General features: G+C 31.3%; 52 protein-coding genes, 3 tRNA genes and 1 pseudogene (1 of these 56 only partly in view). 26 read left to right on the top strand and 30 right to left on the bottom strand.

Annotation, left to right across the window (positions count from 1 at the left end):
- Positions 1–237: 237 nt before the first annotated feature.
- The 6 genes from HUE53_RS09760 to HUE53_RS09735 form a co-directional block, all read right to left on the bottom strand.
- Positions 238–1,470: a 3-phosphoshikimate 1-carboxyvinyltransferase gene (locus HUE53_RS09760; protein ID WP_014164808.1), complete on the bottom strand. Its 1,233-nt coding sequence runs from the start codon at positions 1,468–1,470 to the stop codon at positions 238–240.
- Between the two features lie 132 nt (positions 1,471–1,602).
- On the bottom strand, positions 1,603–1,929 hold the full coding sequence (locus tag HUE53_RS09755; RefSeq protein WP_014164807.1) for a nucleotide pyrophosphohydrolase: 327 nt from the start codon (positions 1,927–1,929) through the stop codon (positions 1,603–1,605).
- Positions 1,930–2,085: 156 nt separating this feature from the next.
- Complete coding sequence (gene dtd / locus HUE53_RS09750) at positions 2,086–2,538, bottom strand: D-aminoacyl-tRNA deacylase (RefSeq protein ID WP_014164806.1); 453 nt, start codon at positions 2,536–2,538, stop codon at positions 2,086–2,088.
- Between the two features lie 166 nt (positions 2,539–2,704).
- Entirely contained in the window at positions 2,705–3,667 is a 963-nt protein-coding gene (gene rsgA, locus HUE53_RS09745; protein WP_077225441.1) for a ribosome small subunit-dependent GTPase A, read from the bottom strand.
- A gap of 97 nt (positions 3,668–3,764) precedes the next feature.
- Entirely contained in the window at positions 3,765–4,847 is a 1,083-nt protein-coding gene (locus HUE53_RS09740; protein ID WP_014164804.1) for a bifunctional 3-deoxy-7-phosphoheptulonate synthase/chorismate mutase type II, read from the bottom strand.
- Entirely contained in the window at positions 4,847–5,722 is an 876-nt protein-coding gene (locus HUE53_RS09735) for a prephenate dehydratase (protein WP_014164803.1), read from the bottom strand. Before HUE53_RS09735 ends, HUE53_RS09740 begins: the two co-directional genes overlap by 1 nt.
- A gap of 265 nt (positions 5,723–5,987) precedes the next feature.
- Between HUE53_RS09735 and gldA the strand changes: the two genes are divergently transcribed.
- On the top strand, positions 5,988–6,881 hold the full coding sequence (gene gldA, locus HUE53_RS09730) for a gliding motility-associated ABC transporter ATP-binding subunit GldA (RefSeq protein ID WP_138425229.1): 894 nt from the start codon (positions 5,988–5,990) through the stop codon (positions 6,879–6,881).
- Between the two features lie 43 nt (positions 6,882–6,924).
- On the opposite strand, the gene rlmN is transcribed toward gldA, so the two are convergent.
- A complete protein-coding gene (gene rlmN, locus HUE53_RS09725) occupies positions 6,925–7,968 on the bottom strand; it encodes a 23S rRNA (adenine(2503)-C(2))-methyltransferase RlmN (RefSeq protein WP_014164801.1) in 1,044 nt (347 codons plus the stop codon).
- 141 nt (positions 7,969–8,109) lie between these two features.
- Here rlmN and HUE53_RS09720 point away from each other — a divergent pair, with 141 nt between their 5' ends.
- Both HUE53_RS09720 and HUE53_RS09715 read left to right on the top strand, forming a co-directional pair.
- Complete coding sequence (locus tag HUE53_RS09720; protein ID WP_014164800.1) at positions 8,110–9,060, top strand: NAD(P)H-dependent flavin oxidoreductase; 951 nt, start codon at positions 8,110–8,112, stop codon at positions 9,058–9,060.
- A gap of 106 nt (positions 9,061–9,166) precedes the next feature.
- Positions 9,167–9,808 (top strand): O-methyltransferase, encoded by a 642-nt coding sequence (locus tag HUE53_RS09715; protein ID WP_014164799.1) that lies wholly within the window; start codon positions 9,167–9,169, stop codon positions 9,806–9,808.
- Here HUE53_RS09715 and HUE53_RS09710 read toward each other — a convergent pair.
- The 6 genes from HUE53_RS09710 to HUE53_RS09685 form a co-directional block, all read right to left on the bottom strand.
- The gene (locus HUE53_RS09710) at positions 9,803–10,372 is read right to left on the bottom strand and encodes a phosphatase PAP2 family protein (RefSeq protein WP_014164798.1); all 570 of its coding nucleotides are present in this window, start codon (positions 10,370–10,372) and stop codon (positions 9,803–9,805) included. The two genes, HUE53_RS09715 and HUE53_RS09710, sit on opposite strands and share 6 nt — an antisense overlap.
- Positions 10,372–10,719, bottom strand: coding sequence for a Sec-independent protein translocase subunit TatA/TatB (locus HUE53_RS09705; RefSeq protein WP_014164797.1), 348 nt, complete (start codon positions 10,717–10,719; stop codon positions 10,372–10,374). The genes HUE53_RS09710 and HUE53_RS09705 overlap by 1 nt, the downstream gene beginning before the upstream one ends.
- 127 nt (positions 10,720–10,846) lie before the next feature.
- Positions 10,847–13,090: a M1 family metallopeptidase gene (locus HUE53_RS09700; protein WP_014164796.1), complete on the bottom strand. Its 2,244-nt coding sequence runs from the start codon at positions 13,088–13,090 to the stop codon at positions 10,847–10,849.
- An 87-nt stretch (positions 13,091–13,177) separates the two neighbouring features.
- Positions 13,178–13,675, bottom strand: a complete 498-nt coding sequence (locus tag HUE53_RS09695) for a DUF6702 family protein (protein ID WP_225556133.1) — start codon at positions 13,673–13,675, stop codon at positions 13,178–13,180.
- A gap of 508 nt (positions 13,676–14,183) precedes the next feature.
- Entirely contained in the window at positions 14,184–14,531 is a 348-nt protein-coding gene (locus HUE53_RS09690) for a hypothetical protein (RefSeq protein ID WP_192188444.1), read from the bottom strand.
- Between the two features lie 7 nt (positions 14,532–14,538).
- The gene (locus HUE53_RS09685; protein ID WP_192188443.1) at positions 14,539–14,790 is read right to left on the bottom strand and encodes a hypothetical protein; all 252 of its coding nucleotides are present in this window, start codon (positions 14,788–14,790) and stop codon (positions 14,539–14,541) included.
- An 86-nt stretch (positions 14,791–14,876) separates the two neighbouring features.
- Here HUE53_RS09685 and pepE point away from each other — a divergent pair, with 86 nt between their 5' ends.
- Positions 14,877–15,584, top strand: coding sequence for a dipeptidase PepE (gene pepE, locus HUE53_RS09680; RefSeq protein ID WP_014164792.1), 708 nt, complete (start codon positions 14,877–14,879; stop codon positions 15,582–15,584).
- Positions 15,585–15,723: 139 nt separating this feature from the next.
- On the opposite strand, the gene HUE53_RS09675 is transcribed toward pepE, so the two are convergent.
- Positions 15,724–15,796 (bottom strand) — tRNA-Gly (locus HUE53_RS09675).
- Positions 15,797–16,380: 584 nt separating this feature from the next.
- On the opposite strand from HUE53_RS09675, the gene HUE53_RS09670 reads away from it, so the two are divergent.
- Positions 16,381–18,033: a L,D-transpeptidase family protein gene (locus HUE53_RS09670; protein WP_014164791.1), complete on the top strand. Its 1,653-nt coding sequence runs from the start codon at positions 16,381–16,383 to the stop codon at positions 18,031–18,033.
- Here HUE53_RS09670 and HUE53_RS09665 read toward each other — a convergent pair.
- From HUE53_RS09665 to HUE53_RS14320, 3 genes and pseudogenes are all read right to left on the bottom strand, one after another.
- Positions 17,977–18,684 (bottom strand): murein L,D-transpeptidase catalytic domain family protein, encoded by a 708-nt coding sequence (locus HUE53_RS09665; RefSeq protein ID WP_041253349.1) that lies wholly within the window; start codon positions 18,682–18,684, stop codon positions 17,977–17,979. The two genes, HUE53_RS09670 and HUE53_RS09665, sit on opposite strands and share 57 nt — an antisense overlap.
- Positions 18,685–19,166: 482 nt before the next feature.
- Positions 19,167–19,478, bottom strand: a pseudogene (locus tag HUE53_RS14520) (RHS repeat domain-containing protein); the annotation flags it as partial.
- A gap of 43 nt (positions 19,479–19,521) precedes the next feature.
- The gene (locus HUE53_RS14320) at positions 19,522–20,799 is read right to left on the bottom strand and encodes a hypothetical protein (RefSeq protein ID WP_225556132.1); all 1,278 of its coding nucleotides are present in this window, start codon (positions 20,797–20,799) and stop codon (positions 19,522–19,524) included.
- Positions 20,800–21,867: 1,068 nt separating this feature from the next.
- On the opposite strand from HUE53_RS14320, the gene gpmI reads away from it, so the two are divergent.
- A complete protein-coding gene (gpmI, locus tag HUE53_RS09650) occupies positions 21,868–23,385 on the top strand; it encodes a 2,3-bisphosphoglycerate-independent phosphoglycerate mutase (protein ID WP_077225446.1) in 1,518 nt (505 codons plus the stop codon).
- Positions 23,386–23,451: 66 nt separating this feature from the next.
- On the opposite strand, the gene galE is transcribed toward gpmI, so the two are convergent.
- Both galE and HUE53_RS09640 read right to left on the bottom strand, forming a co-directional pair.
- Positions 23,452–24,465, bottom strand: coding sequence for a UDP-glucose 4-epimerase GalE (gene galE, locus HUE53_RS09645; protein WP_077225447.1), 1,014 nt, complete (start codon positions 24,463–24,465; stop codon positions 23,452–23,454).
- A gap of 59 nt (positions 24,466–24,524) precedes the next feature.
- The gene (locus HUE53_RS09640) at positions 24,525–25,655 is read right to left on the bottom strand and encodes a DegT/DnrJ/EryC1/StrS family aminotransferase (RefSeq protein ID WP_065213744.1); all 1,131 of its coding nucleotides are present in this window, start codon (positions 25,653–25,655) and stop codon (positions 24,525–24,527) included.
- 93 nt (positions 25,656–25,748) lie between these two features.
- Between HUE53_RS09640 and HUE53_RS09635 the strand changes: the two genes are divergently transcribed.
- Positions 25,749–26,981, top strand: coding sequence for a 3-deoxy-D-manno-octulosonic acid transferase (locus tag HUE53_RS09635; RefSeq protein ID WP_192188442.1), 1,233 nt, complete (start codon positions 25,749–25,751; stop codon positions 26,979–26,981).
- A complete protein-coding gene (locus HUE53_RS09630; RefSeq protein WP_014164784.1) occupies positions 26,978–27,424 on the top strand; it encodes a GNAT family N-acetyltransferase in 447 nt (148 codons plus the stop codon). Before HUE53_RS09635 ends, HUE53_RS09630 begins: the two co-directional genes overlap by 4 nt.
- 23 nt (positions 27,425–27,447) lie before the next feature.
- Here the strand turns inward: HUE53_RS09630 and HUE53_RS09625 are convergent, their stop codons facing one another.
- Together HUE53_RS09625 and HUE53_RS09620 are read right to left on the bottom strand one after the other, a co-directional pair.
- A complete protein-coding gene (locus HUE53_RS09625) occupies positions 27,448–28,167 on the bottom strand; it encodes a LytR/AlgR family response regulator transcription factor (RefSeq protein ID WP_014164783.1) in 720 nt (239 codons plus the stop codon).
- A gap of 2 nt (positions 28,168–28,169) precedes the next feature.
- Positions 28,170–29,252, bottom strand: coding sequence for a sensor histidine kinase (locus HUE53_RS09620; protein WP_014164782.1), 1,083 nt, complete (start codon positions 29,250–29,252; stop codon positions 28,170–28,172).
- A gap of 800 nt (positions 29,253–30,052) precedes the next feature.
- On the opposite strand from HUE53_RS09620, the gene HUE53_RS09615 reads away from it, so the two are divergent.
- Complete coding sequence (locus HUE53_RS09615; RefSeq protein ID WP_192188441.1) at positions 30,053–32,212, top strand: S46 family peptidase; 2,160 nt, start codon at positions 30,053–30,055, stop codon at positions 32,210–32,212.
- 191 nt (positions 32,213–32,403) lie between these two features.
- A complete protein-coding gene (locus HUE53_RS09610) occupies positions 32,404–32,610 on the top strand; it encodes a hypothetical protein (RefSeq protein WP_065213746.1) in 207 nt (68 codons plus the stop codon).
- Between the two features lie 132 nt (positions 32,611–32,742).
- Here the strand turns inward: HUE53_RS09610 and HUE53_RS09605 are convergent, their stop codons facing one another.
- Complete coding sequence (locus HUE53_RS09605) at positions 32,743–33,264, bottom strand: ISAon1 family transposase (protein WP_421638131.1); 522 nt, start codon at positions 33,262–33,264, stop codon at positions 32,743–32,745.
- Between the two features lie 52 nt (positions 33,265–33,316).
- Here HUE53_RS09605 and HUE53_RS09600 point away from each other — a divergent pair, with 52 nt between their 5' ends.
- Both HUE53_RS09600 and HUE53_RS09595 read left to right on the top strand, forming a co-directional pair.
- Positions 33,317–33,700, top strand: coding sequence for an ISAon1 family transposase N-terminal region protein (locus HUE53_RS09600; RefSeq protein WP_014165862.1), 384 nt, complete (start codon positions 33,317–33,319; stop codon positions 33,698–33,700).
- Positions 33,693–34,652: an ISAon1 family transposase gene (locus tag HUE53_RS09595; RefSeq protein ID WP_421498126.1), complete on the top strand. Its 960-nt coding sequence runs from the start codon at positions 33,693–33,695 to the stop codon at positions 34,650–34,652. Before HUE53_RS09600 ends, HUE53_RS09595 begins: the two co-directional genes overlap by 8 nt.
- 11 nt (positions 34,653–34,663) lie before the next feature.
- Here HUE53_RS09595 and HUE53_RS09590 read toward each other — a convergent pair whose 3' ends face one another.
- The 5 genes from HUE53_RS09590 to HUE53_RS09575 form a co-directional block, all read right to left on the bottom strand.
- On the bottom strand, positions 34,664–35,524 hold the full coding sequence (locus HUE53_RS09590; protein ID WP_454951499.1) for an ISAon1 family transposase: 861 nt from the start codon (positions 35,522–35,524) through the stop codon (positions 34,664–34,666).
- A gap of 49 nt (positions 35,525–35,573) precedes the next feature.
- Entirely contained in the window at positions 35,574–35,855 is a 282-nt protein-coding gene (locus tag HUE53_RS14575; RefSeq protein ID WP_421498119.1) for an ISAon1 family transposase N-terminal region protein, read from the bottom strand.
- Between the two features lie 225 nt (positions 35,856–36,080).
- Positions 36,081–36,440, bottom strand: coding sequence for a YegP family protein (locus HUE53_RS09585; RefSeq protein WP_014164779.1), 360 nt, complete (start codon positions 36,438–36,440; stop codon positions 36,081–36,083).
- Positions 36,441–36,754: 314 nt separating this feature from the next.
- Positions 36,755–36,825, bottom strand: a tRNA-Gln gene (locus HUE53_RS09580).
- A gap of 604 nt (positions 36,826–37,429) precedes the next feature.
- A tRNA-Gln gene (locus HUE53_RS09575) sits at positions 37,430–37,500 on the bottom strand.
- Positions 37,501–37,658: 158 nt separating this feature from the next.
- On the opposite strand from HUE53_RS09575, the gene HUE53_RS09570 reads away from it, so the two are divergent.
- Positions 37,659–40,862: a DUF2723 domain-containing protein gene (locus HUE53_RS09570; RefSeq protein ID WP_192188440.1), complete on the top strand. Its 3,204-nt coding sequence runs from the start codon at positions 37,659–37,661 to the stop codon at positions 40,860–40,862.
- Between the two features lie 182 nt (positions 40,863–41,044).
- Positions 41,045–41,722 (top strand): polysaccharide deacetylase family protein, encoded by a 678-nt coding sequence (locus HUE53_RS09565; RefSeq protein ID WP_192188439.1) that lies wholly within the window; start codon positions 41,045–41,047, stop codon positions 41,720–41,722.
- Here HUE53_RS09565 and HUE53_RS09560 read toward each other — a convergent pair.
- The 3 genes from HUE53_RS09560 to HUE53_RS09550 form a co-directional block, all read right to left on the bottom strand.
- Positions 41,719–42,015 carry a thioredoxin family protein gene (locus tag HUE53_RS09560; RefSeq protein WP_014164776.1) on the bottom strand — a complete coding sequence of 99 codons (297 nt, stop codon included), beginning with the start codon at positions 42,013–42,015 and terminating at the stop codon, positions 41,719–41,721. The two genes, HUE53_RS09565 and HUE53_RS09560, sit on opposite strands and share 4 nt — an antisense overlap.
- A 64-nt stretch (positions 42,016–42,079) precedes the next feature.
- Positions 42,080–43,303 (bottom strand): metallophosphoesterase, encoded by a 1,224-nt coding sequence (locus tag HUE53_RS09555; RefSeq protein WP_065213750.1) that lies wholly within the window; start codon positions 43,301–43,303, stop codon positions 42,080–42,082.
- Between the two features lie 375 nt (positions 43,304–43,678).
- A complete protein-coding gene (locus tag HUE53_RS09550; RefSeq protein WP_065213751.1) occupies positions 43,679–45,166 on the bottom strand; it encodes a hypothetical protein in 1,488 nt (495 codons plus the stop codon).
- A 214-nt stretch (positions 45,167–45,380) separates the two neighbouring features.
- Here HUE53_RS09550 and polA point away from each other — a divergent pair, with 214 nt between their 5' ends.
- The 12 genes from polA to HUE53_RS09490 form a co-directional block, all read left to right on the top strand.
- Positions 45,381–48,215, top strand: coding sequence for a DNA polymerase I (gene polA / locus HUE53_RS09545; protein ID WP_065213752.1), 2,835 nt, complete (start codon positions 45,381–45,383; stop codon positions 48,213–48,215).
- A gap of 375 nt (positions 48,216–48,590) precedes the next feature.
- Complete coding sequence (rplM, locus tag HUE53_RS09540; RefSeq protein WP_014164772.1) at positions 48,591–49,046, top strand: 50S ribosomal protein L13; 456 nt, start codon at positions 48,591–48,593, stop codon at positions 49,044–49,046.
- Positions 49,046–49,432 (top strand): 30S ribosomal protein S9, encoded by a 387-nt coding sequence (gene rpsI, locus HUE53_RS09535; RefSeq protein ID WP_014164771.1) that lies wholly within the window; start codon positions 49,046–49,048, stop codon positions 49,430–49,432. The genes rplM and rpsI overlap by 1 nt, the downstream gene beginning before the upstream one ends.
- 164 nt (positions 49,433–49,596) lie before the next feature.
- Positions 49,597–50,355, top strand: coding sequence for a 30S ribosomal protein S2 (gene rpsB, locus HUE53_RS09530; protein ID WP_014164770.1), 759 nt, complete (start codon positions 49,597–49,599; stop codon positions 50,353–50,355).
- Between the two features lie 136 nt (positions 50,356–50,491).
- Entirely contained in the window at positions 50,492–51,316 is an 825-nt protein-coding gene (gene tsf, locus HUE53_RS09525; RefSeq protein ID WP_014164769.1) for a translation elongation factor Ts, read from the top strand.
- 558 nt (positions 51,317–51,874) lie between these two features.
- The gene (locus HUE53_RS09520) at positions 51,875–52,249 is read left to right on the top strand and encodes a hypothetical protein (protein ID WP_014164768.1); all 375 of its coding nucleotides are present in this window, start codon (positions 51,875–51,877) and stop codon (positions 52,247–52,249) included.
- Between the two features lie 697 nt (positions 52,250–52,946).
- Positions 52,947–53,321, top strand: coding sequence for a hypothetical protein (locus HUE53_RS09515; protein WP_065213753.1), 375 nt, complete (start codon positions 52,947–52,949; stop codon positions 53,319–53,321).
- Between the two features lie 168 nt (positions 53,322–53,489).
- Complete coding sequence (locus HUE53_RS09510) at positions 53,490–53,864, top strand: hypothetical protein (RefSeq protein WP_014164766.1); 375 nt, start codon at positions 53,490–53,492, stop codon at positions 53,862–53,864.
- Positions 53,865–54,647: 783 nt separating this feature from the next.
- Complete coding sequence (locus HUE53_RS09505) at positions 54,648–55,022, top strand: hypothetical protein (RefSeq protein ID WP_014164765.1); 375 nt, start codon at positions 54,648–54,650, stop codon at positions 55,020–55,022.
- Positions 55,023–55,455: 433 nt separating this feature from the next.
- Positions 55,456–56,166: a hypothetical protein gene (locus tag HUE53_RS09500; RefSeq protein WP_014164764.1), complete on the top strand. Its 711-nt coding sequence runs from the start codon at positions 55,456–55,458 to the stop codon at positions 56,164–56,166.
- 807 nt (positions 56,167–56,973) lie between these two features.
- Positions 56,974–57,357, top strand: coding sequence for an ISAon1 family transposase N-terminal region protein (locus HUE53_RS09495; RefSeq protein ID WP_014165862.1), 384 nt, complete (start codon positions 56,974–56,976; stop codon positions 57,355–57,357).
- Positions 57,350–57,671, top strand: partial view of an ISAon1 family transposase gene (locus tag HUE53_RS09490; RefSeq protein ID WP_317171812.1) — the 5' end (the start) only. It continues 638 nt past the right edge of the window; 322 of the gene's 960 nt are visible here — the first part of the coding sequence; the start codon lies at positions 57,350–57,352; its stop codon lies off the right edge, out of view. Before HUE53_RS09495 ends, HUE53_RS09490 begins: the two co-directional genes overlap by 8 nt.

Genomic DNA, 57,671 nt, shown 5'->3' with positions numbered 1-57,671 from the left:
AATAAAAATTTTATCAACAGAAAAGATTTGCATTCTTTACACTCATAAAGTCCCCATACTCTTTTAAAAAGGAATCTTTCTTAATTCTATTTATCGTAGGCTTTATATACCGCTAAAATCCTTAAGCTTCCTTATCTTGCTCTAAAATATTGGGAACCAAAAACCCTGTAACTTTTCTACATAAAGGCGTAGCGTACCTTGAGGGTGTTTTTATTTTTTCTACTTACATCGCTTATCTCATAGTACTTTCGTATAAACAAAACCTACCGTTTGTAGATCTTTCCAAAAATAAGGATATGATTTACTTACTACCTCAGCATTTTCTATTGTAATAGGTACTTGAAGTGCAAGCGGGGCAAAAGCCATTGCCATTCTGTGATCTTGATAGGTTTTTATGCTGATATTTTGATTAATAAACGTGGAAGGTTTTAAATGTAATGATTCGGCAGTAACCATTACTTCAGCACCTAATTTAGTGAACTCTAATTTCAAGGCTTCTAAACGGTCTGTTTCTTTAATCTTTAGGGTATGCAAACCATACAAATCACATCCTATTCCAAGGCCCAAACAGGTTACCGCAATTGTTTGGGCTATATCTGGGCAAGTATTCAGGTTATAAGTTATAAATTCTGAATGAGGTGTTCTTTTTTTTAATATTATTGTATTGTTATTAAAAATAGTTTCGACACCAAAATACTGATAAATTTCTGCCAGAACGGCATCTCCTTGTAAGCTATTTTTTTTGTAACTACAAAGCGTTATTTGTGTACCTAATTCCGAAAGTGCTACAATAGAATACCAATAAGATGCAGAACTCCAATCAGACTCAACTGTAAATTTTGGATTTTGGATTTCGGATTTCGGATTGACTGTAATGTTATTTTCTTCAAAAGATGTTTGGACTCCCATTTCGTTTAACAATGATAAAGTCATTTGGATATACGGAATAGAAGTAATCTGTCCTTCTAACGTTAGCTCTAATCCTTTCTCTAATGTTGGAGCAATTAAGAGCAAAGCAGATATATACTGACTGCTTACATGGGCGGGCAATATTACTTTATTTTGGGTTATTTTTTTTCCTTTAATTTTAATAGGCGGAAAACCTTCGTTTTCTAAATATAAAATTTCAACACCTAGTTGTTGTAAAGCTTCTACTAAAATTTTAATAGGTCGCTCTTTCATACGAGAAGACCCCGTTAGTATTATTTCTTTTCCTTCTTGAATGGCAAAAAAGGCAGTTAAAAAACGCATAGCTGTTCCAGCATGATGCACGTCTACCACCCCTTCAAAAGAACCGTTTAAAGCTTTTTGCATTACCTCTGAATCGTCCGAATTGGATATATTTTCTACCACAATATTTGGATACAGCGCTTGTAATAGTAATAACCTATTGGTTTCTGATTTGCTACCTGTTATTTTAATGGGCTGTTGTTCATTATTTACAACTGATTTTTGAAGTTTTATTTCCACTGTTCAAATCTTTATTCTTAGTATTCAGATGGTAAAATGTAGATCTATCGTTTTTCTTGTATTGCTTTTTCAACGGCCTTTCTTATTGATATATATACAAGCTATGAAGTATAGGTAACTTAAAACCCTATACTATTTCAATTTTTCGTTGTTATGGTGACGATCGTGATCTCGTTTTGTTTTTAGATCCATTTTTTTATCAAAAGCCGTTTGCAAGTCAACCCCTGTTTGATTGGCTAAACATAAAACAACAAATACAACATCTGCTAATTCTTCGCCTAAGTCTTTATTTTTATCGCTTTCTTTTTCTGACTGTTCTCCATATCTGCGCGCTATAATTCTGGCTACTTCTCCTACCTCTTCTGTAAGCTGAGCCATATTCGTTAATTCGTTAAAATAACGTACCCCGTGATTTTTAATCCAATTATCTACTTCTTGCTGGGCGTTTTTTATATTCATAATTACATTTTTTAAGTATTAAAGAAAAACATAAATGGTTTTAAGACACAATTGAAATAAGTATTTATTTCAATTGTAGAAATTCATGAAGCCTTGAATTATTTCTTCTAAATATTTTATAAATAGGATATCGTTTATAAATATTTTTTTTATTAATTATTCTTTGTTTTTTGTATCCATTAGTATGGTTACAGGACCGTCATTTACTAAGCGGACTTTCATATCTGCTCCAAATCTTCCTGTCTGAATTGGCTTTTCTAAATCGGTTTCTATTTGTTTAACGAATGATTCGTAGAGAGGAATGGCTACATCAGGTTTTGACGCTTTTATATAACTAGGTCTATTTCCTTTTTTGGTTTGAGCATATAATGTAAATTGACTTACTACAATTATTTCTCCATTAATGTCTTTAATAGAACGATTCATAACACCTTCCTCATCATCAAAAATCCGGAGGTTTACAATTTTTGAACTTAACCAGGTGGAATCTTCTTGATTATCTAAATCTTGAATCCCAACCAATATTAAAAGTCCTTGCTTAATTTTTGCAACAATTTCGTTTTCTATGGTTACAGAGGCTTCTGAAACACGCTGAATTACAACTTTCATATACGTTTAAAATAAAATATCGTTTACGGGCTCTTTATTTCCTAATCAAACACTTTTAACTAGAGAGTTTATTAATAATTCTTTTGGTCAAAAAGATTTTATTTACTTGCAAATTGATAGATTTTATTATTTGTAAGACATTCCCAAAAAAGGGACTATTTATTATCTAGTATAATTCCTCATTATTTTTATAAATATCATTTCTATACGTTTCATCATCTCCCTCTAATATTTGCAAATATGAATTATATCTTGACCAAGCTATTGCATCAGCATCTAAAGCTTCTTTTACAGCACAATGAGGTTCTTCTTTATGCAAACAATTATTAAATTTACACTGCTCTTTTAAAGCAAAAAATTCTGGGAAATAATCTCCTATTTCTTGTTTTTCCATGTCTACTACTCCAAAGCCTCGAATACCAGGTGTATCTATAATTTTAGCTCCAAACTCTAAATCAAACATTTCAGCAAAAGTAGTGGTATGTTGTCCCTGCTGATGTTGTTCTGAAATTTCTTTTGTTTTTAGATTTAATGTAGGTTCTAAAGCATTTACTAACGTTGATTTACCTACTCCTGAATGTCCTGAAAACATAGAAACTCTATCTTTCATTAATACTTTTAAATCTTCTATTCCTTTATTTTGTTTAGCAGAAACTCGCAAGCATTGATAGCCAATATTAGCATATATATATTGAAGATACAATTGATCATCAAGGGTTTTATCATCATAGGTATCTATTTTATTGAATACTAAAACGGCTTCAATTCCATAGGCTTCTGCCGTTACTAGAAAACGATCAATAAAACTGGTTGTTGTTATGGGATTATTAATGGTAACTAACAAAAATACGACATCTATATTGGACGCAATAATATGGGTTTGCTTAGAAAGGTTCACAGACTTACGAACAATATAGTTTTTTCTTTCGTGAATATTTGTTATAACACCAACCGTTTGATCAGCAGAAGTATCTAATTCATAATCTACGATATCTCCTACTGCTAGAGGATTGGTACTCTTAATTCCTTTTATACGAAATTTCCCTTTTATACGGCATTCTAAAAATTGATTTTCTTTGGTTTTTACCGTGTACCAACTTCCAGTAGATTTATAAACAATTCCTGTCATTTAGATTAACGATTGAGGATTAGTAAATGTAGATTAAAAATTCATGCAAATGTAGGCAAATCAACAATCAAAATTCACGAATCCTCACTCTAATATCCTATAATTTATACACTTTTTCTTGATGAGCAATACTTTCTTGATGTATGGTTTTGAATATCTTTAGCACAAATTCTTCACTTAGCCCTTTTTCTGCTCCTTCCAAAATAATCTTTTCAAGAATTTCATTCCAACGATTGTTTTGTAATATGGCTACATTTTTTTCTTTTTTAAGCAACCCTATTTGATCTACTATTTTCATACGTTTACTTAAAATTTCTAATAACTTTTCGTCAAAATCATCAATTTGAGTTCTAAATTTAGAAATGCGTTTATGATAATCATCTGAATTTTCTTCTATTTTACGAACTCTTAAATCAATAAACATTTGTTTTAAAGTTAGAGGTGTTACTTGTTGTGGTGCATCACTCCATGCCTGATCAGGATTACAATGCGTTTCAATCATTAGCCCGTCGAAATTCATATCAAGAGCTTGCTGTGAAACATCTTGAATCATGTCCCGTTTTCCTGTAATATGAGATGGATCACAAATAATAACTAGTTCTGGAAATTTGTTTTGTAAATCAATTGCTATTTGCCACTCTGGATTATTGCGGTATTTTGTTTTTTCATAAGTAGAAAAACCTCTATGAATAACCCCTATTTTTTTTATACCTGCTTGATATAATCTTTCTAAACCACCTATCCAGAGCGATAAATCAGGATTAACTGGATTTTTAAGCAACACCATTTTATCTGTATTTTGTAGTGCATCTGCTATTTCTTGAACCGCAAACGGATTAACAGTCGTACGAGCTCCTATCCAAAGAAGGTCTACATCATATTCTAATGCTAATTTTACATGTTGAGCAGTTGCCACTTCAGTTGCAATCAGCATTCCGGTTTCTTCTTTAGCTCTTTTCAACCACTTTAACCCTATTTCTCCTACTCCTTCAAACCCTCCAGGTCTGGTGCGAGGTTTCCATATACCTGCTCTAAAAATACTTACATCACTATTTTTTAATTCATGAGCCACAGCTAAAACTTGTTCTTCTGTTTCTGCACTGCAAGGCCCTGCAATTACAAGGGGATGATTTAATTTTAGATCATCCAACCATTTTCTATTTTCTTTTTTTATTTCCATTATACATTCATTAAAATTAAATCATGATTATCTATGTTTTGATTTAAAGGCATATCTCCTGATTCATACTCCCCCAAAAGTTTAAAATGTGTTGTCATTAATTCTAAAATACTTTTAGCTTTTTCAAAATAACTGTATTCTTCAAAAACAACATCTACAAAAAAAGAATACTGAAAGGGTTTTTCTATAATTGGCATTGATTGAATTTTTGTTAAATTTAATTTACAATTATTCATGACATTCAAAACGGTTGCTAATCCTCCTGGGGTATTATCTAGTTCAAATTTAATAGAAGCTTTATTTACCTTATCTGTTTTTATATCTGTTTTTATTTTTTCTACGATCATAAAACGGGTAATACTACTTTCTACTGATTGTATTTCTTTAGCTAAAATTTCTAATCCATATACTTCGGAGGCTATTGGTCCCGCCAAAGCAGCTATTCCTTTTAGTTTTTTTTCACTTATTCTTTTTGCTGTGATGGCCGTGTCTGAACTTTCAATAACCTTAATATGTTTATTCTTTTCTAAGAATTTGGCACATTGTAATAAAGCAATAGGATGTGAATGCACCTCTTTTATATTCTCTATTTTTTGACCAGAAAGTGTCATTAGATTAAGGCTTATTTTCAAAAAGTATTCGCCTAATACGTTTAGTTGATTTTCGTCTATCAAAGCATAATTAGGAATCAAACTCCCTGCTATCGAATTTTCTATAGCCATCACACCATAATCTACCATTCCCTTTTTTAGTTGTTTTGTTACTTCTTTAAAAGTTTTACACTCAACTATTTCAATATTTTCCCCAAAATAATTCTGAGCAACTTGTTGATGAAATGATCCTTTTATACCTTGAATAGCAACTGTAACTCGCATATACTTTTGATAAAAATTAATAAAAAAAATCCCGAAGTTTTGTACCTCGGGATTGTATAGTATTGTAAATCTAAACTTATTCAGTTAACACCATAACAACCCCTCTCCTTTCCAAAAGAAGTAATAAAAAAAGTTGTTATATAATGTTACTAAATGGTTCATACGTTTTTCTTCGTCTTACAAAACTACTATTTTTTTTTAAAACAGAAAACTATTTAATTATTTTTAAGGGTTTTTCTTATTTTTGCTGTAAATACTTAGATTTATGTCTATAGAAATTCAAAATGTTTCTAAAAGTTATGGTGCTCAAAAAGCATTAGATACTGTTTCATTTAAAGTAAACAAGGGCGAAATTGTTGGTTTTTTAGGTCCTAATGGCGCTGGAAAATCTACTTTAATGAAGATCTTAACCACTTATATATGCGCTGATGAAGGTTCTGCTAAAGTAAACGGGTTTGATGTAAATACTCAGTCACTTGATGTTCAAAAATCCGTAGGCTATTTACCGGAACACAATCCATTATATTTAGATCTTTATGTTCGCGAGTACCTGAATTTTAATGCTAATATATATAAAGTAAGTACTTCTCGTATAGAGGAAGTAATTTCTCTTACAGGTTTAATCCCCGAAAGTCATAAAAAAATCAGTCAACTTTCTAAAGGATATCGACAACGTGTAGGCCTAGCAACCGCCTTGTTACACAATCCAGAGGTCCTTATTTTAGATGAGCCAACAACGGGATTGGATCCTAATCAAATCATTGAAATCCGCGATTTAATTAGAAATATTGGAAAAGACAAAACGGTTTTTCTATCTACTCATATCATGCAAGAAGTGGAGGCTATTTGTGACCGCGTTATTATTATCAATCACGGAAAAATTGTAGCGGACAACCAAATTGACCATTTGATAACCGAAACCAATGAACAAGTAATAGAAGTTGAGTTTGACAAAGAAATCAATGAAACACTGCTCATTCAAATACCCAATATTAGTTCCTACACTAAAAATGATAATTATTGGGTATTAACTTTTCATTCTGAACAAGATATGCGACCGGTTCTTTTTGATTTTGCTCAAATTAATGGATTAAAGACATTGCAACTTTCGCAAAAAAACAAAAATTTAGAAAGTATTTTCAGAGAAAAAACGAAATAACTTAAAAAGAGGTACTGTTCTATTATTTTAGCATACCTCTTTTTTAAATTTCTTTATTCGCTAGTTGGCCGCATGCTGCATCTATATCTTTTCCTCTACTCCTACGCACTTTAACCACTACATCAACTGATTCTAGAGCTTTGATATATTGATTAATAGATTGTTCAGATGCTTGTTGAAAAGCTCCATCATCTATTGGGTTGTATTCTATTAAATTAACTTTACAAGGAACGTATTTACAAAATTTAACCAAAGCCTCTATTGATCGTTTGTCGTCATTAATACCTTTCCAAACAACATATTCGTAAGTTACTTTACTCTTTGTTTTTTTGTACCAATATTCTAAAGCTTCTCGCAAATCAGTTAGAGGAAAATTTTTAGTAAAAGGCATGATTTTATTTCTGATTTCTTCAACAGCGGAATGTAAAGAAACGGCTAGTTTAAATTTTACATCATCATCAGCCATCTTTTTTATCATTTTAGAAATCCCTGATGTAGAAACCGTAATTCGTTTAGGGGACATCCCTAATCCTTCTGGAGACGTTATTTTATCAATTGCTTTCATTACATTAGGGTAGTTCATTAAAGGCTCTCCCATCCCCATAAAAACAATATTTGATAACGGACGATTATAATACAAACGACTTTCCGAGTCTATAGCGGCTACTTGATCATAAATTTCACCAGGTTCTAAATTGCGCATTCTCTTTAGGCGAGCCGTTGCACAAAAATTACAATCTAAGCTGCATCCTACTTGACTAGAAACACAAGCTGTTGTTCGGGTTTCTGTAGGAATTAATACAGATTCAACCACTAATCCATCATGCAAACGAACTGCATTTTTTACGGTTCCATCCTCACTCCTCTGCATTTGATCTACCTCTATATGCTGAATCACAAAGTTTTGTTCTAACATTTCTCGAGTAGCTTTCGAAAGGCTTGTCATATCTTCAAATTTGTGTGCCTTTTTTTGCCACAACCATTCATAAACTTGATTCCCTCTAAACGCTTTATCGCCATTAGAAACAAAAAAGGTTCTTAGTTCTTCTTTACTTAACGCTCGTATATCTCTTTTTTCTGTTTGCATGGGGCAAAGATAATAATTCTTAATTTTTCAAATATTAAATCGTATAGAGTATTAACAAAGTTTCTTTTCTAAAGTTTTTAGCTGTTTTTTTATATGCAAGCATAATATATATTTTTCTTATATTTGGTCAAATTTACAATTATGGCAAAGACTATATTAACAGAATTATTGGATATAAAGTACCCTATTATAATGGCTCCTATGTTTTTAGTTTCTAATACATCTATGGTAATAGAAGGTATGAAAGCGGGAGTTGCAGGCTGTATACCTGCCTTAAACTATCGTACACTTGAAGAACTTAGAGCAGCCATACAAGAACTAAAAGCGGCTAAAGTAAAAGGGGGAAGTTTTGGTTTTAACCTAATCGTAAACAAATCAAACATAAAATACAAAGAACAACTGAGAGTTCTTTGCGAAGAAAAGGTAGATTTTATCATTACTTCATTAGGCAGCCCTGAAGAAACTATACAGGAAGCTCATAAAGCAGGTGTTAAGGTTTTTTGTGATGTTACAGATCTTAAATTTGCTAAAAAAGTAGAAAGTTTAAAAGCAGATGCCATTATAGCTGTGAACAATCAGGCTGGCGGACACAGAGGTGACGTAGACCCTGAAAAACTAATTAAATTATTAGATGAAAATACTTCTTTACCTGTAATTTCTGCTGGTGGAGTAGGATGTAAAAACGATTTAGATAAAATGCTTGGTTATGGCGCTATTGGTGTTTCAATAGGAAGTCTTTTTATTCCTTCTACCGAAGCGGGAGTATCGCAAGAATACAAACAAGCTTGTGTAGATTATGGAGCAAAAGATATTGTAATGACTGAAAAAATTTCAGGAACACCTTGTACCGTTATCAACACTCCTTATGTACAAAAAATAGGTACTAAACTAAATTGGTTAGAACGATTTCTAAACACCAATAAGCGTTTAAAAAAATGGGCTAAATTAATTCGTTTTATGATTGGAAATAATGCCGTAACAAAAGCAGCTACTCAAGCTACCTATAAAACCGTATGGGTTGCAGGTCCCACTATAGAATATGCTAAATCTATTCAACCTGTACAAAAAATCATAGACGGCTTAATTAAATAAGATCTGATGGGTGTCTAAAAAGTAATTACTTAACAGTAAACTTTTAGGACACCTGATTTTATACAATACTTTGTATTTTGTTTACTGTTTTGACAATTAAAAAATTATGCATTTCATTTCAGAAGATTTAGAAAATTATGTAGCTAATCACAGCGAAAACGAACCTGAATTACTCGCTCGTTTAAACAAAGAAACTCATCAAAAGATATTACAACCACGTATGCTAAGTGGTCATTTTCAAGGACGTGTCTTAAGTATGTTATCTAAATTAATTAGGCCTACTACTATTCTTGAAATAGGCACTTATACTGGCTATGCTGCTTTATGCTTGGCAGAAGGGCTTAACAAAAACGGCACTCTTGACACCATAGACAACAACGAAGAATTATATGATTTTCAAAAGAAATACTTTGATCAATCTGTATGGGCTAACCAAATACAACAGCACTTAGGCAATGCCTTGGAAATCATTCCTACTTTAAACAAAACATTTGATTTGGTTTTTATAGATGCTGACAAGGAAAATTACATCAACTATTTTCATCTCATCATTCCTATGATGAATCCTGGAGGCGTTATCTTATCCGATAATGTCTTATGGAGTGGTAAAGTACTTGAAGAAGTAAAAGCCAATGATAAAAGTACGCGAGTTCTCCTAGAATACAACCAACTCTTAAAAGAGGATCCTAGAGTAGAAACTGTTTTACTTCCAATAAGAGATGGACTAACTATGAGCAGAGTTTTATAAACTACTGCTCATTTTTATTTTTATTGTACGGTATAGCCTGTTAAAAGATATTCCTAAAATAATTCCTACTATATAACCGGTTAATATATCTCCTGGATAATGCAATCCTAAATAAATACGACTGTACGCAAAAATTAATGGGAATAAGAAAAGTACATACGCATATTTATAATTTTCCTTAAGTATTAAATACACAAAAACGGTACTTGCCATAGAATTAGCAGCATGACCCGAAAAGAAACTAAAAGTCTCACTGCTTTTTACTATTCGTATGATTCCTTTTAGTTCAGGCGTACTACAAGGACGTAATCGTTGAACTGTTTCTTTTACTAAATTAGTGAATTGATCTGTTACAGCAACTAACAAGGCAATGGTTATTATAATAAATAAAAAAGGTTTCCATCCGCCTACTTTTTTATACACTAAATATAAGACAGCCATAAAAAAAGGAGTCCAATGAAATTGTTTAGTAACAAACAGCCAATAACCATCAAATGGCTGAGACCCTAGACTGTTTAAAAAAATAAAAAGTTGTTTATCTAATTCTATTACGCGCTCTAACATTACATTTGACGTTTTATGGGACCTGTTAAATCTTCAAAATTTTCTTTTACTTCATTTATTTCTTTTGTAATATCCAGAGGATTTTGAGTAGGAGCATCTTTCATTATACGTTCTTGAACGTTTTGTTTTATATTTTCTACTTCTTTCGAAAAATCAGTAGTCATTTGCGTAATTTCTTTTCCAGTAGTACTGTTTTGAATTTCTGATTTGAGGTCATTTGTTGCATTCTTCAACTGTGCCATTCCCTTACCTAGAGTACGTGCTACATCTGGTATTTTATCTGCTCCAAAGAGCATTAAAGCAATAAAGATGATAAATATCAATTCGCCTCCGCCAATTCCGAACATAAGATTATTTTTTACTTTTCACAAAGGTAAATAGAAATTCAAACAATATACGTTAAAAGAAATAAAAAACTTGTCATTCTACACTATACGTAAAAATGACAAGTTTAGAAAAACGAATACACCTTTTTTAATCAAATTTAGATTTAATTTCTTCTTTAGGCCAACTATTATTAGAAACATCTATATCTGCTGTTTCTTCTTTAGGATCTACTTTTATTTTTTTAATAATTTTTTGAGTCGCAAAAATACGCGAAACTTCCTTGTCGTTTTTTAACCAAATTTGAGCGGGAAATTTATGATTTTCCATTGTTCCATCTTCATAGGTAATTTCAACTAACAATGGCATTACTAAACCTCCTGGTTTATCAAAAGTTACTTGATAAAAATATTTAGGTGTTACTAATTTAGTTTTTTCTTCAGTTGTAAAATTTGCATTAACAAAATCTTCTAGGGCTTTAATTTCTTTGGTTTCAAAAGGTTTATTCATTTCTGATTTAAAATCTCCGCTTGCTTTTTCAACCATGTACACCTTAGGACCTGAAGCTCTAAAACGATTTCTTCGTGTTACTTCTTGTGCTTTAAATCCTACTGGTTCATCATTCGTTACAAAAAACTGTTTGACCTCTTTTATTCCTATATCGTTATAATCTGTCGTATAAAACCAACCGCGCCAAAACCAATCTAAATCAACTCCTGAGGCATCTTCCATGGTTCTAAAAAAATCTTCTGGTGTAGGGTGTTTAAACTTCCAACGATTTGCATAAGTCTTAAACGCATAATCAAAAAGTTCGTGTCCCATAATGGTTTCTCTTAAAATATTCAACCCTGTTGCTGGTTTCCCATAGGCGTTATTCCCGAATTGTTTTATTACTTCTGAATTAGACATAATAGGCTCTATACCATTTTGATCGCCACTCATATACGGAACAATCATTTTAGCTGGACCACGATCTGTTGGAAAATTAGGATCCCATTCAATTTCTGCTAAATATTCTAAAAATGTATTCAACCCTTCATCCATCCATGTCCATTGACGTTCATCTGAATTGACAATCATAGGAAAGAAATTGTGTCCTACTTCATGAATTATAACGCCCATCATACCGTATTTTAGATGATCTGAGTAGTTGCCTTTTTCATCTGGTCTTCCAAAATTCCAACAAATCATAGGATATTCCATCCCTTGATCTTGCGCGTTAACTGAAACGGCTTTAGGATAAGGATAATCAAATGTTTTAGCTGAATAACTTTTTAGAGTATGTGCTACGATTTTAGTAGAATATTGTTCCCATAACGGATTTCCTTCCTTAGGATAGATAGAAGTTGCCATTACTTTTTTGTCTCCTAGCTGAACCGCCATAGCATCAAGAATAAATTTTCGTGAAGTAGATACCCCAAAATCACGTACATTTTCCGCTTTAAAACGCCATACTTTCTTTTTGTCAGACCAAGATTTTTCTCTTTCTATTGCTTCTTCTTGTGTGGCTATAATTACAGGGTTATCAAAAGTTTTTTCTGCTTGTAAATAACGTTGCAACTGAATGGGTGTTAAAACCTCTGTTCTGTTTTGTAAAGTACCTGTAGCCTCCATGATATGATCGGCTGGCACAGTTATGTTTACTTCATAGTCTCCAAAAGGGAGAGCAAACTCCCCTTGTCCCCAGAATTGCATATTTTGCCAACCTTCTACATCATTGTATACAGCCATACGAGGAAAGAATTGCGCCAAGACATATAGCCTATTCCCGTCTGGAAATTGTTCATAACCACTACGTCCTCCATCTACCATATAATTCCCTATGTTATACCACCATTTTATTGTAAAAACAAATTTTTGCCCTTTTGTCAAAGGTGTTTTTAGGTTAATACGCATCATGGTTTCGTTTACGGTATAAGAAATGGGCTGTCCTACAGCATCTTTTACATATTCTATTTTAAAACCTCCATCAAATTTTTCCTCCATATAAGTACGGGAAAATGCTCTGGCACTTATAGCGGGATCTACCTTTTCGCTCCTTACTAAAGGTGTTTTAGAGGTTTTTGCAAATAAGTTTTGATCTAATTGCAACCATAAATAATCTAATGATTCTTTTGCATTATTAGTATAAGTAATGGTTTCTGTTCCGTACAAACGTGCTTTTTTATCATCTAATTCAACATCCATTTTATAGTCTGCACGCTGCTGATAGTACTCAGGACCTGGAGCTCCTGATGCTGTACGATACATATTGGGGGTAGCCATCAAATCATACATTTGACGAAACTTACTTTGATCGGTGTGTGTTTCGGATTTAGACCTACTTTTTGATTCTTGAGCGACTCCTAAAAAAATAGAGAATAATGCAACTACTAGAAACGTTAGTTTTTTCATCTATACTATTACAAATTGGTTCGTACTTTAATTATAAAAACTTAGAGGGCTAAAATAAATTCTTTTTTTAATTTCTTTAAATATTTATCAATACTTTAACATTCCACTTATATTATTACCTGAAAATAAAAAGCTATTTTTCACTCCTTTATTGTTTATATGAATAATATTTTGTTGCTCGTCATTAAGTTCTAGTAACGTATTGTTTTGTATTTCAAGAATTTTTAATTGAGTGATGTTTTCTATTTTATAATACCCAACCAATACATTTGCTTCTATTTCTTTTTGCACAAGTTCTAAAGGTTTTAACTTTCCATTTATTTTTATCTTAAACGTTTCCTGTAAATATTTCCTCATTAATTCAACATCTCTTTCGCTTTCTTCTTTTTCACCTAGAGCTGTTTTCACATGGTATTTAGAGGACAACACTTGGTTTAAATCATCTATAAAAATTCGAGTTGTTATCTGAAGTCTTTTCTTTTCAGACACATAATTAATCTGGTATATAGAAACGTAAAATTTGTGAACTACAAAAGAGCTTAATAACAAAAAGGCTATTAAAATAAATGGTGTTTTTTTAATCATTTTATAAAACATTGTTTTTGAACGGCTATTATTTCTTTATATCTACAGGCTAAATCTAGTAAAAGGAAACACAAAACTCCATCTCCTTTTGATTTCTGAGTGTTGATGACTTTGGGATTTTCAGAAGAATAAATCAAAAAATCATCTGTTTTTTTTATAAAAGTCTTCTTAAAAATATGAATTACAGAAGTAAAAACTAATGTATTTGCCAGAGCTGCTTCTATACAAATTTATCTTTCATCTATCGTATGATTGCTTTTTTAGTCGTTTGATTTACCACTAAGATTGATTCTAAAACACCTATATCCGATTGAACAATTTCTTCTAAGAGTATTTTACCCTATCAGAATGTCATTAAAAAACAGCAAATAAAAGAAATATTATTGTTTATTTTTCACTCATGTTCCGTTCATTAAATTTAAAAACGAGTTCTATCAATCGAAGTCTCAAGTTTACAAGATTTTTTTTAAAAAATTTTTATCTATTAAAAAATCCTCAGATGCAAAAACTATGACCCCCTTAAATATTCCTTCTTAATTTTTAATGTAAAAAGGAAAAAATCTTCCGTTAGTTTATTTAATAATTGCAAAGCATTCGATTCATATTTTTCATTTTCTAGTGCTTTTTGCAACATTTGATTTTTCCCTGAAAACACATTTAGAGTTCCATCTAAAGACACCTTTGAATTTAAACCATAACAATTTTTACCCCTTCCCTTTGCCGTGTGTAACTTTCTTTCTATAAAGGTATATTCTTGTTCATTTTTACCTATAATTCCTAATGATTTGACTGAAAATTGCTTGATATACACCCCTTCTAATTCTTTTATTTTAGAAGAAATATGTAGTAAAAACACACTCTATTTAAAAGAATTTGCATTTAACTGTATCTGAAGTGGCTCTATTTTTTGGGGAAGTCACTACTAATATATCTTTCGGACAAGCAGACAACTCAAACTCTCCCATAATACTTGTATAAACCCATTGCCCTGTAGTTCTATTAACAACAATCAAGCTGTCCTTTTTTACCAAATCTACTTCTAACCTTCCTCTAAGTTTTTCTTGAGCAAATACAACCTGTATACTAAAAAATAAAAACACACGAATTCTAGACATCTTTTTTTTGTAAAAATAGCGGACATTTTAGTCAATAAAATAGTAAAATTTTGTTAATTCTGTATATTTGAATCAAATTAAAAGAGATGAAAAAAGTTATTTTAGCAAGCACATCCACCTTATATAACGGTGGTTATTTAGAATATTTACTTCCAACCTTAAGCAAACATTTTAATGAAGTAAGATCTATACTTTTTATACCGTATGCACAACCAAGCGGAATAAGTTATGAAGAGTACACAGCAAAAGTAAAAGAAGCTTTTTCTAAAATTGGAATTACAGTAAAGGGGATTCACGAATTTGAAAACACAATAGAAGCAGTAAAAAATGCTGAAGCTATTTTTACAGGCGGTGGCAATACTTTTTTATTAGTCACTAAACTTTATGAAAAAGGTCTAATTCCTGTTTTAAAAGAAGTTATTAAAAAGGGAACTCCTTATTTAGGAACTAGCGCAGGAAGTAATATTGGAGGAAGAACAATAAACACTACGAATGATATGCCTATCATTTTGCCGCCTAGTTTTGACACATTAGGTCTAATTTCTTTTAATCTAAACCCTCATTATCTAGATCCTATCGAAGGCTCTACACACATGGGAGAAACTAGAGAAACTCGTATTAACGAATTTCACAAACTAAGTACAATTCCTGTTTTGGGATTACGAGAAGGAAGTTGGTTAGAAGTTTATGATTCTGATATTTTTCTAAGAGGTGAACTTACGGCAAGACTTTTCCGATCAGGTGAGTTTGCAGTAGAAATGGCCCCTGGGGAGAATCTAAATTTTTTAAAATAATCTTTTAAACTTTTAAAAACAGAATGGATCGGGTTCTTAAATACAGAATCCGATTCGTTAAAATATAAATTTTGCGTTTGATCCCCTTTGATTCCAAAAAAGTAGAAATAAAAAAGCCTTGAATTTCTTCAAGGCTTTGAGCGGAAGACGAGGCTCGAACTCGCGACAACCAGCTTGGAAGGCTGGAGCTCTACCAACTGAGCTACTTCCGCATTGCGAGTGCAAATATAAGCATGTTTTTTGTTTGTACAAACTTTTAAAGTATTTTTTTAAAAAAAATTCGATTAATAACTCATTTTTCCGATAAAAACTTTCTTATAAAGTAAATCTCTTTCTTATAAAACCGTATTTTTGTGTATCATGATCCGTATAGAAACCATTCCAAAACCACAAAACCACTTCACTATAAATGAAGAACTTACACACAAAAAACCATTAAAAAGTTATTTTCAAATAGTACTCCTTTGGCTATTTTTCCTTATCTTAGACTGTTTGATAAAATATTTTTAAAACATTTTTTTCACCTTTCTTTTTAAAGTAATTTATTCACTTTTACGAATTCGCATTAAGCAAAAGAGAGGACTATCTTAAAAAATAATCAAACAACAACTTATGAAGAATTTTATTAAACCATTTGGAACAGTTTTTGAAAGAAAATTCTATAGACTTAATTTGGTTTAATACGAGCATAAGCACAGCGAATGTTTATACAAAAACTAATTACAAGATATATAGTCGAAGTATTTGATAGAAACAATATAGGTTTAGACTATATTGTGTATAAAGAAATTAAAATATGAAAAAAATTTACCCTATATTCATTTGTTTTCTAATCTACTTAGGTTGTGCTAACAATACTAATTCTAAGCTTTTTTCAACAGAAGAAAGCATAAAAAATGCTTTAAAAAATGAAACTTTATTAGAAAACTGGGATTTAGATGAAAATAGAATAGCCTTATTAGAAGCCATTAGAAAATCCACAGAGGAAGGATTAAATCCTGAAGATTATCATTATTCTGAATTATTAAGATATGAAGATTCTATAATACTAACACTTGATCAAAAAGAAAATTATCACAAATTACTCACCATCGCTCTCATTAAATATAGCTCCCATTTAAAAAACGGAAAACTTAATGCAAACGAAATCTATTCTGATTGGGAAATAACTCCAAAATCCATAGTAACGGATTCAATATTAACCAATATTTTAGCAAAAAAGCAAGTAGACAGCTTAATTAACGAAAGCAAACCGAAACATTATATTTACAAACAACTTAAAAAGGCTTTATTACAAATTAATACTATGCCGAATGAAGTTTTTGACACTATAAAACCTAAACCAAATGAAAAACTATACTTTGGATTAAAGAATAGCAGTACGATTGCTAAAATTAAAAAGAGACTACGATTATGGGGTGATTTAAAACCCAATGATACTCTTTTTAATAAAACATTTGATGAAAATTTACAAAAAGCAATCATCTTATTTCAAAATCGTCACGGATTGCAAACAGATGGTAGAATAGGCTTAGGAACCCTGAAAGCATTGAATTACAGCAAGGAGTATCGCAGACAACAAATACTTGTAAATCTTGAAAGATGGCGATGGTTTCCTGTAGATCTGGGCAATAATTTTTTAGCCGTTAATCTTACGGATTTTCAACTACAGCTTGTAGAGAACAACGATACTATAAAAACATATAAGGTAGTAATTGGTCAACCCAAGCGCAAAACACCTATTCTATCTTCAAAAGTTGACAATATCGTTTTTAATCCCACATGGACAGTTCCTCCTACAATTATAAAAGAGGATTTAATTCCTGCTGCTACAAAAAGTAGAAATTATTTTTATAAGAGTAAAATCAAAATTTTTAATTCTAAAAATAAGGAAATATCGCCATATTCATGGAAGCCTGAAGACGCATTAAGTTATAAATACGTTCAAGATCCTGGTTACAACAATTCTTTGGGATTGGTAAAAATAAATTTCAGCAACAAACACCTCGTTTATATGCATGATACGAATCACAGAGAACTTTTTATCAATCAATACCGCGCTTTGAGTTCTGGCTGTATTCGAATAGAAAAGCCACTGCCATTAGCAGAATATTTATTAAGAGATAAACTAAAAAAAGAATATGTAAAAGAAGAAATCATCCAAAAAAATAAAACAAAAAACACAGTCCCTATATACAAGAAAAAACTAATAGAAGTGCCTGTTTATTCACTAGCAGAAATTGATACAATTCTTCAGAAGAAAGAAACAAAAGCTGTAAGAGTAAGTCAGAATTTTGGAATTCATTTCCTATACTTTACAGCTTGGTATGCTAAAGAAACCTTACAGTTTAGAAACGATATTTACGAATATGATTCTGAATTATATTTACGACTAAGCGGTCAGTTTACTAGCAATATCATAAGCCCTGGTAGGATGATAGATAAATAAGCATGTTTTATCTTTTACTGTATTTATAACATCGCATTTAATGGCTTCTGGTATGGCTGGACACCCTTGACTTCTCCCTAAATAGCCTTGGAGTTTTATTGCAGTTGGGTTAGCATATTCGGCTCCGTGCATTACAACGGAACGGTTTCTTGCGTTATCATTAATTCCTCTTTCTTGACCGTCTAACTTCAGAGACAGACCATGCTTACCTATATACGTTTCTCCTGTTATATAAAAACCTAAGCTACTTTTACTAGAATTTAATTCGTTTGAAAAACTACTAGCAAATTCACCTCCCGATTTCATTCCGTGTGTAACTAAATTATTAAATAAAATTCTGTTCGAAATCAAATCAATAACCCACATTCTTTTTTTAGTTGATGATAAACTAAAATCAATTACCGTTAATACGTCTTTTTCTATTAATCCTTTTTCTTTTAATGAATAATATCCAAACATTGCTTTCTTAAAGCATTCCATAGGCGGCAATGCCAAATGGTTTGCGTCTAAAGAAAAATAGATCATCTCAATTTTGGCTAACATAGCAAAATTACTTTTACTCGTTACCAAGTCAGAACTCTCGTTATTAGTAGTCTTTGGGGAAAAAGACATTAAGAATAACAAAACAAGGGGTAAAAATCTGTAAACCATTGACAATCTTTTATTTATATTGTTATTACTATAATACAAATATCATAAAAAAATTTGACATAGCAAATTATTTTTGCGTTTTGTCGATTTTTTTTGCATTTTGTCGATTTATCATTCTTTTTTATGATTCCATTCTTTTTGGTTGAAGGAAAATAAACGAACCTTGTTTAATATCCTAATTTTCAATCCCAAGAAAAATCATAAAGATACCCTTTCGGAGTTACTACAAAATATAAAATAAGAGGCTGTCCTAAAATAGACTGCACCCAAAAAGTTAGATATTATTTGCGTGCAGTACATCCTGTTGCACTAGAAAAAATACTTCTTACTCCAAAAGTAATAGCTCCACTAACTGCTCTTCAAGAAGCTGCTTTTAAAGCACTACCTATGTAATACTTAACTCCATCTTTTAAATACGTTATTGCGGTATAACTAAACAAAGCTATTGTAGCTGCTATTCCCGCTGCAATAAGCAATGGTATAACCTCTCCACTCGGATCATTGACTATCAATGGGTTATTCATTACGTATCCATACTTGTTATAACACTGTGTATTGGTCGGATCTTGTCTATTTTTGTCTGCATTCAAAAATCAACGCAAAGTAGGATCATACAACCTCCCGTTCACGTGAATCAATCCTTCGTCTTCGAAATATTCATGACCGGTATACCCTCTATCCAATAATTGCATGATACCACGTGTTAAATTTCCCCAAGCATCAAAATGACATTCTTCTAATCGTTTCCCTTTTTCATCAATTATTGCTAATATGGTCCCTAGATAGTCCTTGTGCTGGATTAAGCGAAAACTTTTATATTATTTTTTAAAAAACTTGTTACTTCCTGTTTTTTTTCTCCAATTCCTCTATGCGCTTATTTTGTATTTCCAATTGTTTTTTTTGTTGAATTACATATAATGTTAATTCTTCAATTTTTTGTAATAATTTTATCTGAAATGCTCCGACGTTCACACCTTCTTTTTCCATTTCTTTTGCTGATGCTATTTCGGGTAAATGTCTTTTTTCTTTTACATGTTTTTCTACTTCTTCTAATTTGGGTAGGTTGTAATCGTCGGCAAAAACAAAATCCGCTGTAGGGGTAGTGGTTACTTTTATTTCTTTGGCTTCTAATTTTCCTTGTAGTGCTGCATTACCATCTGCTTTAATAACCATCCCTTTATCCCATTTCCAATTGTTTTCAGAATAGGGTGCTATATGCAATGTATTTCTACCGTCATCAGGCGTATGAAAAATCCATGAATTAGTTCCTCCTGATACAAGATCGCTCGCATATAAATTTTTACCTAAAGTAATATTCCCATTTAGACTCATATCTCCATTATCATGTAAAACTAAACGCTGATTTGAATTTGAAAAATTATTAGGATAATTCCAAAACTGTAAGCTATTACCATAGGGACCTGTCATATTGTACATTCTCCATACTGCTCCTGCTTCTGTTTTTTCTGGATTATATAAAGATAAAGCAGGTCCTTCTTTTCCTGAATTTGTAATTCTAATATATCCTCCATTGACTTCCATTTTTTCCGAAGGATTATCTGTACCGACTCCTACGTTTCCATTATCTAAAAAAGTAACCAATTTCATATTATCATTCCTTCTCCTAATATAAAACTTCCATCCTGACCCATCTCCAAAATCAATAGCTCCCGCATTTGGACTCTGAAAAGCTGCTCTGAAAATAGGCGAAGCTCCATGTTGAAAGTTCAAAGATATATCCCCATAAACATCTAGCTTTGTTATAGGTAATACTGTTCCTACCCCTACATTACCATTAGGTAAAAAAGTCATATATGCCTTGTTCCAGTCTTTACCAATAAATCCATAATCTAAAGTTGGAGCACCATTTATTGAAGTAGTTCCCTTACCTCCAAACATAATTAAATTAAAATTGTTTGGATCCGAGTTTTCTCCTATTTGAAAACCTCTACTCCATCCTCCATTCCATCCTTTTAATGAACTAACATCTATTCTAGCACCATAATTGGGACCTCCTAACCCAATACCTACATTATCAATAACTTGCTGTCCGTATCCTAAAGAAGCTACTAATCCAAAACATACAGTTCTTAATTCCTTAATTTTTATTTTCATTATGTTCTTTTTAAATCTTAATTTTTATTTTGTTTAATGGTTATGAACGAAAAGTAAAAAATTGATTTCTAGTAATCATCTCATTTTTAATTCATAACCTAATTTCAATTACAAAAACTCATTCCTTGACTATTTTTATATTTTTTTCATCTCCTGTGGTATATTCCATGACTATTATATACATTTCTTTAGGCGGGTTCCCAAACTCAAACACCATGGTATTCATTTGTTCTACTCCTATCACTGCACGTAATACTTGTCCTTAAAGTAAAATCAAACGGAATGACCGAATTGATTTACCTTGAATAGATTGCCACTGTAAATACAACTGCTCGCGAACTGGATTGGGATAATAAGACAATTACTCTATCCCTGAAACTTCTTATAAATCAGCCAATACCAATTCCTTAACTGACTTTATATCTGTTTTATTTAAACTAGGGCAATTTATACAAATAGAACGTTTAATCTGGTTACCTGTCTCATCCTATTCAAAAAGTAGCTTCCTTGAATCTTGAGCATAACAGATTCTTATAAAAAATAAAAAAATACCAAAATAACTTCTCATAAAACCCTATTTCTTTAAAAACTACTACAAAAGTATAACAAAAACACATCTTATTCCAAACCCCCTTTAATTCTCTAAGAATAACGATTTGATTTACAGAAAGTATTATTTTTACAATTTGATGAAATACTTATTTATCAGATGAAATACACATTTGTGTAAGGTTTTTTATTCCCTTTTAAAAATGTTTTTAAAAAAATCATAAAATCTAGGTGATAATCATCCTGTTTTTTAACCATTTTTTACAAAACAAAAATAATTGATAATGAAAGCCTAATTTCATAGTCTAACTACTTTTTATTAAAAACTATTTCATTCTTTTGGTTTACTCTATATCAATAAAATTACAATAATTATAGCTATTTTATTTGTATCCATAATTTGATCTCTAATTCACAAAAAATAACGTTTGATAACCCCGCTTTATAATCTGTTCGAATTAAAAGATCATATTTGATTTCAAATTCCTAATTTTGAGGTTTCACATAACACTTCTAAAAATGAATAAAAAAGTAATTCTAATGATTCTTGATGGTTGGGGAAAATCACCTGATCCTAAAGTATCTGCTATTGACCAAGCCAATACTCCTTTTATAGATACCCTTTATACACAATTTCCAAATGCTACATTACGAACTGATGGACTTAATGTAGGCCTACCTGATGGACAAATGGGAAATAGTGAAGTAGGTCACATGAACTTAGGTGCTGGAAGGATAGTATATCAGGATTTGGCTAAAATTAATCTAGCTGTTCAAAACAAGACTCTTAATAACGAAAAAGTCTTGCTAAATGCCTACGAGTACGCTAAAAAAAACAATAAACCTGTACATTTTTTAGGATTAGTATCAGATGGGGGGGTTCACTCACATACAGATCATTTAAAAGGACTATTGGATGCTGCAAATGATTATGGTTTAAAAAAAGTTTTCGTTCATGCTTTTACGGACGGTCGCGATGTAGATCCAAAATCTGGTGAAAAACATATAGATGATTTAGCGCAGTATTGTACACGTTCAGCAGCTAAAATTGCCACTATAACAGGACGTTATTTTGCTATGGATCGTGACAAGCGTTGGGAACGGGTAAAAAAAGCGTATTCCGTTATGGTAGAAGGTATAGGAAAAAAAGCTACTGACCCTGTAACCGCTATTAGAGAGAGTTATTTTAAGAACATAACAGATGAATTTATTGAACCAATTGTATTAGTTGATGCTCATCAAGAACCCTTAACAACAATACAAAATGGCGATGTTGTTATTTTCTTTAACTTTAGAACAGATAGAGGTCGTGAACTAACGGAAGTTCTTTCTCAAAAAGATCTTCAGGAACAAAAGATGAATCATCTAGACTTGTATTATGTAACAATGACCAACTATGATGAAACCTATAAAAATGTATACGTTATTTATGACAAGGACAATATTACAGAAACCTTAGGTGAAGTAATATCTAAAACCGATAAAAAACAAATTAGAATAGCCGAAACTGAAAAATATCCACATGTTACTTTCTTCTTTTCTGGAGGGCGAGAGGAGCCTTTTGAAGGTGAAAATCGAATTTTATGTTCATCTCCTAAAGTAGCCACTTATGATTTACAGCCTGAAATGAGTGCATTTGACCTAAAAAACGCATTAATTCCAGAATTAAAAAAAGAAACAGTAGATTTTGTGTGTCTTAACTTTGCAAATGGTGATATGGTGGGGCACACGGGAAATATGCAAGCAGCTATCAAAGCATGTGAAGCAGTGGATCAATGTGTTAAAGAGGTTATAACAACTGCTTTAGAAAATAATTACACAACAATACTCATTGCTGACCATGGCAACTGTGACACTATGATAAATCCTGACGGAAGTCCCAATACTGCTCATACAACAAATCCCGTTCCTATTATTTTAATAGATCCAGAATTAAAAAATATAAACGATGGTGTTTTAGCTGATATTGCCCCTACTATTTTAGAATTAATGGGCATTTCTAAACCCGAGGTAATGACTGGAAGATCTCTATTATAAATACTTACAAAAAAGAGGTTGCCCAAAAGAATCTAAATTATTACTTTTAGGACAACCTTTTTTTAATTATCTTCTAATTTTTTGTTCCCATTCCCAAGCGCTTGTTAATGCTTCTTCTAGGGTAGATTGAGATTTCCAGCCCAAAACCTCATTAGCTTTTGCTGTATGGGCGTAAGCTTCTGTTATGTCACCTTCTCGTCTTCCTACAATTTTATAAGGTAATTTTTGACCTGATACTTTCTCAAAAGTAGAAATAACTTCTAACACGGAACTTCCTGTTCCTGTTCCTACATTAAACACCTCTACTTTTTCTACATTTTTTTTAGCTAAAAGGCGTTCTAAGGCTACCACATGGGCTTTAGCTAAATCTACTACATGAATATAATCACGAATAGCCGTTCCATCTTCTGTAGGATAATCATTTCCAAAAACCGATAATTCTTTTCGTAATCCTATAGCTGTTTGTGTAATAAAAGGTATTAGATTTTGGGGAACTCCTAATGGTAATTCTCCTATTTCTGTAGAAGGGTGTGCTCCAATTGGGTTGAAATAACGTAGTAAAACAGCATTTATATTAGTTACTTTAGTTACATCTGCAATTATTTCTTCTCCTATTTGTTTTGTATTCCCATAAGGAGATATAGCTGACTGTACAGGAGCATCTTCTGTTATGGGCATTTTTTCTGCTTGTCCATAAACTGTACATGAAGAACTAAAAATAAAATGGGCTTCTGATTTTTGTTGTAATTCTTGTAAAAGATATACTAAAGTATTTATATTATTTTCATAGTATAACAATGGATTTTCTACACTTTCCCCAACAGCTTTACTAGCAGCAAAATGAATAACCCCATTTACATCTTGATATTTTTGAAAAAAATCTTGAACTGATTTTTTATCACGTAAATCAATTTTTTCAAAAATAGGTTTCTTACTTGTAATATTTTCAATTCGTTGTAAAACTTCTATCGACGAATTTGACAAATTATCTATTATAATTACCTCAAAACCTTTGTTTTGTAATTCTACTACAGTATGAGACCCTATAAACCCCAAGCCTCCAGTTACTAATATTCTCATAAAAATTAATTTGTTTGTTTATTGATTATTGTTATTGATTATTGTTAACAGAGAAGTATCTATCCTATAAAGTCTAGAACTACATCTGTAATAAATTTTATTTGTTCATCATCCAATTCTGTATGCATTGGTAATGCAATTACTTCCTTAACTAACTGATTCGTCACCATAAAATCCGCTTCATTATAACGTTCATCCAAATAAGCTTTCTGACTATGTAAAGGAATTGGATAGTAGATAGCACATGGTATTTCTTTTGATTGTAAATGTTCTAATAAAGCATCACGTTTACCGTTAATAACCCTAAATACATATTGATGAAATACGTGATCATCAGTATTATTATTAAATTCAGGTATCACAATATTAGGATTTGATCCCAGAGCTTGATTGTATTTATAAGCTGCTTCTCTACGCGCTTTATTATACGCATCTAAACGCGGTAATTTTGTTTTTAACACACCTGCTTGAATGCTGTCTAAACGAGAATTTACCCCCACTACATCATGATGGTAACGAACATACATCCCATGATTTACAATTCCTCTCATACTATGAGCCAATTGATCATCATTTGTAAAAATTGCTCCACCATCGCCATAACAACCTAAGTTTTTAGAAGGAAAAAATGAAGTAGCTGCCACATGACCAATTGCTCCTACTTTTGCTTTTGCCCCATCTTTAAAAGTGTAATTAGCTCCAATAGCTTGTGCATTATCTTCTATAACGTATAGGTTATTTTCACGAGCTATTTCCATTATAGCCTCCATATTTGCCGCTCGACCAAATAAATGTACTGGAACAATGGCTTTTGTTTTAGCTGTAATTGCCTTTTTAATTGCCTCAATAGAAATGTTCATTGTATCTATATCTACATCTACTAATACAGGTGTTAATTGTAATAATGCAATTACTTCCACAGTAGCCGCAAAAGTAAAATCAGCCGTAATTACCTCATCGCCTGGTTGTAATCCTAATCCCATCATGGCAATTTGCAAAGCGTCTGTACCATTTGCGCATGGAATTACATGTTTAACACCTAAATATTTTTCTAAATCAGCTTGAAATTGATGAACTAAAGGTCCGTTGATATAAGTTGTCGTATCTAAAACTTCTTGAATAGAAGTATTAACTTCCTCTTTTATTTTATCATATTGGCTTTTTAAGTCAACCATTTGTATCTTTCTCATCGAGTAAAATTTAGGTTACAAATCTACTAATTTAATAGCTTTTCTACTAAATTTTAGAAAACTAATGTATTTTAGCATCATCAAATTTTAATTATGCTTTTTCTATACAACACAATTATACATTTTGTACAATTTTTCCTAAATATCATAGCTTTACTTAACCCTAAAATTAAGTTATTTGTTAAAGGGCGGAAAGATGTATTTAACACTTTAGCGTCAAAAATTAATCCAACGGATAAAACAATCTGGTTTCACGCGGCATCTTTAGGAGAATACGAACAAGGGTTACCTGTCATGGAAAAGATTAAAGAAAACTTTTCTTCGTATAAAATCATATTAACGTTCTTTTCTCCTTCGGGATATGAGGTTAAGAAAAACAATACAATTGCAGATATTACAATCTATTTACCTTTAGATACTAAAGCCAATGCTAATCTTTTTTTAGAGTTAGTGCATCCTGAAAAGGTATTTTTTATTAAATACGAGTTTTGGCCCAATTATCTAAATGAATTAGGGAAAAGAAAAATTGACACCTACTTAATTTCTGGTATTTTTAGAAAAAAACAGTTATTCTTTAAATGGTACGGAGGATTTTACCGGAATGCTTTAAAAAACTTTAATTATTTTTTTGTTCAGAATGATTCTTCTAAAGAATTATTGAAAACTATAGGGTTTCAAAACACTATTGTTTCTGGAGACACTCGTTTCGATCGGGTAATTACTATTTTAGGAAAAAATAATACGTTAGACTTCATAAAACAATTCAAAGACGACAAAACAACTATTGTTATAGGTAGTTCTTGGCCAAAGGATGAAGATTTGTTAATCCCATATATTAATCAATCCTCGGATGATGTAAAATTTATTATCGCGCCCCATAATATTAAAGGAGGGCAAATATCAAATATCATGTCTCAAATTAATAAATCCGTGGTATTACATTCTGAAATGAGCAATAAAAATCTAGCTCAATTTAATGTGTTTATTATAGATACTATTGGCATTTTAACAAAAATATACTCTTATGCTGACATGGCCTACGTGGGAGGTGGCTTTGGTAATCCTGGCGTACATAATATTTTAGAACCGGCTACTTTTGGTGTTCCTGTGATAATTGGACCTAATTATTCGCATTTTGCAGAAGCTACTGCTTTGGTACATCAAAAAGGGTGCATTTCTATTTCGGATCAAACAGAATTAATTCAAGCTTTTAACTTATTAATTCAAAATGAAGATGAAAGGCGTGAAAAAGGACATATTTGTCAAACTTTTGTTCAAATGAATGCTGGAGCAACTCAAACTATTACAAATACTATTTTTAAATGATACATTTCAAACTTATAGAACAAGATCAAATTGACTTAGCGGTTCAGATGATGCAGGATTTTTACGCAATTGATAATTATCCTATTAATCCAAAAACTTCTTCTGCTTTGTTTCATGAGTTTATTTCTAATAGCAACTTAGGTCGATGCTGGTTTGTATACCATGAAAATAAAATAGTAGGATATATTATTCTTACTTTTATTTTTAGTTTTGAATACCAAGGTACTTTGGCCTTTATAGATGAATTATACCTCACAGAATCTTCAAGAGGAAAAGGTATTGGAAAAAAAGCTTTGGATTTTATTAAAGAACAAGCATTAATATTTAATATAAAAATGATTTATTTAGAAGTTGAAGAACACAATAGTAATGCTCAAAAATTATATACTTCTAACGATTTTGTCATTCATAAAAGAAAAATAATGAAATACAAAACAAGATAGAAAGATCCTATTAAATAAAAATCTTATAAGCTCATTTTTTCTTTAAACAAACTAGATTGCCTTCTTGATATTTCTATCTTTTGATCGTCCTTTAGGTGTACTAACAAATTACCACTAAACCATAAATCAATATTTTTTATGTAGTTTATATTAATTATTTGATTGCGGTTAGCTCTAAAAAAATCTTCTGGAAGTTTTTTTTCAATCTGATTCAGTGATTTATTTAATACTGCTTTTTGATCATTAAAAAAAACTTTAGTATAGTTACCCTCTACTTCAAAAAGATAGATATCTGCAACTTTTAAGAGCCAACATTTTTCACCTTCTTTGATAAAAATTTGATTGGAAATCTCTACCTTTTGTTTGTTTTTTACAATTTTGTTTTCTAACTTTTGTTTAACCTTATCAATTGCTTTTGAAAACCTATTAGGACTTACAGGCTTCATTAAATAATCTAAAGCATTATATTCAAATGATTTTAAAGCGTATTCGTCAAATGCTGTTGTAAAAACAGTAATCGGAACATCATCTAACATTTCTAACAATTCAAAACCATCTTTTTCTGGCATATTTATATCCAGAAAAAGCAAATCAGGATTTAAAGAATTAATTAATTCATAGGCTGCATCTACATTTTCTGCCTCTCCTAGAACTTCTATTTCAGGAAAACTTTTAATCAACTCTTTTAATTCATTTCGAGCCAATCGAGAATCTTCAACTATAACAGCTTTAATTTTTATCATTGTTATACATTAAAAGGAATTACAACTTTAGCTTTTACCATTTTATTTTCCTCTACAATTTCAAAAGTAGCTCTGTTAGCGTACAAAAGAAAAAGTCGTTCTCTTATATTTTTCAATCCTATTTGAGTAGAAGTACTCCTCTTTTTTAAAAACCCTGTATTCTCAACAATTAAATGTAGTTCGTTTTTTTTAATTTTTGAAATCAATTTCACAACACCTCCTTCTTTTATATTTGACACACCGTGTTTTACTGCATTCTCAACTAACATTTGTACTATCATAGGTGGAATAGAAAAATACAATGTATCAGAATTTATTTCTGTAATATATTCTAACCTATCTTCTAATTGTATTTTAGAAAGAGCTATATAATTACTAACCATTTCTAGTTCTTCTTCTAATACAATTTTATTCGTATCGCTTTTCGTCAAAGAGTAACGCAACATTTCAGACAATCTAGTTAACATTTCTCTAGATTTTGAAGGATTTTCAAGGATTAATCCACGAATATTATTTAAGCTATTAAACATAAAATGTGGATTTATCTGCCCTTTAAGTGTGTTTAAAGTTATTTCTCTTAAGTTAGTTTCTAGTTCTAATTGCTTAATTTTAATTTCTTTTAAATATTTAAAAATTTTATACGTCATCACAACAAAAAACCACACTAAGAAGGATACTCCAAACACGGGTATATTTGCCAATTTCATAAGAAAAGTCAAGGGATTTTCTCTATCTAAAAAATACTTTAATGGCACACTTAAAAAGGGCCATAATAAGAGATGATAGAGTATTTGAGATAAAACAAAAACAAGGACAATTCCCCAAAGAGCTCTTTTAGAAATTTTACCAATTTGAACTTTATAATCTACATAAACAAGAATAACATTGGACAGTAAAAACCCCAAGAATCCACACAAAACCCCTTCTGCTATAAAATAATACAGCTTATTCCATTCCAAATCACTCCATTTTTCAACCTGAAAAAGTCCATACGATAGCTTTTCAAAAGTTAAAATGGATAACAAATAAATTTGCCATCCTATAAAGTTTAAAATGTGATATTTCCAATTTGTTATTAATTTCATTTAAAATAAAATTTCGATAATTAAATCTACTAATTTGGTTATTAGATGTAATATAAACTGTATCATACTATTATCATTAATCTTTAGCAAAAATCTACCAAAACCAAAAACAGTTTTACCAATATTTGTCTTTTATAATCTATCTTCCCGCGATAATACAAAACTTACTGGATTAAAAGTTTATTAATTATAAAATATTTTCCTACAAATTCCAAACGTCTTAGGCAAACTACTCTAAATCATTAAAACGGCTATAATCCAGCCAAAAAATGTTCTCCTTTTTAAAAAGTCTATTTTATTTTTTGCAAACATACCCATTAGAACAAAAATTTATCAGTACTCATAAAACTGTTAAAAAAACCTGTTTAAGTATCCTAATTTGAATACTTTAGAAGCTCCTAAGCAGTATTAACCTTCTAAAACTTTCTTCAAAAATAATATTCAAAGATTCCGTCAGGTTCACTTTTCATTCATATCTCTATTTATAATGGTCTCTGTTCGTTTTTTGATTGATTTTAAGATTTATTGCAATTACAGTACCTATGACGACAGACCTAATTATTTCATTTAAAAAATTAACAGATAAGCCTACAAAGGAATACCGTATGCAATTATAATTATGAATTTTCGACCATTATTTTAGTATTTAACAATCTAAAAGTAGTACAATACTATCATAATGATTATCAAAAAATGATAAACGGTAAAACAAAATGATAAATGGTTTTTCTTAATCAAAACTTAAAAAAACCTTATAATTCTCTAAAAATTGTAACTTGCACGTGCTATAAATACATATTATGAAATTTTTACGACTACTTCTTATTTTAGTGGTTTCTCCCTTTTTTGCTCAACAGGGCGGAATGTGGATTCCCTCTTTGCTAAAAGGAATGAATGAAACCGAAATGAAAAATCTTGGAATTAAAATATCAGCAGAAGATATTTATTCAACAAACAAATCCAGCCTAAAAGACGCTGTCCCCCACTTTGACGGAGGCTGTACTGCCGAAGTAATTTCTCCCAAAGGATTAATCCTAACCAATCATCACTGCGGATATGACAACATCCAAAGTCACTCTACAGTAGAACATGATTATTTAACTAATGGTTTTTGGGCTTATAAGATGGAAGAAGAGCTTCCGAATAAAAATTTATTTGTAACCTTTATTATTCGTATTGAAGATGTAACCTCTAAAGTTTTAGAAGGTATTGCATCTATTTCCTCTGAATTAGAAAAACAAAAAAAAATTCAGGAAAACATTTCCTTTTTATCAAAAACACTACCTAAAGAATCTTGGCAAGAAAATCAAATCAAAACTTTTTATGACGGCAATCAATATCTTTTATTTGTAACCGAAACTTTCCGTGATGTACGCCTAGTAGGAGCACCACCAAGTTCTATCGGGAAGTTTGGTTCAGATACTGACAACTGGGTATGGCCTCGTCATACAGGAGATTTTTCACTATTCCGCATTTACGCAGACAAAAACAATCATCCTGCGGAATACTCAAAAGACAACGTTCCTTATAAACCAAAACATTTCTTTCCTATTTCTATAAAAGGAGTACACGAAAATGATTTTACTATGGTTATGGGGTACCCTGGTCGCACACAAGAATATTTACCTAGCTATGCTGTAGAGCAAATCATAAATGATTTAAACCCCGCACGCATTGAACTTCGTGATGCCACCCTAAAAACTCAAAATTCTTTTATGCGTAAAGATCCTGCAATTAAAATACAATATGCAGCAAAAAATGCTTCAATTGCCAATGCTTGGAAAAAATGGATGGGAGAAATCAAAGGATTAAAAAAAGCAAATGCTGTTCAAGCTAAACAAAAATTTGAAACCGAGTTAACTCAAAAAATCAACAAGGCAGGTAAACAAGCAGAATATGGCACCCTTTTAAATGAATTTAAAACAAATTATAAAAACATCCGCGAATACGCTATTGCTCGCGACTACTTTTCTGAAGTAGTAATGCGTAATTGTGAAATATTAAATTTTGGTTATCGTTTATATCAATTAGAGCAAATTTTAAACACAAAAGGAGAACAAATTTTTACCGAAAGAAAAAACAATTTAATCACTAATTTTGAGGGTACTTACAAAAACTTCAATGTATCTGTAGATGAAAAAGTCTTCGAACAGTTAATTCATCTTTACGCTACAAAATCTCCTAAACAATTTTTACCTAATTCTTTAAACAATATCAATGCTTCTCAATTAACTACTGATGTTTTTCAAAATTCAAAACTAACCTCCTATTCTGGTTTGAAAGAACTATTAAGCGGCGATACTAAATCTATTATTGAAAAAATAAATCAAGACAAAGGATATGTCTTAGCAAAATCAATCATAGATGCCTATGATAAAAATGTAGCTCCTAAGTATAATGAAATCAATCTAAAAAATATTGCATTACAACGTACTTACATGAAAGCCATCTTAGAATTAAGTCCTAAATCTGCCCGTATATTCCCAGATGCTAATAGTACTCTTCGTGTTACTTATGGACAAGTAAAAGGCTATAAACCATCTGATGCTGTAATCTACTCTCCTTTCACTACTTTAGATGGTGTCATAGAAAAATACATTCCTGGTGATTATGAATTTGATGTACCCAAAAAACTGATTGATTTATACCATTCTAAAAATTTCGGGCAATATGCTGATAAAAAAGGCAAAATGCCTGTTGCTTTTATTGCTACTAATCACACTACAGGTGGCAATTCAGGCTCTCCAGCATTAGATGCTAATGGCAATTTAATTGGGTGTAATTTTGATCGTGTTTGGGAAGGCACTATGAGCGACATCTACTACAGCCCTGAAATCTGTAGAAACATCATGGTAGATGCTCGCTACATCTTATTTATAATAGACAAATTTGCAGGAGCTCAAAATTTAATTGAAGAAATAAAAATCGTCCAACCAATAGGAACTACTAAAAACAAATAATAATACAGTATTATAAGGGCTTTTTATTTGTATGAAAAAGCTCTTTAAAATTTGGCATATATATTGTAATAAATCCTCTTGTCGACAAAGATTATTTTTTTAAAAAAAAAGTTTAGAAAAAAGTTTTACATAATAAAAATTTTATATCTTTGCGACACGAATTAATAATTAACCTTTTATAATTAAGTAAGATGAAAAAAGTTGTTTTAACTATGGCTTTAGTTGCTATGATGAGTGTTTCTTGTAAAGATCAAGCTGCTACTACTGACGAAACTGCTGTAGAAGCTGTTGATACTGCTGCTGTTGAGGCTGTTGACTCTGCTGCTGCTGCTGTTGATACTGCTGCTGCTGCTGTTGATACTGCTGCTGCTGCTGTTAAAGAAGAAGTAAAAAAATAATTAGATAAAATCTAATATTTTTCAAAAAGCTCCGTTTTTCGGAGCTTTTGACTTTTAAAACACCTTCCCACTTCTTATCACTTTTTTTTACTAAAAAAACGGATCAAGTCTAAAACCTGTGGATTTGATAAATTAGGCATATAAATTTGTAAGTCTAAAAAGAAAGAATTCTATGTTTCTTACGCCTCTAAATTTACTTCTAAAAGCCTTTATTTTTGCATTAAAAGATTCGGCTGAAGCATTGGTACTTCTGTTGTCAAAGTAATTTAGTATTGTTTTATAATGATTTGTTATTGTTCTTGATATTGTATTAAATGTTTTGAATCCAGATTGATTTACTTTTTCATGCCATTTAGCCAATTTGGTATAACCATAAATTTTATCTTTTGTTTCTTTAAAGATATCTGATAATTCCATTGATAGTTGGTAAGCTGTTTTTAAATCCGGATAGTTTTTAAATAAAACTTTAGCTCTTTCTTTTTGATTTTCTGTCCATTTATTTTCCCTTTTATACAACAAGTATCTACTTCTGGCTAGAAGTTGTTTTTTAGTTTCACCATTTTCAAGAATTATGGGGTTGAATTTTTTCTTATTTCGTTTGGCTTTTTCAATGGCTTCGTTTTCATCATCTATTGCTTGCCATCGATGTTTAATGGCTCACATAAAAAATATGGGGAGTAATTGTAAATTGCGACAAAAAAAGTAAATGGATTTTTCGATACTTTCTGCTTTTCTACCCGAAGAATTATTATGTCATTTTGATATTGTTGATTTTATAGAATTAGGAGATATTCAAACAAAAAAGGATTGCTTTTATATCTATCTTGATGAAAAGAACATTATTCCCGAAGGTTTCATTTCAGAGGAATATGAGTCAAAAGGCTTTTGTGAGCGTACTTTGATACAAGATTTTCCAATACGAGGAAAGGCTGTTTATTTAGGTATCAGAAGACGTAGGTGGCGAAATACAGTAGATAAGTCAGAAATTAAAAGCGATTATTCTTTTATTGCAGAAGGTTCCAAATTAACTGTTGAACTTTCGGATTTTTTAAAAGGTACAGGTAGAGACCCGAGAAGATACGATAAGTAACATTGCCAGTTATTATGGCATTAAAGCTGATTTACTGCGAAGACATTACAAAAAAAGAATCAGTGGTTTTACAAGTTGGAAACAGTTAGAACATGCCGAAAATTATCTGATTTACCCCGAAAATATTGGGGAGAATTTAAGTATTGATGAAGTAAGTTTGTCAAAAGGTGAACTTTATACTTTTGTAACCAATAAACAAGGAAGAGGCAAAAAGAAATCCTTAGTGGCGGTTATAAAAGGCACCAAAAGTCAGGACATTATTGATGTGGTTACTAAAATTCCACTTTCGCATAGAAAACAAGTAAAATCGATAACACTTGATATGGCAAACAATATGCAATCAGCATCAAGAATGTGTTTTCCTGAAAGTTACCTTGTCACAGACCGTTTCCATGTGGTAAAGTTGGTAATGGAAGCTCTCCAGCATTTAAGGATAAAATATCGCTGGGAGGAGATTGAAAAAGAGAATCAGGCTATCAAAAAAGCAAAAGAGCAAGCAATAAAATACATTCCAATAACTTTTGAAAATGAAGACACTCCCAAACAACTATTGGCTCGATGTCGTTATATCATTGCCAAGAAACCCAACCAATGGACAGAAACCCAAAAAGTACGAGCCCAAATATTGTTCCAACATTATCCTCTAATACATCAAGCTTATAAACACACCCAAGAGTTTAGAAATATTTATGAATACACCTCAAAAGAAGAGGCTAAACAAAAAATATTGAATTGGATATCCAAAACCAAAGAATTTAAAATGACTGTCTTTAATACCGTTGCCAATAGTTTAAATTATCATTTGGAAACAATTGCAAACTTCTTCGTAAAAAGACATACAAACGCAAATGCTGAATCCTTTAACTCAAAAATAAAACTCTTTAGAGCTAATCAAAGAGGTGTGGTGGATACTAAATTCTTCCTCTTTAGAATGGAGAAACTTTTTGCTTAATCCCCAAAAAATTAATCTGAGCCCTTTATTTTTGCATTAAAAGATTCGGCTGAAGCATTGGTACTTCTGTTGTCAAAGTAATTTAGTATTGTTTTATAATGATTTGTTATTGTTCTTGATATTGTATTAAATGTTTTGAATCCAGATTGATTTACTTTTTCATGCCATTTAGCCAATTTGGTATAACCATAAATTTTATCTTTTGTTTCTTTAAAGATATCTGATAATTCCATTGATAGTTGGTAAGCTGTTTTTAAATCCGGATAGTTTTTAAATAAAACTTTAGCTCTTTCTTTTTGATTTTCTGTCCATTTATTTTCCCTTTTATACAACAAGTATCTACTTCTGGCTAGAAGTTGTTTTTTAGTTTCACCATTTTCAAGAATTATGGGGTTGAATTTTTTCTTATTTCGTTTGGCTTTTTCAATGGCTTCGTTTTCATCATCTATTGCTTGCCATCGATGTTTAATTCTAATTTCCTGTAAGGCTTCAATGGCTAATTTTTGCACGTGGAATCTATCAGTTACCAGAGTAGCGTTAGGGAAAGATTTTTTCACAATTAGTTCCATATTGGGAGCCATATCCAAAGTCATCTCTTTAACTTTATTTCTTATTTTTAAGGGTATTTTATTTAATACTTCAATAACATTATCTGCTTTAGTCCCTTTGATGATAGCTACAATGCTTCCAGCTTTGCCTTTAGCTTTCTTGTTAGTGATTATGGTGTAAAGTTCATCATAAGAAAGAGCTGTTTCATCAATAGATAAATTCTGCCCTATGTTTTGAGGATATAATAACCATTCTTTAGCATGAGCTTTTTGATTCCAGTTAGAATAATCGCTTAAAAAATCTTTATACTGATTTTGAAGTATTTTGCCTTTAACACCATAAAATTTGGCAATACTTTTAGTATCATGAGCATTAGTATCTATTGACTTCTTTTAAAAAAGAGGCGAACTCTTGTGTTAAGCGAGTGCCTTTTGCTACTATATTCCAATCTCTAAAAACAACTTTATCGGTAGACAAATTAAGCCATCTTCTTCTTTTTATATGTAAATAAACTACGTGACCTCTTATTGGAAAATCTTGAACGGTAATAGATTCAAAAAAACCTTTTGATTGTAATTTATCTTTTGAATATTCTATAGGAATTTCATTTAATTCTTCTAAATATAAATGTAAAACTTCTTCTTCTTTATCAATTGAAGTTAGTTCAAAATAATGGGTTAGATATTCAGGTAATAAAAGTGTTATTAACGTATTAAAAGAACAGTCCTTTTCTATAATTTAATCAATACAAAGTAAACTATTTTAAAATTTCTCCACAACTTTTTGACTTGAGCCAAAAAAACTCCATTTTTAGCAATTCCTACCAAAAACAGAGCACCACACAGCCAAAAAACTTTCAACTCTAAAAAACTTTCAACTCTAAAAAACCTCCAACTCTGGAAAAACAAACTCATTAGCCGCAAAATCCAACACCTCCGCCACAATAGCAGAACGCATCATTTCATCTATTCCTCGCTGCATCAATAACTGAGTAGTATATTTTCGACTAGTAGCCACCTCCCTCTTATCCACAATTACACGAAAATAAAACTTCCCACTCGATGTCTTAAAACGCATTATTGTAGCCCCCTCCAAAGCCAACTTCAACTTATCTATATCCTCCTCGCACTCAAAACGCAATTCATAACTATCACTAGTCATAATCGTCTTACCTTTCCTAGAAACAAATTCAAACTTATAACAACCATCCAAACGTTTACTAATCACAAAAGTCGCCATACAATACCAATATCTTTTTCTATTATTTACACCCACCCAAAAACAACCTCAAAACCTCAACCCAAGATTGACACATTTTTTAAAAGAAATTTTATCTATAATAATTTTAAACAAATAAAATTAAAACCACCCCCCACCAGCCCTCCTTAGAACCACTAAGAAAGAAACCAATACAAATCCCTCGACCTCTCCTCAAGAAAAAATCACTAACTCTTAATTAAAAACAAGACTCAAAAGAAATCATTCACCCCAATCCTACTTATTTCAAAAAGCCATAAAACAAAAAAGCCCTGATTCCTCAGAGCTTTTTTTTGTTGGTCTACAAGGATTCGAACCTTGAATGACTGAACCAAAATCAGTAGTGTTACCGTTACACCATAGACCATTAAACTTACAATACTTCCGTTTTGCGAGTGCAAATATACTGGTTTTTTTCTATCATTTCCAACTTTTTAATTAAAAAAAACAGAGAAAACAGAAAAACAATTCAAAATCAAATACTTAAAGAAACAAAATACACACCTATACCTCCAGAAAACGTCTTCCTTTTAAAAAAAGCTTTACTTTAACCCAACAACCATAATAACAACAAAACATCACCACACTAAAATTAGCGCATGGATATATAAAACAAAAGATTTCAAACTTAAAAAATTCAACATTATTACTTAATAAAATAACAATTCATTACCAATCAAGACCAAACTTCCTTACAATAAAAACACAAACACTCCTACAAAGTCATTCCACACTAAAACAAAAGAATTTAGATTGGAATTCGAAGTATCAAAAAAATTTCTTCTCTATCAGACCATCCTCTTTTAATCTCGATCCAATTCCTCCTTTTCAGACCAACCAATTTACTTGCTTAATTCAGCAATCTCACAGATTTTTGACTTGATCCCGTTTTTGACTTGATTCTTGACCTCTCTAAACTCAAAAAATCTATAAATAACAAAAAAGCCCTGATTTCTCAGAGCTTTTTCTTGTTGGTCTACAAGGATTCGAACCTTGAATGACTGAACCAAAATCAGTAGTGTTACCGTTACACCATAGACCATTAAACCTGCAATAGTTTCGTTTTGCGAGTGCAAAGATATAAGCTTTTTTCAGTTTTACAAAAAAATAATTAAAAAAATTAAAAATTTTATTTTTAACCTTTTCTTTACACAAAAAACAGTTTCTTTGTGTTAAAATTTAAAACACTTAACGATTAATATGTCATTCAACTTCAAAAAATGGAATACCCTACTAGGTTGGGTTACTTTTTTTATCGCACTGGTTGTTTATTCACTAACAGTTGAACCTACCATGAGTTTTTGGGACTGTGGTGAATATATTTCCACATCTGCTAAACTAGAAGTAGGTCACCCACCAGGCGCTCCTTTGTATCAAATGATCGGAGCTTTCTTTTCTATGTTTGCGATTAACAAAGAAAACATTGCCTTGATGGTAAATATGATGTCTGTGGTATCAAGTGCCTTTACCATTTTGTTTCTCTTTTGGTCAGCCACTATTCTTTTAAGAAAGTTCATTGGATCTTCAAAAGAATTAAACAAGAACAATAGCATAGCCATTCTAGGAAGTGCCTTTATAGGGGCATTAGCCTTTACTTTTTCAGACAGTTTTTGGTTTAATGCGGTAGAAGCAGAGGTATATGCTATGGCCACTTTTTTTATTGCTATTTTATTTTGGCTGGGACTTCGCTGGGAGGCTGATATGGACAACCCCAAAGGGAATCGCTGGCTACTTCTAATAGCTCTAGTTGTAGGACTATCGTTTGGAGTTCACTTTATGGCTCTATTGACAATCCCTTCTATTGGATTTTTATATTATTTTAAACATTATAAAAAGGTAACATTAAAAAGTTTTATAATAGCTAACATTGTTGTTATTTCAGTATTACTATTTATCTTTAAACTCCTTTTACCCTGGACAATGACTTTTTTTGGAGCAACTGAAGTTTTCATTGTAAATAGCATAGGATTGCCTTTTAACTCCGGTACTGTATTAGCAACTATACTTCTGATTGCTTTTTTCTATTTTGGATTAAAATACACCCAGCAAAAAGGAAAAATATTTCTAAATACCATTCTATTAGTTGTTCTATTTATTTTCATAGGCTTTTCTACTTGGTTAATGCTTCCTATCCGTGCTAATGCTGATACACCTATTAACGAAAACAAACCTTCTGATGCTCGTGAACTTTTAGCATATTACAACCGGGAGCAGTACGGAGAGCAAAAATTATTTTACGGTCCTCAATTTTCGGAAGCCTATGCTGGATTAGATGAAAACAATCCGTATTTAGATGAAAAACCAAACTATGAACGTGATTATAAAACGGGTAAATATATCATTGTAAACGATTATAAAAATGCTATCCAAAACACAGACAACAATCATAAAGCCATATTACCTCGTTTATGGAGTAGTGAACACAATGTAAATTACATGAAATTTACATCCCCTCTTGAATTTTCTGTAAAAGAAGAATACAATCAAGAACAAGAATTATTACAAATTGTATCTGAATTCAGGAATGCGTTTAAAGCTGGAAAATTAGATTTAGAAGATTATGATAAGTTCTTAAAATCCTATGGAGAATACCTAAATATAGAAAAACCAAGTACTTTAGACAACCTTCGATTTATGGTGGAATACCAGTTTGGCTATATGTATTGGAGGTATTTAATGTGGAACTTTGTAGGTCGTCAAAACGACGAACAAGGAAACTATGACCTTAAAGACGGGAACTGGCTAAGCGGGATATCATTCCTTGATAGTGCGCGTCTTACCAAACAAGAAAATCTTCCTGCAGATTGGAAAAACAACAAGGGACGAAATGTATACTATTTTATTCCGTTCATTTTAGGATTAATGGGGTTCTTTTTTCATTCCAAAAAAGATCTAAAATCCTTTTATGTTCTGCTTTCTCTTTTTTTATTCACAGGTTTAGCCCTTAAAATATACTTAAACGAGCGCCCTTTTGAAGTACGCGAACGTGATTATGCTTTAGTTGGTTCTTTTTATGTATTTGCCCTTTGGATTGCCTTAGGAGTTTACGCTCTTTATGAATCGGTTCAAAAATACGTTCAACCTAAAATAGCATTACCTCTTACTCTATCAGTTTCTTTATTAGCTGCGCCCGTTTTAATGGCATCTGAAAACTGGGATGATCATGATCGTTCGGGTAAATATACTGCTGTTACAGACGCTAAAGCGTACTTAGATTCTTGTGACAAAAATGCCATCTTATTTACTATTGGCGACAACGATACATTTCCTTTATGGTATGTACAAGAAATAGAAGGTTATAGAACAGACGTACGTATTGTAAATACCAGTTTATTAATGACTGACTGGTACATTGATTCAATGCGTAAAAAAGCGTATGAATCAGATCCTATTCCTTTATCTTTTGAACACAAAGATTATGTAGATGGCAAACGTGATTACCTAATCTATGAAGAAAGAACAAAAGAAAGAATTAGTATAGATGAATTTATGGAATTCGCACACAGTGATGACCCTAGAACATTAATAGAATTACGAAATGGTCAAAAAGTCCAGTTCTATCCAACTAATAAAATCAGAATACCTGTTGATAAAAAATCAGTCATCTCTAATAAGATCATCAATCCAAAACAAAACGACTCGATTGTTCCTTATATTGATATAGACATAAAAGGAAGTGCTTTATATAAGAATCGTCTAATGATGTTAGATATTGTTAGAAAAAACAACTGGAAACGTCCCATTTATTTTTCTACAGGAGCATTTGGTGATGATGATTATATCTGGATGAAAGAATACCTCCAATTAGATGGTATGATTTACAAATTAGTCCCAATTAAAACACCTCTACCAAAAGAAGCTTATAATTTTGATATGGGACAAGTAGATACCGATAAAATGTACGCTATCTTTACTAAGTTACAATGGGGCAATGGAGATAGTTCCTCTATTTATCACGATCCTCAAACACGCAAAAATTGTATATCTTATCGTACCCACATGTCACGTCTTATGACGAACCTGATAAACGAAGGAAAAACAGCTAAAGCAGAAAAAATAATAGACCTTGCTTTATCCAAAACACCTATTGAATATTACGGATTTTATAGCCTTATAGATCCTTTCGCTGAGGGGTATTACAAATTGGGCAAAAAAGAAAAAGCACGCGAAATAATAAAAAAAATAGCATTAAAATATCAAGATGAATTACGCTATTATAGTGAATTGCCTCAAAGTGATCAACGTCAATTTTTTGCTAGTGACATTTACACTGATTTAATGCGCTACAAAGGATTATTAGAAATAGCAAAAACGTATAAAGACAAAGAATTTCACGATCAAGAAAAAGATGCTTTCAATAATTTAAACAAGCGTTTCCCTTTTTTTGAAGTAGAAATAGAATAAGATCTTAGGGTCTAAGTCTCTTAAAACAAAACCTAGAGGCTGTCCATTTTTTTAGGACAGCCTTTTTGATTACGAAAACATCTAGAGTCCTCCTTCTTATATTAAAATAAATAAAAAATGCCTTTTTTATTTTTAACCAACAATAATGACTGATTAATCCATTCCCTCTAAAAATTTCAAGTATGTTTTATTGGATCAAAACAAATAAGTTCATCAAATGGTTATTTTATAATCATGTTTGGTCTATTCCTAATACATCCAAAACAATTTACCTAACTTTTGACGACGGGCCTATTCCTGAAGTTACGGAATGGGTTTTAGACATATTAAAAGAAAACCACATAAAAGCCACCTTTTTTTGTGTTGGAAAAAACATTGTAAAGCATCCTGAAATTTTTAAAAGGATTTTATCAGAAGGGCATATCATAGGAAATCACACCTACAACCACATAAATGGTTGGGAAAAATCTACAAAAGAATATATAAATGATATAATAGCTTGCGAAAAAATAATTCAAGAAAACATTGAACTCTTAGATCATAATCTTGAGAAATCAGGAATTAACAATCAGAAATCTAACCTTTTCAGACCTCCTTATGGTAAAATAACCCCTCTTCAGTCCATCAGGTTAAGAAAAAAAGGCTATAAAATTATTATGTGGGATGTATTGACTGCTGATTTTGACTTATCAATAAGTAATGATCAGTGTATAAAAAATGCTACCCAAAAAGTAGAATCAGGTAGCATTATTGTTTTTCACGATAGCCAAAAAGCTTATCCTCATTTAAAAAATTGTCTTCCAAAGACTTTAACTTTTTACAAAGAAAAAGGCTTTATTTTTGATATTATAAGAAATTAAAATTGTCCTTGAACAAGATTAATAATCGTATTAGCATCTAATTCACCAGACTGACGCCATTTCATTTGCCCTTCTTTATAGATCATTAAGGTAGGCAATCCTTTTATACGGAGTGCTTCTGCTAATTCTTGGTTTTTATCAACGTCTATTTTTATCACTTTGGCCTTATCCCCTAATGCAGCTGCTACGTCTTTTATAACAGGATGCATTGATTGAGAAGCTTCGTTCCAATCAGTATAAAAATCAATTAAAACAGGAACATGAGCGCCTATTAACTCACCAAATTTTGACATATACGTACTTTTTAAATACAATTTGCATTACAAATATACTATTTTTAGTGATTTATCCTAATTTTTAAGCCTTTTTTAACCGAATAACCGTTATTTCAGGCATAATACCAACTCTTCCAGGATACGCATGAAATCCGAATCCTCTATTCACATAAATATAACGCCCTAAGTATTCATAACAACCCGCCCACTGTTTATACATATATTGTGCTAAACTCCATTTAAAATAACCTGGTATTTCTATCCCAAACTGCATCCCATGTGTATGCCCGCTTAAAGTTAAATGAAATTTTTTATCATGCTGTTTAACCACTTCTTCCCAATGACTAGGGTCGTGACTCATTAGTATTTTGAAATCCTTATTTGTTAATCCTTCTGATGCTTTGTCTATATCTCCCATCATACCAAAATGTTTCCCCCAGTTCTCAACCCCAACTAAAGCCAATTCAGCTCCATCCTTACGAATCTTGGTATGTTCATTTAGCAACAACTTAAAATCTATCTGTTGGTGTAAGTTCTTTATAGCTTCAAAATTTTGAATTTTGGCTTGTTCTGATTCCCATTCTATATAGGCTCCATAATCATGATTTCCCAAAACAGAAAATTTACCAAAACGATGTTCTTTAATACTTTTAAAAACTGAAATCCACGGAGTCATTTCTTCCGCCTTTGCATTAACAATATCTCCTGTAAACAACAAAATATCAGAATTTTGCTCATTAATCAAGTCGATTGCATATTGTATCTTTTCAGGATCATCAAAACTTCCCGAATGGATATCTGAAATATGAGTAATTGTAAATCCATCGAAAGTCTCTGGCAAATCATCAAAAAACAAATCTTGTTTAAAAACTTTAAAATTATACTTCCCTCTAGTTACTCCATAAATTAAGGACAAAAAAGGAATTGCAGCCAAACCAAGAGCTACTTGACTAATGAATTTTCTTCTTTCTGGTAAAAAAGTACTTCGATTATCATACTCAATAAAATAGTTCGTTACCCCTGACAAAAAACGAAAAACGTCTTCTCCAAACATAAAAAGGGCTAAAACAATTTTTGGTAAATAAACCGTAAGCAACAACCCAAGTGCAAACAAACTTTGTTTCGTTTGCCCAACTTTACGATCAAAATTAAAAATAGTGTAAAATATAAATATATAAATTAGCATGCTTATTGCTACTCCTATCCAAAATATCCATTTTGAACGAACTAAGGTTTTAAAAGCTTGTAGTGAGTAAATTTCTATCAGGAATAATAAAATGGCAATTACTATAAATCGGAACAACATCTTAAATTATTTTCAAGCAAAGTAACAAAATCATGTTCAAGTTCATATCACCTTTTAACAGAACTTTTGTATTTCAAACTTAAAATAATTCCTTGATTAAAAAAAACAGTCATTAACCACTGTTTTAAGTTATATATCTGTACATAGAAGATTAAAATTTTACACACATCCCATTTGGGTAATCTTCGATTTATGAAAGGAAATATAAAGTTATAATATACATTCAGAAGTAAGTTCATTTCACATCTACTTACTTCTGAATATACCGTACCTCTGAAGGATAAAACAAAAAACCGCTCATTTGAAAATCAAATCTCTTCCTTTCAAAAAACAATACAAATTATCATAAAATAATTTTAGTCATAAAAACATCTTTTATTTAACGATTAGTGTCATATTAGGTGTTATTATTGCATCTGTTGTACCTCCTGTATAACGTTGTGCATAAACCTCTACGTAATCATTACTAGATAGCTCAACAGAAGCATTTAAAGGCAAAACCACTATATCATTGGTTGTTAAACCTCTACCATATATTTTGTATTGTGATATAACAGTAGCATTCTTTGCAATGTAAATTATATAAGTTCCAGCAGCTGGCACCTGAAAAGAAATTGAACCCGTAACTTGAAATATTCTTTTCTTTTTTCCCACATATTTTAACCGGTTATTTACTCCTCCATCTGTAGAAAACCGAAATAAATTAGTAGAAGTAGACACTCCCTGAACTTTTACTATGTTACTTGGATTAGAAGTATTAAAGGACGTAGAAGCACCACTCCCTACTGGGTAATCGACTGCAAAGTCGCCTACGGCTGAAGCATCTGTTTCGGTTGGAATACCAGGACAACGAACATTCCAATTATTATTAAAATTATACCCCGTATACCCTCCCACGGTATAAGGATTAACATATTTCCCTGTCGTAGGGGTACCTGTAAAAACCGTAGATTCTAGTGTTGCATCACCTGTAATGACAGGATTTGAAGAAACATCAAACCCTATACTACTCCCAGTAACTTCACTGAAACCACCTTGTTTAGCGGCTAAGGAGAAAGTTCCGTTCAACTTTTCGTACACTCCTGTATTATTACTAAACCACCCCGTATTACTCAATAACAATCTTGCCACATTTTCGTAAACAACTCCATTTGCATTTCCATAATACTGCACGATACTAAGAAAAACTATCGCAAAATTTTTGAATGAACCAACAGATAAGGAACTTGCTACTATAGAATCTCTAAAAATAAGACTTGCCGTTCCAGCACCATCTATATTGAAAACATTTCCTGAAGGGGCTGACAACGTTAAAATCCGAATACTTCCTCCCGTAGTTCCTGTAAAAAGATCTCCAGAAGTCCTTATTAATTTATCTTCCCCTGAATCTTGCCCACTTATATAAGCATTATTCATTTCAATAGGATAATTCAAATTAATTGTACCATTTATTTCATACAAAGTTCCTGAATCTAGAAGATACTTAGCCCCTCCACCAGCAGCTAGTTCATCCGCTAATACAGTAGCCAACACATCTGTTGATTTTATCAACTTATATTTTAACCGACCATCTGAATTTGTATTCACTCTAACCCAGTTAACAGATGTTGTATCATAAAAATAAAATGATTTTAAATCCGTATCATACACAATTAAACCATTTGAAGGATTAACAATTGCCATTTTTTGAGCGGTTGTCATTCGAGGTGTCAACACCCCTCTATCATTAGAAACTACATCTAAAATAGAGCTCGCATCAGGCGTTACGGTACCTATTCCTACTTGCGCAAAAAAACTTGTTGTTAACAAAAGAAATAACAAGTAGGAAAGCAATGTTTTCTTTGGGGTTTTGCTTTTTTTCATTATAACATAAATTGATATTAATAATTACACTACACTTATAAAATTAACTCTTTTTTTTAAGATAATAAAATAATAATTCACCAAAGCATTAAACTTAACATACAAACATTTAAACTGTTTTTAAATTAAACCACAAGATTCTAGAAATCTTATTTCTTAACAAGTTCTTTATGTAACAAGTTTTGTATTTTTGAATGCTTACAAAATAATAATCATGTCAACACAAAAACGTTTATTTCTACTCGACGCTTATGCTCTTATTTTTAGAGGTTATTATGCTTTTATTAAAAACCCTAGAATTAACTCTAAAGGACTAGACACTTCAGCCATTATTGGCTTTATGAATTCCCTAATGGATGTTATCAAACGCGAGAAACCCGATCATTTAGCCGTAGCATTTGACAAAGGAGGTAGTAATTATCGTTTAGAGATGTTTACCGAATACAAAGCTAATCGTGACGAAACTCCTGAGGCGATTAAAATCGCTATCCCTTATATACAAGAAATCCTAAACGCTATGCATATTCCTATTATAGAAATTGCAGGTTATGAAGCCGACGATTTAATAGGCACATTAGCTAAAAAAGCCGAAAAGCAAGGATATCTAGTTTATATGGTTACACCAGATAAAGATTTTGGCCAATTAGTTTCCGAAAACATCTTCATGTATCGTCCAGCACGTGCTGGGAACGATATTGAAATATGGGGAGTAGAAGAAATAAAAGCAAAATTTGAAGTACAAGACCCTTTGCAAGTAATCGACTTTTTAGGTATGATGGGAGATGCAGTAGACAACATTCCTGGCCTACCTGGCGTAGGTGAAAAAACAGCAAAAAAACTACTCGCTGAATACGGTTCTATGGAAAATCTTTTAGCCAACACAAGCAAGCTAAAAGGAAAAATGAAAGAGAACATTGAAAACAACAAAGAAAAAGGAATCCTTTCTAAAAAACTAGCCACTATACTACTTGATTGTCCTGTAGAATTTGACGAACAAAGTTTTGAACTTTCTAAACCTGACATAGAAAAAACAGATACTTTATTTCAAGAATTAGAGTTTCGCCAAATGAAAGCCCAATTCGACAAACTATTTGGAGGCGGAAAAGAATATGACGAAATAGACACCGCTGACTCTGTTAGCAAAAAAAACGCAAAAAAAACGCCTGAAAATCAAATGGATTTATTTGGTTTTTCCGATCAGGAAGAAAACGAATCTATATCCGGTTTTCAATACGCAAATCTGGATAACACATCTCATTTTTATCAAATAGTAAATGGCAACCTACCCATTAATTTATTACTACAAAACTTACTACAGCAAACAGCCGTCTGTTTTGATACCGAAACTACAGGTATAGACACCACTAATGCTGAATTAGTAGGCCTTGCCTTTTCATGGGAAAAAGGCAAAGGATTTTACGTGCCATTTCCTGAAAATCAAGAAGAAACTAAGGAATTAATCCATAAATTCAAACCTTTTTTTGAAAATAATTCTATTACCAAAATAGGACAAAACATCAAATACGACTTAAAGATTTTAGCCAATTACAAAATTGAAATAAAAGGTCCTTTGTTTGATACTATGATCGCTCATTATTTGATTAATCCTGATATGCGTCATAATATGGATGTCTTATCCGAAACCTATTTACAGTACAGTCCTAAATCCATTGAAACTTTAATTGGAAAAAAAGGGAAAAATCAACTATCAATGCGCCAAGTAGCATTAGAAGACATTAAGGAATACGCCGTAGAAGATGCTGATATCACATATCAACTAAAAGAACACTTCCAACCTATTTTAGAACGAGTAGGAACTAAAAAATTATTCGACGAAATAGAAATTCCATTAGTACAAGTTTTAGCAGACATGGAACGAGAAGGCATCAACCTAGACCAAGAATTTTTAAAATCTATGTCTACAGATATGCAAAAAGAAATCGAAACCATAGAGAATCAAATATACGAACAAGCAGGTGAAAAATTTAATTTAGCCTCACCCAAGCAACTAGGAGATATTTTATTTGAGAAACTTCAAATTGGAGGAACAAAACAAAAAAAAACCAAAACAGGACAATACGCTACAGGTGAAGAAGTCCTAAGCTACCTTGCTAACGATCATAAAATAGTACAAGATATTTTAGAATGGCGCCAACTTGTAAAACTAAAAAGTACTTATGTAGACGCGCTTCCCCAACAAATTAACAACAAAACAGCTCGTGTTCATACTGACTATATGCAAACTGTAGCTGCTACAGGAAGATTAAGTTCTAACAATCCTAACTTACAAAATATCCCCATTAGAACAGAAAGAGGTCGTCAAATCCGCAAAGCATTTATTGCCCGTGATGAAAACCACACCCTTCTTTCTGCCGATTATTCACAAATTGAATTACGTATTATAGCAGCACTTTCTGGAGAGGATACTATGATTTCTGCTTTTCAAAACAACGAAGATATACACAAAAGTACTGCTGCAAAAGTTTTCAACGTTCCACTAGATGAAGTAACAAAAGAACAACGCAGTAATGCAAAAACAGTTAACTTCGGTATCATTTATGGCGTTTCAGCTTTTGGTTTAAGCAATCAAACTTCATTATCAAGAAAAGAAAGTGCCGAGCTCATTGACGCTTATTACAAAACCTACCCTAAATTAAAATCATACATTACAAGTCAAATTGATTTTGCTCGTGAAAACGGTTATGTAGAAACCATATCAGGCCGTCGTCGTTATTTAAAAGATATTAATTCAGCTAACGCTGTAGTTCGAGGAGCAGCAGAACGAAATGCGGTAAACGCCCCTATCCAAGGAAGTGCAGCCGATATTATTAAAATAGCCATGATTAATATCCATGAACGCTTAAAAGAAGAAAACTACCAATCAAAAATGTTGCTTCAGGTTCATGACGAATTAGTATTTGATGTACACAATTCCGAACTAGAAAAAATCAAACCCATGATAAAAAAAGAAATGGAAAACGCCTTTCGACTGGCAGTTCCTCTAGAAGTAGAAATAGGTTTAGGTAAGGATTGGCTAGAAGCGCATTAGATCGTATACTAACAACAACAACTTTCATTTTTTTGAAAATAAAAACAATCTTCTTTAATACAAATGAAAGTTGTTGTTGTTTTTTAAAATACTTCCAAATCAAACGTCTTATAAAACATTTTTTTAAATTAATATCCACCCTTAATTCTAACAAAGAAAAGCCCTTGATAATCAACAAATAAACAAACGCATAACAACTACAAACCTACACAAGCCTCTAATTACTTACAAACACTTCTAAATAAAACAAAAAAGTTAACCTCCTGAAAAGCAATAAAAAAGAAAAACATTAAACCTATTTGCTTTATAAATAAATAATTGTACTTTTGCACTCCCTTAATTGGGAATGGAATGTTTAATTAAAAAGTAATTATTGTGAACACATTAAGCTACAAGACAGTATCAGCAAACAAAGCTACTGTAGACAAACAGTGGATTGTTGTAGACGCTGAAGGCCATAACTTAGGTCGTCTTGCTTCAAAAGTTGCTATGCTTTTAAGAGGTAAGTACAAACCAAGTTATACGCCACACGTGGACTGTGGAGATAATGTAATTATTATCAACGCGGAAAAAATCAACCTTACAGGTAACAAGTTAGAGGACAAAACTTATGTTCGTCACACAGGTTACCCAGGAGGTCAAAGAACATTAACAGCTAAAGTAATGCAACAAAAAAACCCTGCATTATTAGTAGAAAAAGCTGTAAAAGGAATGTTGCCTAAAAACAAATTAGGTGCTCAATTATTCCGTAATTTGAGTGTAAATGTAGGTTCAGAGCACAAACATGCGGCTCAAACACCTAAAACCGTTAATCTAAACGATCTTAAGTAATGGGAGTTATTCACAAAATCGGTAGAAGAAAATGTGCTGTGGCACGTATTTATGTATCAGAAGGTACAGGAAACATTACTGTAAACAAAAAAGCATTTGAAACTTACTTCCCTACTGCAACTTTACAGTACAAAGTTATGCAACCATTAGCAATGACTGAAAACGCTTCAAACTTTGACGTAAAAATCAATGTATATGGTGGCGGTACAACAGGTCAGGCAGAAGCTGTACGTATGGCTATTGCTCGTGCTATGTGTGAAGTAGGAGAAGGAAACAGAGCTATCTTAAAACCTGAAGGATTATTAACTCGTGATCCTCGTATGGTTGAGCGTAAAAAATTCGGTCAGAAGAAAGCTCGTAAGAGATTCCAATTCTCTAAACGTTAATATTTATTATTATTTATTAAAAAAAACTAAGTTATGTTGCTTTTCCGTGCTGAGGCCGGAGATTAGTTTAGCATCTAAATGGGTTGAGGTTATAAAAATTATTTTTTCTAATCTAAATTTAAAGACACATTGCTAATTCAACAGAACGTAAACTATTTCTAAAAATGGCAAATAAAGTAGAAGTTAAAGAATTACTAGAAGCAGGTGTTCATTTCGGACACATGACTAGAAAGTGGGATCCAAACATGGCTCCTTACATCTACATGGAGCGTAATGGTATCCACATTATCAACCTATACAAAACTGCAGCTAAAATTGAAGAAGCTAATGAAGCTTTAAAAAAAATTGCTGCATCTGGTAGAAAAGTTTTATTCGTTGCTACCAAAAAACAAGCAAAAGATATCGTAGCTGAAAAAGCTAAAGCGGCTAACATGCCTTACATCACTGAAAGATGGCCAGGTGGTATGTTAACAAACTTCGTTACAATTCGTAAAGCTGTTAAAAAAATGGCTTCTATCGACAGAATGAAGAAAGACGGTACATTTGACACTTTATCTAAAAAAGAAAAGTTACAAATCGAGCGTTTACGTGCTAAGTTAGAAAAAAACTTAGGCTCTATCGCTGATATGTCAAGATTACCAGCTGCATTATTTGTAGTTGATATCAAAGCTGAACACATCGCAGTAAAAGAAGCTCAAAAATTAAACATTCCAGTATTTGCAATGGTAGATACCAACTCTGACCCTCGTCAAGTTGATTATGTTATCCCTGCAAATGATGACGCTTCAAAATCTATTGATAAAGTATTATCATTAGTAACTGCTGCTATCACTGAAGGCTTATCAAACAGAACTTCAGAAAAAGAAGTAGAAGCAACTGAAGAAGCAAAAGCAGCTCCTGCAGCTACAACTTCTGAAAAATAATATTTTTAAATTCCAATCGCAGTTCCAAATTCCATAAAATCATCAAAATTGATAATTTATTAACGTTGGAATTTGGAATTAGTCGATTGGAATTTTTTACTTTTTAAAATTATTAAAATAATCAAAATAAAATAGTATGTCAACAATCACTGCTGCAGACGTAAATAAATTAAGACAAATTACAGGTGCCGGAATGATGGACTGTAAAAAAGCATTGACTGAAGCTAACGGAGATTTCGATTTAGCAATTGAAAACTTACGTAAAAAAGGTCAAAAAGTAGCTGCTAACCGTTCTGATAGAGAGTCTACTGAAGGAGCTGCTATTGCTGCTGTAAATGCAGACAAAACCGTTGGTGTAGTTATTACATTAAACTGCGAAACTGACTTCGTAGGTAAAAACGAAGGTTTCGTAAAATTAGCTACTGATTTAGCTAGTCAAGCTTTAGCGTATGCTACAAAAGAAGAATTACTAGCTTCTGACTTTGGTGGTATTACTGTAGCTGACAAATTAATTGAACAAACAGGTGTAATTGGTGAGAAAATAGAAATCGGTTCTTTTGAAAGATTAGAAGGCGCTTTCATAGGTTCTTACATCCACGCTGGGAATAAGATTGCTACTTTAACTGCTTTATCTGCAAACGTAGAAGGTGCTGAAGAAGTTGCTAAAAGTGTTTCTATGCAAGCTGCTGCTATGAACCCTATTGCTTTAAATGAAGAAGGTGTTGATGCAGCTATAATCGAAAAAGAAATTGAAATTGCTAAAGATCAATTAAGAGCCGAAGGTAAACCAGAAGCAATGTTAGACAATATTGCCAAAGGTAAATTAAACCGTTTCTTCAAAGACAATACTTTAGTAAATCAGGATTTTATCAAAGATAGCTCTATGAGCGTTGCTCAGTACGTTAAAACAGCTGATGCTGGCTTAACTGTTACAGGTTTCAAGAGAGTTGCTTTAGGCTAATTCAATTACCTCAATATATATAAGCCCCTTTTTTGGGGCTTTTTATTTTTATAAAATAAATTTTTAGTAAAACAATCTTGTAATTGATATTATAGTTTTAAACGCAGATTACCCATTAGAAACTTATTACAGATGGAAACAACTTTGAATCTAAAAAGCACTCTATTTTTTATCCTCAACAAAACCACATATATAGAAAAAAATCCACACCTCTTTATCTTTTTCACCCTTTTCATCTCCATCATACACTAACGCATAATCTAAATTAAACCTAAATACCACATAAGACGCAAACCAAGTCAACGGTCAAGGCGAATCCTCTTCTCCTCTATACCATTCCCTCCCTCTTTATCGCTCATTCTCTACAAATAAAGCGATTTGTAAAATATTTCACCTACAAATTCAGTATTAATACGATATAACAAACGCCTGAAAACCTTCAACTCAAATAAGAAAACAATCAATATTAAATAAAAAATAAATTTTGTTTAAATTTCATTTCTAAATCTGCTTTTTTTTCACTAACTTTAGTATCATATTAACCAAAAACACACGCTTATGTCAGATTTTTTACAACAATTCGGTGAGGACCTAAAAAAAAACGTCCCAGGTTTAATTGCAGTAGCAATAGCAGAAATTAAAAGTGGAATATCGTATTACACTTTATCAACAAATCCAGATTTTGATCCAGAGTTAGCCTCTGCTTTTAATTTAGAAGTAGTAAAAGCTAAGTTAAATGCTATCAATGCACTTGGTCTTGATGAGCATATAGAAGATATTATGATCAATCTTAACAGCCAAATACACATCATTGATATTTCTGAAAACAATGAATACTTCATATACTTGGCCGTTGATTCGAGAAAAGCGAACTTAGGTATGACGAAAGCATTATTAAACAAATACAAAAAAGATATTACAAAAAAGATGTAAGACTTTTCCTTTTTAAGAAGGTTGTCTAAAAAGCAAAACAAATCGTTTAATTTATCACTTTACCCATAATTGACTGTATAACGAACTCTTATTGGGTCCAAATGATGTGTTTTATAACTTTTCAGACAACCTCTTTTTATTAATTCTTCTTTTTCAAATTTCACAACAAAATACAACATCTAATTTAAGCATCCTAAGCGTGAAAATTAAACTAAAAAACTTAATGTCCTTGATCTATTTATAAAAAAGATATAAAAACAATGAATCCAAAACAGTCTTTATGTCTTCTTAGTACATCTTATTAAACTCAGATTACATTTCAGAAATTTAGTATAGATAAAAAGGCCATCGAATCTAAAAAAAGTACTTCATTTTTTTATCCTCAATATGGTAAAACTACAGTTGGGGTAAAAAATTCCTGTGTCATTTTAACTTTTTTACCCTTTTCAGATTCATCACAAAATTTGGGATTAAAACAACTATTTAAATTGCTCCTATCAAGACATAAGGTATTGCAAAAAATCAAACAATAGATCTCCAAAATTTATATTAACAGTCTAATTACCTGATAAGTAATTTTTATTATTTCTAAATAAAAATTAGTAATTATAGAATTTTTTCTACAATAAAAATCGCTAAAAAATCACTTCTCTAATTTACATTTGTATTGAAATTTAACCCTTAATACTTATTTGAAATGTCAGATTTTTTAAAACAATTTGGAGATGATTTAAAAAGCAATATCCCAGGCTTTTTAGCAGTTGCGGTTGCAGAAATTAAAAGTGGAATTTCATATTACACATTGTCTGCAGACCCAAATTTTGACCCAGAACTAGCTTCTGCTTTTAACCTAGAAGTGGTAAAAGCTAAATTAAATGCCATTAGCGCATTAGGATTAAACGAAACTATTGAGGATATCATGATCAACCTGAAATCTCAAATACATATTATTGATATTTCTGAAAATAATGAATACTTCATTTATTTGGCGGTTGACTCTAATAGAGCAAATTTAGGAATGACTAAAGCTTTATTAAACAAATACAAAAAAGACATTACAAAGAAAATGTAATATCCTTTAAATCAAAGCCTCTCCCATAAACCATCTCATACAGATGGTTTTTCTTTTTTATTAAAATTAAAAAACATCTATAGAAAGCTTTCTACAACTAAAAAATTTAAACAAACTTATATTTAGGTATATTTGTAATATAAAACTCACACTCTAAAACCCTCATTTATGTCCGATTTTTTAAAACAATTTGGAGAAGACCTAAAAAGCAATGTTCCTGGATTTATAGCCGTTGCAATTTCAGAAATTAAAAGTGGAATATCGTACTATACCTTATCTGCTAATCCAAATTTTGACCCTGAATTAGCTTCTGCTTTTAATCTAGAAGTAGTAAAAGCTCAATTAAATGCAATTAACGCATTGGGGTTAAAAGAAACTATTGAAGACATAATGATTAACCTTAAGTCTCAGATTCATATTATTGATATTTCTGAAAATAACGAGTATTTCATTTATCTAGCAGTTGACTCCAATAGAGCAAATTTAGGGATGACTAAGGCTTTATTAAACAAATACAAAAAAGATATTACAAAGAAAATGTAACATTCTCCCAATTTTAAAGCTGTCTATTTTAGACAGCTTTAAAATTGAAATAAAATTAAAAAAACGATCGAAAATCATATTCGTATGTTAAATCCCTAAAGAAAACTTATTTTTCGTTCAGCACACTTACTCTATATTTCTATTTTTAAATAGCCGAAAAAGTTTTTATATAAAATCTGAAATCGAATTCATCCCTTATAGCCATTACAAAATCTTTCTTTAAGCTTTTATCCAATCAAAGTTTTACTAAGGTTTAAAATACACTCTATTTTTAACAGTCATAATTTTAAACACAATATTAATATCTGATAGTTGCAAACTATAATCTATCCTATTAGCTCTTACAAAATAGCTTTATGTAATCAATCGTTTTAAAATACTTTTTATAACATCCTACTTCATATAGATTCCTATTTATATAGTATTATTAAAAACGATATGTATTTCATTTTTTATAACTCTTAACTTATTTTAAGTTTAAAATCACCAGTTCCTATTTGTACTACCTATAAAAAATATCCTACCCTACTTTTTTCAACTATTTAACATTGAAATGAATGATTTTATAAAACAAACACTAGGGAATCTTACAAGTAAAATACATTTTTTTATTCTTATAAAACCTTCTTCTCCTAAAACACAAAGTATGTACAAGGCAGAATCTTTATTTAGAAATAATAAAAATTAACACCTAATGTTATTTTTTAACAAAACCAACAGATAAAAAACAACATATATTATATAACTTTGTGTTAGAAATTTAACCCCTTATATTTATTTAAAATGTCAGATTTTTTGAAACAATTTGGAGAAGATCTTAAAGATAATGTACCTGGATTCTTAGCTGTTGCCGTTGCAGAAGTAAAAAGTGGAATATCTTACTATACTTTATCTGCAGAACCTAATTTTGACCCAGAATTAGCCTCAGCTTACAACCTAGAAGTAGTAAAAGCTAAATTAAATGCCATTGAAGCATTAGGATTAGGTGAAACAATAGAAGATATTATGATTAATTTGAAATCACAGATTCACATTATTGATATTTCAGAAAATAATGAATATTTTATTTATCTAGCCGTAGACTCTACAAAGGCAAATTTAGGAATGACTAAAGCCCTTTTAAATAAATACAAAAAAGATATTACTAAAAAAATGTAATTGGTTTATCTAAACATGAGGTTCTCTAAAAGAGCTAGCACTAATAGTTTATTTCTAGTAAAGAGATGAATATTATATCTTTTGAATTGATACTCCTATCTTCGGGAAAATGAACTTATTTTTATCTTTTCATAGAACCTCATGTTTTAAAATAATAAGAGATCACAAAACATACAAACTTATAAATTCAACTTCAATAATCGCTGTGTCTTTCTCTTTTTTAGATATTGAAAATATAAATGACTCTTTTTATAATAAATTAAAGTTTACTTTTTGAAAAATATCAGATTTTTAAAACTTACATAGTCATCTTATAAGCTTAACACAAAAGTTTCTATTCTTAAGCTTGTACACGCACTGTTTGGTATTTTTTTAGTACCTTTGAAGTATAAATACTCCCCAAAAATCTACTTCCAAAATACTGCTTTGAGTAATGCCTGAATATTTAGCATACGCTATTTTCAGGAATAAACTTAATAAGACAGATAAACGCATGAAAAAATCAATTTTACTCTTTTCATCATTACTAGCTATTGGATGTAAAACGGATAATTATTCTATTGAGAAAATGAAAACTCCAAATTTTTCTCAATCTACAGAACAATTTAGTACTACTGATGAATCTAATGAGGAAGACAATACGCCTTATTTGATTCCTTCGGAGAAAAAGAAATTCCCTTTTATTATTGATCAAAAAGTTTACAATGAATTAATTGATCTTGATAGCCCATATATTGCTATCAAAGACTCTAATGTTATTAATAAATTGTTAACACCAAAACATAAAAAAGAACTTATTTCTTTAAGCAAAAACTCTAATTTGTTAAAAAAATATAGTTTTACAAAAATTGGGGAACGAAAAATTAAAGATTTTAAAGTTACTTTTTTTTCGTCTCGTTATCATGGAAATCGAAAATTTATAACCATTTTTGCTAATGTAACAAAAGAAAATTCTAGCAAAATTATAGATTCAAAAAAAGTTGGTGATTATTATTCTTATGCAGGTATAGGAGGAAGTAAGCTAGTTACTTTAGTCATGCATAAAACAGGAAAAATAGAAATCACCACAATGGTTGATAAAGACAAACCCGTCATGAAAAATTTAATAATTGGAATGAATGGAAAAATTGTGGCAACAAGATAATATTCTTTAAAAAAACTTATAAGGATATTTTAAAAAATAGCATCGTCAAAAATTTGAATTCTTTTTGTTAATTCCTGATACGAAGTTATTCATTACGCTATTTACAGAGTCCTAAATTAAAATGTTTCGAATTACATCATTTAACCCAGATTACGCTTTATAAATTTATTACAGATAAAAATGCCTTGAATCTAAAAAAACAATCCATTTTTGTCTTCAATTTAGCAAAACTATAGCTTCGGGAGAAAATTTCCGTACTTTTCTTTTTTGATTTACACCTTCATAAGAAAGGCTAACGCATAATCTGGGTTTAATATTCCACTTTTCTAGATAAACCAATTGGTTTATCTATTAATTAGAATAACAGCTAATCACCGTGTCTGTAAATTTAATCTTTTAGTTGTAAACTAAACTACCCCCTCTTTTGATGTTTTTAATAGATTATTGGCCTTTTAAATCAATTAAACAACACTGTCTATTAGAAAAAACAACTCTTCAAAGAAAGACTACAAACCCTTTCTTCTGTTTTAAAAAACCCTTTTCTATTAGGAAAAAATTAATTATAAAAACTAATTTAACCCAGATTACGCAATCGTATTTACTATAACCCCAGATTAGACATTAGGATTTTATTGCAAATTAAAATAACTTTCAATGCAAAAAAGTTTCTTTTTTTTGCTCTTAATATCTCCAATCCACATCTGATGGAAATTTTTCACCTTTTTGATCTTCATCATAAAGTCTAACGGATAATAGGCTCACATAAAAAATATGGGGAGTAATTGTAAATTGCGACAAAAAAAGTAAATGGATTTTTCGATACTTTCTGCTTTTCTACCCGAAGAATTATTATGTCATTTTGATATTGTTGATTTTATAGAATTAGGAGATATTCAAACAAAAAAGGATTGCTTTTATATCTATCTTGATGAAAAGAACATTATTCCCGAAGGTTTCATTTCAGAGGAATATGAGTCAAAAGGCTTTTGTGAGCGTACTTTGATACAAGATTTTCCAATACGAGGAAAGGCTGTTTATTTAGGTATCAGAAGACGTAGGTGGCGAAATACAGTAGATAAGTCAGAAATTAAAAGCGATTATTCTTTTATTGCAGAAGGTTCCAAATTAACTGTTGAACTTTCGGATTTTTTAAAAGGTACAGGTAGAGACCCGAGAAGATACGATAAGTAACATTGCCAGTTATTATGGCATTAAAGCTGATTTACTGCGAAGACATTACAAAAAAAGAATCAGTGGTTTTACAAGTTGGAAACAGTTAGAACATGCCGAAAATTATCTGATTTACCCCGAAAATATTGGGGAGAATTTAAGTATTGATGAAGTAAGTTTGTCAAAAGGTGAACTTTATACTTTTGTAACCAATAAACAAGGAAGAGGCAAAAAGAAATCCTTAGTGGCGGTTATAAAAGGCACCAAAAGTCAGGACATTATTGATGTGGTTACTAAAATTCCACTTTCGCATAGAAAACAAGTAAAATCGATAA

The sequence above is a fragment of the Flavobacterium columnare genome, from assembly GCF_014844295.1.
Classification (GTDB): Bacteria; Bacteroidota; Bacteroidia; order Flavobacteriales; family Flavobacteriaceae; genus Flavobacterium; species Flavobacterium columnare.
This window is presented reverse-complemented; position numbering and strand designations above follow the sequence as displayed.

Bases quoted from the DNA above. Each gene is read 5' to 3' on its own strand.
- HUE53_RS09755 (WP_014164807.1), bottom strand. From the start codon at position 1,929: ATGAATATAAAAAACGCCCAGCAAGAAGTAGATAATTGGATTAAAAAT.
- dtd (WP_014164806.1), bottom strand. From the start codon at position 2,538: ATGAAAGTTGTAATTCAGCGTGTTTCAGAAGCCTCTGTAACCATAGAA.
- rsgA (WP_077225441.1), bottom strand. From the start codon at position 3,667: ATGACAGGAATTGTTTATAAATCTACTGGAAGTTGGTACACGGTAAAA.
- HUE53_RS09740 (WP_014164804.1), bottom strand. From the start codon at position 4,847: ATGGAAATAAAAAAAGAAAATAGAAAATGGTTGGATGATCTAAAATTA.
- HUE53_RS09735 (WP_014164803.1), bottom strand. From the start codon at position 5,722: ATGCGAGTTACAGTTGCTATTCAAGGTATAAAAGGATCATTTCATCAA.
- gldA (WP_138425229.1), top strand. From the start codon at position 5,988: ATGTCTATAGAAATTCAAAATGTTTCTAAAAGTTATGGTGCTCAAAAA.
- rlmN (WP_014164801.1), bottom strand. From the start codon at position 7,968: ATGCAAACAGAAAAAAGAGATATACGAGCGTTAAGTAAAGAAGAACTA.
- HUE53_RS09720 (WP_014164800.1), top strand. From the start codon at position 8,110: ATGGCAAAGACTATATTAACAGAATTATTGGATATAAAGTACCCTATT.
- HUE53_RS09715 (WP_014164799.1), top strand. From the start codon at position 9,167: ATGCATTTCATTTCAGAAGATTTAGAAAATTATGTAGCTAATCACAGC.
- HUE53_RS09710 (WP_014164798.1), bottom strand. From the start codon at position 10,372: ATGTTAGAGCGCGTAATAGAATTAGATAAACAACTTTTTATTTTTTTA.
- HUE53_RS09705 (WP_014164797.1), bottom strand. From the start codon at position 10,719: ATGTTCGGAATTGGCGGAGGCGAATTGATATTTATCATCTTTATTGCT.
- HUE53_RS09700 (WP_014164796.1), bottom strand. From the start codon at position 13,090: ATGAAAAAACTAACGTTTCTAGTAGTTGCATTATTCTCTATTTTTTTA.
- HUE53_RS09695 (WP_225556133.1), bottom strand. From the start codon at position 13,675: ATGATTAAAAAAACACCATTTATTTTAATAGCCTTTTTGTTATTAAGC.
- HUE53_RS09685 (WP_192188443.1), bottom strand. From the start codon at position 14,790: ATGTCTAGAATTCGTGTGTTTTTATTTTTTAGTATACAGGTTGTATTT.
- pepE (WP_014164792.1), top strand. From the start codon at position 14,877: ATGAAAAAAGTTATTTTAGCAAGCACATCCACCTTATATAACGGTGGT.
- HUE53_RS09670 (WP_014164791.1), top strand. From the start codon at position 16,381: ATGAAAAAAATTTACCCTATATTCATTTGTTTTCTAATCTACTTAGGT.
- HUE53_RS09665 (WP_041253349.1), bottom strand. From the start codon at position 18,684: ATGGTTTACAGATTTTTACCCCTTGTTTTGTTATTCTTAATGTCTTTT.
- HUE53_RS14320 (WP_225556132.1), bottom strand. From the start codon at position 20,799: ATGAAAATAAAAATTAAGGAATTAAGAACTGTATGTTTTGGATTAGTA.
- gpmI (WP_077225446.1), top strand. From the start codon at position 21,868: ATGAATAAAAAAGTAATTCTAATGATTCTTGATGGTTGGGGAAAATCA.
- galE (WP_077225447.1), bottom strand. From the start codon at position 24,465: ATGAGAATATTAGTAACTGGAGGCTTGGGGTTTATAGGGTCTCATACT.
- HUE53_RS09640 (WP_065213744.1), bottom strand. From the start codon at position 25,655: ATGAGAAAGATACAAATGGTTGACTTAAAAAGCCAATATGATAAAATA.
- HUE53_RS09635 (WP_192188442.1), top strand. From the start codon at position 25,749: ATGCTTTTTCTATACAACACAATTATACATTTTGTACAATTTTTCCTA.
- HUE53_RS09630 (WP_014164784.1), top strand. From the start codon at position 26,978: ATGATACATTTCAAACTTATAGAACAAGATCAAATTGACTTAGCGGTT.
- HUE53_RS09625 (WP_014164783.1), bottom strand. From the start codon at position 28,167: ATGATAAAAATTAAAGCTGTTATAGTTGAAGATTCTCGATTGGCTCGA.
- HUE53_RS09620 (WP_014164782.1), bottom strand. From the start codon at position 29,252: ATGAAATTAATAACAAATTGGAAATATCACATTTTAAACTTTATAGGA.
- HUE53_RS09615 (WP_192188441.1), top strand. From the start codon at position 30,053: ATGAAATTTTTACGACTACTTCTTATTTTAGTGGTTTCTCCCTTTTTT.
- HUE53_RS09610 (WP_065213746.1), top strand. From the start codon at position 32,404: ATGAAAAAAGTTGTTTTAACTATGGCTTTAGTTGCTATGATGAGTGTT.
- HUE53_RS09600 (WP_014165862.1), top strand. From the start codon at position 33,317: ATGGATTTTTCGATACTTTCTGCTTTTCTACCCGAAGAATTATTATGT.
- HUE53_RS09585 (WP_014164779.1), bottom strand. From the start codon at position 36,440: ATGGCGACTTTTGTGATTAGTAAACGTTTGGATGGTTGTTATAAGTTT.
- HUE53_RS09570 (WP_192188440.1), top strand. From the start codon at position 37,659: ATGTCATTCAACTTCAAAAAATGGAATACCCTACTAGGTTGGGTTACT.
- HUE53_RS09565 (WP_192188439.1), top strand. From the start codon at position 41,045: ATGTTTTATTGGATCAAAACAAATAAGTTCATCAAATGGTTATTTTAT.
- HUE53_RS09560 (WP_014164776.1), bottom strand. From the start codon at position 42,015: ATGTCAAAATTTGGTGAGTTAATAGGCGCTCATGTTCCTGTTTTAATT.
- HUE53_RS09555 (WP_065213750.1), bottom strand. From the start codon at position 43,303: ATGTTGTTCCGATTTATAGTAATTGCCATTTTATTATTCCTGATAGAA.
- HUE53_RS09550 (WP_065213751.1), bottom strand. From the start codon at position 45,166: ATGAAAAAAAGCAAAACCCCAAAGAAAACATTGCTTTCCTACTTGTTA.
- polA (WP_065213752.1), top strand. From the start codon at position 45,381: ATGTCAACACAAAAACGTTTATTTCTACTCGACGCTTATGCTCTTATT.
- rpsI (WP_014164771.1), top strand. From the start codon at position 49,046: ATGGGAGTTATTCACAAAATCGGTAGAAGAAAATGTGCTGTGGCACGT.
- rpsB (WP_014164770.1), top strand. From the start codon at position 49,597: ATGGCAAATAAAGTAGAAGTTAAAGAATTACTAGAAGCAGGTGTTCAT.
- tsf (WP_014164769.1), top strand. From the start codon at position 50,492: ATGTCAACAATCACTGCTGCAGACGTAAATAAATTAAGACAAATTACA.
- HUE53_RS09520 (WP_014164768.1), top strand. From the start codon at position 51,875: ATGTCAGATTTTTTACAACAATTCGGTGAGGACCTAAAAAAAAACGTC.
- HUE53_RS09515 (WP_065213753.1), top strand. From the start codon at position 52,947: ATGTCAGATTTTTTAAAACAATTTGGAGATGATTTAAAAAGCAATATC.
- HUE53_RS09510 (WP_014164766.1), top strand. From the start codon at position 53,490: ATGTCCGATTTTTTAAAACAATTTGGAGAAGACCTAAAAAGCAATGTT.
- HUE53_RS09505 (WP_014164765.1), top strand. From the start codon at position 54,648: ATGTCAGATTTTTTGAAACAATTTGGAGAAGATCTTAAAGATAATGTA.
- HUE53_RS09500 (WP_014164764.1), top strand. From the start codon at position 55,456: ATGCCTGAATATTTAGCATACGCTATTTTCAGGAATAAACTTAATAAG.
- HUE53_RS09495 (WP_014165862.1), top strand. From the start codon at position 56,974: ATGGATTTTTCGATACTTTCTGCTTTTCTACCCGAAGAATTATTATGT.